Source organism: Novosphingobium sediminis, from assembly GCF_007991615.1.
In the GTDB taxonomy this organism is placed as follows: Bacteria; Pseudomonadota; Alphaproteobacteria; order Sphingomonadales; family Sphingomonadaceae; genus Novosphingobium; species Novosphingobium sediminis.
The window spans coordinates 172,044-217,171 of the sequence record NZ_BJYR01000009.1 but is presented as its reverse complement, the minus strand read 5'-3'; the positions used below and the strand labels follow the sequence as shown (position 1 = coordinate 217,171).

The 45,128-nt window shown below is 66.4% G+C and carries 41 protein-coding genes (1 of these 41 only partly in view); 16 read left to right on the top strand and 25 right to left on the bottom strand.

The window, feature by feature from the left end; translation table 11 throughout:
• Positions 1 to 81 precede the first annotated feature (81 nt).
• Genes NSE01_RS07335 through NSE01_RS07325 form a run of 3 tightly spaced genes read right to left on the bottom strand, consistent with a single transcriptional unit; the run spans position 82 to position 3,094 of the window.
• Positions 82 to 1,155 carry a homocysteine S-methyltransferase family protein gene (locus tag NSE01_RS07335; protein WP_147158928.1) on the bottom strand — a complete coding sequence of 358 codons (1,074 nt, stop codon included), beginning with the start codon at positions 1,153 to 1,155 and terminating at the stop codon, positions 82 to 84.
• Entirely contained in the window at positions 1,152 to 2,093 is a 942-nt protein-coding gene (gene metF, locus NSE01_RS07330) for a methylenetetrahydrofolate reductase [NAD(P)H] (protein WP_147158927.1), read from the bottom strand. Before metF ends, NSE01_RS07335 begins: the two co-directional genes overlap by 4 nt.
• Positions 2,090 to 3,094, bottom strand: coding sequence for an ArsR/SmtB family transcription factor (locus NSE01_RS07325; protein ID WP_371863205.1), 1,005 nt, complete (start codon positions 3,092 to 3,094; stop codon positions 2,090 to 2,092). Before NSE01_RS07325 ends, metF begins: the two co-directional genes overlap by 4 nt.
• Before the next feature lie 192 nt (positions 3,095 to 3,286).
• Between NSE01_RS07325 and NSE01_RS07320 the strand changes: the two genes are divergently transcribed.
• Both NSE01_RS07320 and NSE01_RS21695 read left to right on the top strand, forming a co-directional pair.
• Positions 3,287 to 3,601, top strand: coding sequence for a hypothetical protein (locus NSE01_RS07320; protein WP_147158925.1), 315 nt, complete (start codon positions 3,287 to 3,289; stop codon positions 3,599 to 3,601).
• A gap of 107 nt (positions 3,602 to 3,708) precedes the next feature.
• Complete coding sequence (locus tag NSE01_RS21695) at positions 3,709 to 3,858, top strand: hypothetical protein (protein WP_246135077.1); 150 nt, start codon at positions 3,709 to 3,711, stop codon at positions 3,856 to 3,858.
• Here the strand turns inward: NSE01_RS21695 and arfB are convergent.
• Genes arfB through pabB form a run of 4 tightly spaced genes read right to left on the bottom strand, consistent with a single transcriptional unit; the run spans position 3,855 to position 7,943 of the window.
• Positions 3,855 to 4,283 (bottom strand): alternative ribosome rescue aminoacyl-tRNA hydrolase ArfB, encoded by a 429-nt coding sequence (gene arfB / locus NSE01_RS07310; protein ID WP_147158924.1) that lies wholly within the window; start codon positions 4,281 to 4,283, stop codon positions 3,855 to 3,857. The two genes, NSE01_RS21695 and arfB, sit on opposite strands and share 4 nt — an antisense overlap.
• Positions 4,262 to 4,942: an RluA family pseudouridine synthase gene (locus tag NSE01_RS07305; protein ID WP_147158923.1), complete on the bottom strand. Its 681-nt coding sequence runs from the start codon at positions 4,940 to 4,942 to the stop codon at positions 4,262 to 4,264. Before NSE01_RS07305 ends, arfB begins: the two co-directional genes overlap by 22 nt.
• Positions 4,939 to 6,129 carry a pyridoxal phosphate-dependent aminotransferase gene (locus tag NSE01_RS07300; protein WP_246135076.1) on the bottom strand — a complete coding sequence of 397 codons (1,191 nt, stop codon included), beginning with the start codon at positions 6,127 to 6,129 and terminating at the stop codon, positions 4,939 to 4,941. The genes NSE01_RS07305 and NSE01_RS07300 overlap by 4 nt, the downstream gene beginning before the upstream one ends.
• Positions 6,126 to 7,943: an aminodeoxychorismate synthase component I gene (gene pabB / locus NSE01_RS07295; protein ID WP_147158922.1), complete on the bottom strand. Its 1,818-nt coding sequence runs from the start codon at positions 7,941 to 7,943 to the stop codon at positions 6,126 to 6,128. The genes NSE01_RS07300 and pabB overlap by 4 nt, the downstream gene beginning before the upstream one ends.
• A 123-nt stretch (positions 7,944 to 8,066) precedes the next feature.
• Here pabB and NSE01_RS07290 point away from each other — a divergent pair, with 123 nt between their 5' ends.
• Positions 8,067 to 9,641: a helicase HerA-like domain-containing protein gene (locus tag NSE01_RS07290; protein ID WP_147158921.1), complete on the top strand. Its 1,575-nt coding sequence runs from the start codon at positions 8,067 to 8,069 to the stop codon at positions 9,639 to 9,641.
• 119 nt (positions 9,642 to 9,760) lie between these two features.
• Entirely contained in the window at positions 9,761 to 12,424 is a 2,664-nt protein-coding gene (locus tag NSE01_RS07285) for a M1 family metallopeptidase (RefSeq protein WP_246135075.1), read from the top strand.
• 7 nt (positions 12,425 to 12,431) lie between these two features.
• Here the strand turns inward: NSE01_RS07285 and NSE01_RS07280 are convergent, their stop codons facing one another.
• From NSE01_RS07280 to NSE01_RS07255, 6 genes are all read right to left on the bottom strand, one after another.
• Entirely contained in the window at positions 12,432 to 13,877 is a 1,446-nt protein-coding gene (locus NSE01_RS07280) for an ATP-binding protein (RefSeq protein ID WP_246135074.1), read from the bottom strand.
• Positions 13,870 to 14,604 (bottom strand): response regulator, encoded by a 735-nt coding sequence (locus tag NSE01_RS07275; RefSeq protein WP_147158920.1) that lies wholly within the window; start codon positions 14,602 to 14,604, stop codon positions 13,870 to 13,872. The genes NSE01_RS07280 and NSE01_RS07275 overlap by 8 nt, the downstream gene beginning before the upstream one ends.
• Before the next feature lie 11 nt (positions 14,605 to 14,615).
• The gene (locus tag NSE01_RS07270; RefSeq protein WP_147158919.1) at positions 14,616 to 15,287 is read right to left on the bottom strand and encodes an EF-hand domain-containing protein; all 672 of its coding nucleotides are present in this window, start codon (positions 15,285 to 15,287) and stop codon (positions 14,616 to 14,618) included.
• Positions 15,288 to 15,415: 128 nt separating this feature from the next.
• The gene (locus NSE01_RS07265; protein ID WP_174812007.1) at positions 15,416 to 15,811 is read right to left on the bottom strand and encodes a cupin; all 396 of its coding nucleotides are present in this window, start codon (positions 15,809 to 15,811) and stop codon (positions 15,416 to 15,418) included.
• Positions 15,812 to 15,816: 5 nt separating this feature from the next.
• Positions 15,817 to 16,191: a VOC family protein gene (locus NSE01_RS07260; RefSeq protein WP_147158917.1), complete on the bottom strand. Its 375-nt coding sequence runs from the start codon at positions 16,189 to 16,191 to the stop codon at positions 15,817 to 15,819.
• Positions 16,192 to 16,247: 56 nt separating this feature from the next.
• Entirely contained in the window at positions 16,248 to 18,047 is a 1,800-nt protein-coding gene (locus NSE01_RS07255; protein WP_147158955.1) for an aminopeptidase P family protein, read from the bottom strand.
• A gap of 70 nt (positions 18,048 to 18,117) precedes the next feature.
• Between NSE01_RS07255 and NSE01_RS07250 the strand changes: the two genes are divergently transcribed.
• On the top strand, positions 18,118 to 20,181 hold the full coding sequence (locus NSE01_RS07250) for a S9 family peptidase (protein WP_371863204.1): 2,064 nt from the start codon (positions 18,118 to 18,120) through the stop codon (positions 20,179 to 20,181).
• Positions 20,182 to 20,183: 2 nt separating this feature from the next.
• Complete coding sequence (locus tag NSE01_RS07245; protein ID WP_147158915.1) at positions 20,184 to 20,570, top strand: acyl-CoA thioesterase; 387 nt, start codon at positions 20,184 to 20,186, stop codon at positions 20,568 to 20,570.
• Here NSE01_RS07245 and NSE01_RS07240 read toward each other — a convergent pair.
• Positions 20,567 to 22,276 (bottom strand): GGDEF domain-containing protein, encoded by a 1,710-nt coding sequence (locus NSE01_RS07240; RefSeq protein ID WP_147158914.1) that lies wholly within the window; start codon positions 22,274 to 22,276, stop codon positions 20,567 to 20,569. The two genes, NSE01_RS07245 and NSE01_RS07240, sit on opposite strands and share 4 nt — an antisense overlap.
• Positions 22,277 to 22,341: 65 nt before the next feature.
• The gene (gene ald, locus NSE01_RS07235; RefSeq protein ID WP_147158913.1) at positions 22,342 to 23,457 is read right to left on the bottom strand and encodes an alanine dehydrogenase; all 1,116 of its coding nucleotides are present in this window, start codon (positions 23,455 to 23,457) and stop codon (positions 22,342 to 22,344) included.
• Between the two features lie 135 nt (positions 23,458 to 23,592).
• Here ald and NSE01_RS07230 point away from each other — a divergent pair, with 135 nt between their 5' ends.
• Positions 23,593 to 24,060 carry an Lrp/AsnC family transcriptional regulator gene (locus NSE01_RS07230; protein ID WP_147158912.1) on the top strand — a complete coding sequence of 156 codons (468 nt, stop codon included), beginning with the start codon at positions 23,593 to 23,595 and terminating at the stop codon, positions 24,058 to 24,060.
• Here the strand turns inward: NSE01_RS07230 and NSE01_RS07225 are convergent.
• The 3 genes from NSE01_RS07225 to NSE01_RS07215 all read right to left on the bottom strand — a co-directional run bounded on the left by NSE01_RS07225 (position 24,017) and on the right by NSE01_RS07215 (position 27,643).
• Complete coding sequence (locus NSE01_RS07225) at positions 24,017 to 24,451, bottom strand: hypothetical protein (protein WP_147158911.1); 435 nt, start codon at positions 24,449 to 24,451, stop codon at positions 24,017 to 24,019. The genes NSE01_RS07230 and NSE01_RS07225 overlap by 44 nt on opposite strands.
• A gap of 149 nt (positions 24,452 to 24,600) precedes the next feature.
• A complete protein-coding gene (locus NSE01_RS07220) occupies positions 24,601 to 27,000 on the bottom strand; it encodes an FtsK/SpoIIIE family DNA translocase (protein ID WP_147158910.1) in 2,400 nt (799 codons plus the stop codon).
• 109 nt (positions 27,001 to 27,109) lie between these two features.
• On the bottom strand, positions 27,110 to 27,643 hold the full coding sequence (locus NSE01_RS07215) for a thiamine phosphate synthase (RefSeq protein ID WP_246135073.1): 534 nt from the start codon (positions 27,641 to 27,643) through the stop codon (positions 27,110 to 27,112).
• Between the two features lie 22 nt (positions 27,644 to 27,665).
• On the opposite strand from NSE01_RS07215, the gene NSE01_RS07210 reads away from it, so the two are divergent.
• Both NSE01_RS07210 and NSE01_RS07205 read left to right on the top strand, forming a co-directional pair.
• Positions 27,666 to 28,346, top strand: a complete 681-nt coding sequence (locus NSE01_RS07210) for a YggS family pyridoxal phosphate-dependent enzyme (protein WP_147158909.1) — start codon at positions 27,666 to 27,668, stop codon at positions 28,344 to 28,346.
• Positions 28,347 to 28,411: 65 nt separating this feature from the next.
• Positions 28,412 to 28,702, top strand: a complete 291-nt coding sequence (locus NSE01_RS07205) for a hypothetical protein (RefSeq protein ID WP_147158908.1) — start codon at positions 28,412 to 28,414, stop codon at positions 28,700 to 28,702.
• Positions 28,703 to 28,720: 18 nt separating this feature from the next.
• On the opposite strand, the gene pyk is transcribed toward NSE01_RS07205, so the two are convergent.
• On the bottom strand, positions 28,721 to 30,181 hold the full coding sequence (gene pyk / locus NSE01_RS07200) for a pyruvate kinase (RefSeq protein WP_147158907.1): 1,461 nt from the start codon (positions 30,179 to 30,181) through the stop codon (positions 28,721 to 28,723).
• 63 nt (positions 30,182 to 30,244) lie between these two features.
• Here pyk and NSE01_RS07195 point away from each other — a divergent pair, with 63 nt between their 5' ends.
• A complete protein-coding gene (locus tag NSE01_RS07195; protein ID WP_147158906.1) occupies positions 30,245 to 30,574 on the top strand; it encodes a DUF1244 domain-containing protein in 330 nt (109 codons plus the stop codon).
• Between the two features lie 131 nt (positions 30,575 to 30,705).
• Here NSE01_RS07195 and rpsI read toward each other — a convergent pair whose 3' ends face one another.
• The 3 genes from rpsI to NSE01_RS07180 form a co-directional block, all read right to left on the bottom strand.
• Complete coding sequence (gene rpsI / locus NSE01_RS07190; protein ID WP_147158905.1) at positions 30,706 to 31,242, bottom strand: 30S ribosomal protein S9; 537 nt, start codon at positions 31,240 to 31,242, stop codon at positions 30,706 to 30,708.
• A gap of 3 nt (positions 31,243 to 31,245) precedes the next feature.
• The gene (gene rplM / locus NSE01_RS07185; protein WP_147158904.1) at positions 31,246 to 31,725 is read right to left on the bottom strand and encodes a 50S ribosomal protein L13; all 480 of its coding nucleotides are present in this window, start codon (positions 31,723 to 31,725) and stop codon (positions 31,246 to 31,248) included.
• A 142-nt stretch (positions 31,726 to 31,867) separates the two neighbouring features.
• The gene (locus tag NSE01_RS07180; RefSeq protein WP_246135072.1) at positions 31,868 to 32,938 is read right to left on the bottom strand and encodes a COX15/CtaA family protein; all 1,071 of its coding nucleotides are present in this window, start codon (positions 32,936 to 32,938) and stop codon (positions 31,868 to 31,870) included.
• Positions 32,939 to 33,071: 133 nt separating this feature from the next.
• Here NSE01_RS07180 and NSE01_RS07175 point away from each other — a divergent pair, with 133 nt between their 5' ends.
• The 3 genes from NSE01_RS07175 (at position 33,072) to NSE01_RS07165 (ending at position 35,843) form a co-directional block, all read left to right on the top strand.
• Entirely contained in the window at positions 33,072 to 33,458 is a 387-nt protein-coding gene (locus tag NSE01_RS07175) for a MerC domain-containing protein (RefSeq protein WP_246135071.1), read from the top strand.
• A 40-nt stretch (positions 33,459 to 33,498) separates the two neighbouring features.
• The gene (gene thiS / locus NSE01_RS07170; protein WP_147158903.1) at positions 33,499 to 34,479 is read left to right on the top strand and encodes a sulfur carrier protein ThiS; all 981 of its coding nucleotides are present in this window, start codon (positions 33,499 to 33,501) and stop codon (positions 34,477 to 34,479) included.
• A gap of 89 nt (positions 34,480 to 34,568) precedes the next feature.
• Positions 34,569 to 35,843, top strand: coding sequence for an MFS transporter (locus NSE01_RS07165; protein WP_147158902.1), 1,275 nt, complete (start codon positions 34,569 to 34,571; stop codon positions 35,841 to 35,843).
• Position 35,844: 1 nt separating this feature from the next.
• Here the strand turns inward: NSE01_RS07165 and NSE01_RS07160 are convergent, their stop codons facing one another.
• Positions 35,845 to 38,106: an NADP-dependent malic enzyme gene (locus NSE01_RS07160; RefSeq protein WP_147158901.1), complete on the bottom strand. Its 2,262-nt coding sequence runs from the start codon at positions 38,104 to 38,106 to the stop codon at positions 35,845 to 35,847.
• Between the two features lie 56 nt (positions 38,107 to 38,162).
• Positions 38,163 to 39,800, bottom strand: a complete 1,638-nt coding sequence (locus tag NSE01_RS07155; RefSeq protein ID WP_246135070.1) for a hypothetical protein — start codon at positions 39,798 to 39,800, stop codon at positions 38,163 to 38,165.
• Positions 39,801 to 40,005: 205 nt separating this feature from the next.
• On the opposite strand from NSE01_RS07155, the gene mutS reads away from it, so the two are divergent.
• Complete coding sequence (mutS, locus tag NSE01_RS07150; RefSeq protein ID WP_147158950.1) at positions 40,006 to 42,576, top strand: DNA mismatch repair protein MutS; 2,571 nt, start codon at positions 40,006 to 40,008, stop codon at positions 42,574 to 42,576.
• A complete protein-coding gene (locus NSE01_RS07145) occupies positions 42,573 to 43,544 on the top strand; it encodes a hypothetical protein (protein ID WP_147158900.1) in 972 nt (323 codons plus the stop codon). Before mutS ends, NSE01_RS07145 begins: the two co-directional genes overlap by 4 nt.
• On the opposite strand, the gene NSE01_RS07140 is transcribed toward NSE01_RS07145, so the two are convergent.
• Positions 43,534 to 44,784 carry a NupC/NupG family nucleoside CNT transporter gene (locus NSE01_RS07140; RefSeq protein ID WP_147158899.1) on the bottom strand — a complete coding sequence of 417 codons (1,251 nt, stop codon included), beginning with the start codon at positions 44,782 to 44,784 and terminating at the stop codon, positions 43,534 to 43,536. The two genes, NSE01_RS07145 and NSE01_RS07140, sit on opposite strands and share 11 nt — an antisense overlap.
• An 88-nt stretch (positions 44,785 to 44,872) precedes the next feature.
• On the opposite strand from NSE01_RS07140, the gene NSE01_RS07135 reads away from it, so the two are divergent.
• A protein-coding gene (locus NSE01_RS07135) for a queuosine precursor transporter (RefSeq protein WP_147158898.1) crosses the window boundary here: on the top strand, positions 44,873 to 45,128 show its start. The gene runs 440 nt beyond the window's last position; 256 of the gene's 696 nt are visible here — the first part of the coding sequence; it begins with the start codon at positions 44,873 to 44,875; its stop codon lies off the right edge, out of view.

Genomic DNA, 45,128 nt, shown 5'->3' with positions numbered 1-45,128 from the left:
CGGGGGTGGGTTTGATTCAAAAGGTGCGGTGGCCCGGGTCGGCCCACCCCTAACCCCTCCCGCAAGCGGGAGGGGGACTGGTTACGCCATCACGAAGGGTTCGAGGCCCGCCAGTGCCGTCGCGGTCTCGTGCTGCGGCAGCGTGCGCGGGGCCAGGCCCTGCACCGAGCGGGCGATGGCGGCGATATGCTCCGGCGTGGAGCCGCAGCAGCCGCCAAGCACGTTGACCTGCCCGTGTTCGGCCCATTCGTGAACGAGGCCGGCAGTGGTCTGGGGCAGCTCGTCGTAGGCGCCGAGTTCGTTGGGCAGGCCTGCATTAGGGTAGACCATGATCAGCGTATCGGCGATCTGCGACAGCGCGCGGACATGGGGCCGGAGTTGGGCAGCGCCGAACGAGCAGTTGAGGCCGACGGTGACAGGGCGCGCGTGGCGGACGGCGTACCAGAACGCCTCGACCGTGTGGCCGGAGAGGTTGCGGCCCGAAAGGTCCGTCAGCGTCATCGAGAGCATGATCGGCACTTCGCGGCCAAGCTGCTGTTCCAGCTTGCGCACAGCCATGATCGCGGCCTTGGCGTTCAAGGTGTCGAACACCGTCTCGACGAGGATGAAGTCCGCACCGCCTTCGACAAGGGCTTCGGCCTGTTCGCGGTAGACCTCGACGAGGAAGTCCCAGTCGATCTCGCGGAAGCCCGGATCGTTGACATCGGGCGAGAGCGAGAGGGTCTTGTTGGTCGGGCCGATGGCGCCTGCCACAAAGCGGGGACGGCCGTCGTCCTCGGTAAATTCATCTGCGACGCGGCGAGCCAGCTTTGCGCTTTCGAGGTTTATCTCGCGCACCAGATGCTCGGCGCCGTAGTCTGCCTGGCTGATGCGGTTGGCGGAGAAGGTGTTGGTTTCGGCAATGTCCGCGCCCGCCGCGAAATAGGCGCGGTGGATCGATTCGGGCACATGGGGTGCTGTCAGCGCGAGGATGTCGTTGTTGCCCTTCTGATCGCGCGAAAGGCCGAGACTTCCGGCATAATCGGCTTCGGTCAGCTTCCAGTTCTGGATCTCGGTGCCGAAAGCGCCATCGGTGATGAGGATGCGTTCCTTGGCCTGTGCGAGGAGCGCGGCGCGGGCGGCAGAAGGAGCAAGTGGGGGGGGGGTAATCGTCATGCGGCTTGCTCCAGCGGGGCGCGTTCGGGGCGCAGGCCGAGCAAGTGGCAGATCGCGTAGGACAGCTCGGCCCGGTTGAGGGTGTAGAAGTGGAAATCGCGCACGCCGCCCGCATAGAGGCGGCGGCAGAATTCGGCGCAGACCGTGGCGGCGACGAGCTGACGCGAGGCGGGATGGTGATCGAGCCCTTCGAACAGGCCGTCCATCCATGCCGGGATATGGGCACCGCAGGCGGCGGCGAACTTGCGCGTCTGCGCGACGTTGGAAACGGGGAGGATGCCGGGGAGCACCGGCGCGGTGATCCCGGCCGCGGCGAGCCGATCTCGGAAGCGGAAGAAGGTTTCAGGTTCGAAGAAGAACTGGCTGATCGCGCGAGTTGCCCCGGCATCGAGCTTGCGCTTGAGGTTGTCGATATCGGCCTCGACGCTCGGCGAATCCGGGTGGCTCTCGGGATAGGCGGCAACCGAGATTTCGAACGGGGCGATCTGCTTGAGGCCCGCGACCAGTTCGGCGGCGTTGGCATAGCCTTCGGGATGCGGGCTGAACGGCACGCCCGGTGCGCCCATATCGCCGCGCAGCGCGACGATGTGGCGCACACCTGCTTCCCAGTAGCTTTCCGCCACTTCGCGGATTTCGGCCTTGCTCGCCTCAACGCAGGTAAGGTGCGCGGCGGCGGGGAGGCGCGCTTCCTTGATGATCCGGGCGACGGTGCCGTGGGTGCGGTCCCGCGTCGAGCCGCCCGCGCCGTATGTCACCGAGACGAAGTTTGGCCGCAGCGGGGCGAGCGTGGTGACGACGTCCCACAGCTGCTCCATCAGCGGATCGGTACGCGGCGGGAAGAACTCGAAACTGACGCGGATATCGCCCGGAAGGCCTGCGAAAAGCGGGGTATCCAGCGCAGTGCGGGCTTCGCGGAGTTGATCGAAGGTGGTGGTCATGGATTTGCCAATCTCGGAAATTCAGTGACGGTCGCGCGTTCGTTGCGGCGCACGCCGGTCCAGATCTTGACGATGAGTTCGTGCCCGGGGAGCGCGCGATCACCAGCGGGATCAAAGCCCGCAGAAGTCAGCAGGCCAGCGATTTGGGCATCTGAGAAGCCAAGCCGGGCGTGGGCATGCGCGGTGCGCAGTTCCTCGCGTTCGTGCGGGGCGAAATCGACGATGACGATCCGCCCGCCCGGCGCGGTGACACGCGCGGCTTCGGCGAGTACCGCTTGCGGCGCGAACGCGTAGTGCAGGACCTGATGGAACAGCACGGTATCGAAGCCATCATCGAGCCCGGCATCGGGAAATGGCAGCTGCGCGAAATCGCCCTGCACCAGCGTGACGCGCCCGGCAGGCAGATGTTGCAGCCGGGTGCGGGCAAGGCGCAGCATTTCAGGGCTCTTGTCGAGCCCGGTGAGGTGGACCGCGCGATCGGCGAAAAGTTCGGCGATGCGGCCGGTGCCGGTGCCGACATCGAGCAGGCGGCCGATCTGGCCCGAGAGCATTTCGCCCAGCGCCGCTTCGACCGGGCCATCGGCAATGTGAAGGCTGCGCAGTTCGTCCCATTCGGCCGCGTGGCGCGCGAAGTAATCCGCCGCCGTGGCCTCTCGCGCAGAGCGGATCACACCGAGGTGCTGGCGATCTTCGGCGCATTGCGCGCCGAATGCGGGATCATCGGCTTCGGCATTGACGAGCACGCGGGCGAGCGCCGTGCCGAGTGCATCGGGCGAACCGATTTCACTGACCGCAGTGCGCAGGAACACCCAGCCGCCTTCGCGGCGCCGCTCCGCCAGACCGGCATCGCAGAGGATCTTGATGTGGCGGGAAACGCGCGGCTGGCTCTGCCCGAGGACTTGCGCGAGTTCGCCAACGGCAAGCTCCATGCTGGCAAGGAGCCGCATGATGCGCAGCCGGGTCGGATCGGCAAGGGCACGGAGGGTTTCGAGCACGGACATTGCCATAGCCATATAAAGCCTTCTTTATATCATGCAAGCCATATAAGGATTTCCTTATATGGTATAACAGTCAGATAACCCTTAACGTCGGCGGTTTGAGGTTTGCCTTGTTTGGGACGCCGCACTAGAACGCCGGGACTTGGCGGCCACAGGCCGCCGAAACGGACATACCGACCAGCCTGAGGGACTATCATGACCAAGACCACCCAGATCAAGCGCCTCGCCACCGTGCTGGCCTGTGCGGCTGCCTTCGCGCTGAGCGCTTGCGGCAAGACCGACGACGCTTCATCGGGCGCGACGGCCGACAACGTCGAGATGCCGGCGGACGAACTGCCTTCGGCAGAGCCTTCGGCGGCTGCGCCGGCCCCTGCCGCCGATGCCTCGCAGGCGGCACTGAGCGCTGAGGACGCAGCCAAGAGCGCGGCTGACAGCGCGGTTTCGGCTGCGGAAGATGCCAAGGCCGCGGCTGCCGCCGCTGCCGCAGAACAGCAGCCGAAGTCTCAGTAATGACCAGCGCGGGGAGCATGCGCGCGGCACTGGCCGTGAGTGTATTGCTCCCCGCAGCGTTGTGCCTTGGCGGCTGTCAGCAAGACACTGACCCGGGGCCCGGCGGCGTGACCGTTGGCGAAGCCCGCGCGCTCGATGAAGCGGCGGAGATGCTCCAGAAACGTCCTGCCCCGCCGCTGGTTGACGCGACCGTACCGGCGGATCTGGCAACCATTCCAGCTTCGGGGGCGGCGGATACCGTCGCCAGCAAACCTTAGTCCAGCCGCACCTTGCCGCGCCCGGCCTTGATCGCGCTGCGGTTCTTCTTGCCTGCGAGCCGTTCGGTCTTGCCGACGCGGTTCAGGCGAGATTTGGCGCGGCGGGCGGGAAGCGTCGCCGCCTCGCGCAGCAGATCGGCAAGGCGGCTGCGGCCATCCTCGCGGTTCTGTTCCTGCGTGCGATAAGTGCGCGCGGTGAGGACAATCTCACCCTTTGCGGTCATCTTGCTGCCCGCCAGTTCCTTGAGGCGGTGAAACACTTGCGGCTCGAGCCGTAGCGCAAAGACATCGAGGCGAAGCTGGACCGCCGTCGCCACCTTGTTGACGTTCTGCCCGCCGGGACCGGCCGAGGCGATGAAACTTTCCTCGATCAGCCCCATCGCGCGGGCGATCAGATCGCCTGTCAGTTCTCGGGGGGCGGACATGGCACGTCGATAGCAAAGCCCAGCGCGGCGAAATCGGCGGGGAGCGGCGCGGTGGCGGCAATCGGCGGCTTGCCTTCGCGCGGGACGGTGAGCGCGGCAGCATGGAGCATGGTGCGGCGTGCGCCTTCACCGCTGCCGTAAACGGGATCGCCGAGCAGCGCAGCGCCGAGGCCCGCGAGCGCGTGGACGCGGATCTGATGGGTGCGGCCGGTTTCGGGGCGGAACTCGACCAGAGTGAGGTCGTCCTTGCGTTCGACCACGCGCCAATGGGTGACGGCGGGCTTGCCGGCGCGGGCGGGGATCATCCGCCAGCCCTTTTCGGCGCTGCTGATCTTCGAGAGATTGAGCGCGATCGTGCCGCTGTCTTCCGCAACCGGTCCGGCGACGATCCCGAGGTAGACCTTCTCGACCTGCCGCGCTTCGAACGCGGCGGCGAAGCGCTTGTGGGCCTTGGCATGGCGGGCAAGGAGCAGGCAACCCGACGTATCCTGATCGAGCCGGTGCACCGCCAGCGGCAGGCGCTGGAAGCCCAAGCGCAGCCCATCGAGATAGTTCTCTAGGCTTGTGCCCCCGGCGCGCGGGCGATCGATGGGGAGGCCGGCGGGCTTGTTGATGACGAGCGCCTCGCCGTCTTCGAACAGGATGGGGAGAACGCTCATATAAGGGCCTTTGCGATGCGGGAGAGCGCTTCTGCGAGGCGCGCATCATCCGCCGCAAAACTGATCCGGAATCCATGCTGCCCGCCGAACGCGGAAGCAGCGACGACCGCGACGCCGTGATCGAGGAGGTGAAGCGCGAGGGCTTCATCATCGCCGAAGCGGCCCATCAGCGGGGCGGCATCGATGAGGCAGTAGAAGGCACCATCGGGCACCGGGGTGGACAGGCCCGGTATGGCATTGAGCGCGGCGACGGCAGCATCGCGGCGCACGCGGAAGCGCTCGCGCCAATCAAGAAGGAAGTCCTGCGGGCCGGTGAAGGCGGCGACGGCAGCAGCCTGGCTGATCGAGCAGGGATTGCCCGAGGCGTGCGACTGGAGTTTGGCCATCGCACCGATCAGCCATTGCGGCCCGGCGGAGACGCCGATGCGGAAGCCGGTCATCGCGTGGCTTTTGGAAACGCCGGAGACGGTCAGCACGCGGTCTGCGAGGTCAGGGCAGACGACCGCGAGCGTGGCGTGCGCGCCGGGGGTGTAGCGCAGCGGGGCGTAGATATCGTCGCTGAGGACGAGGACTTGCGGGTGGCGGCGCAGGAATTCGCCGAGCGCGGCAAGATCAGCGGCGGAATAGACCGCGCCGGTGGGATTGCCGGGGCTGTTGAGCAGGAGCCAGCGCGTGCGCGGCGTGATCGCGGCGGCGAGCTGGTCGGCGTTGATGCGGTAGCCGTCCTGCGGCGTGGTGAGCAGCGCGACAGGCTCGGCACCGGCGAAGCGGACGATTTCGGGGTAGCTGACCCACCATGGCGCGGGGATCAGGACTTCATCACCCGGACCGGCGGTGGCCGTGATCGCGAGGAAGATCGCCTGCTTGCCGCCCGCGCTGACGATGACTTGCGAGGGCGGCACTTCGATGCCCAGATCGCGGGCGAAATGAAGCGCGGCGGCTTCGCGCAGCGCAGCGGTGCCGGGGACGGCGGTGTAGCGCGTGTCGCCCGCATCGAGCGCGGCCTTGGCTGCTTCGATCACATGCGGCGGTGTCGGGAAATCAGGCTCGCCGACCGAAAGCGAGATGATGTCACGCCCTTCGGCGCGCAGCGCGATGGCGCGGTCGGTCATCACCGTGGTGCGCGAGGCGGAAATGCGCCCGAGTGCTTCGCTGAAGTGCGCTTCGCTGTAGTGCGGCTCGCTCATGCGCCGAGCAGCCTTGCCGGGATCAGGCCGCGCAGGGCGTTGCCGATGAAGAAGCCGGGTTCGAGATCGTCCATTGTCACATCGCCTTCGACCGCACGGCCGCTGTCGAGCAGGCTGCGGCGCAGCACGCCGGGGAGCAGGCCGAGCGCGGCGGGGGGCGTTATCAGTACATCACCGCGGGGGACGAAGATGTTGGTGAAGCTGCCTTCGGTGAGGCGGCCATCATCGCGCAGGAGCAGCGCTTCGTGCGCACCGGCGGCCTTGGCGGCGCGCAGGGCGTCTTCGTAGAAGTGCCGGTCGGTGGTCTTGTGGCGCAGGCGCCAATCGCCCTCTGCGACGGGGAGCGGGAGGACAGCGCAAATCGCCGGATCGGGCAGGGCTGGCGGCATCGGCGAGGCATCGAGCGCATGGGCGCCGCCCTTCGAGACAAGCAGCCGCACTTTGGAAGGCTCATCGAGGTCGAAGCACAGCACATGGATCGCGTTGCGCAAGGCATGGCGATCGAATTCGAAGCCGAGTTCGGTAGCGCTGGCCTTCATGCGTTCGAGGTGCAGTTCGAGCAGCGCGATGCCATCCGCCGGGTCGAACGCCATCGTCTCGATCAGATCGGCGCTGCTGGCCTCCAGACGCAAGACATCCCCCTTCACCAGGCATTCGCGCCATTCGGCAAGGGCTGTCGAATCCGCAACGACTGCGGAGCCGACTCCCATGGTTGCGCGCCCCCGGCCTGCCCCCGGATAGTCCGGAAGCAGCCGCACGGTGCGGATTGCCACATTGAAGGCAGCGTCGCCAGTGCCTTGCGTCCCACCACCGACATCGGAAACGTCGATCCGCCCGATCGCACCGCAATAGAGCCCGCGAGCATCGCGTTCGATCTCGTCGATCAGTTCCATCGCGCGGATCTTGGGCGCGCCGGTGATCGAGCCGCAGGGGAAGATCGCGCGGACGAGATCCCGGGCATCGGCACCGGGTTGGAGGCGTGCGTGGACCGTCGTCACCATCTGGTGGACGGTGGGATAAGTCTCGACCGCGAAGGGCGCTTCGACGCGGACGCTGCCCGGTTCCGCAACGCGGGAGAGATCGTTGCGCATCAGATCGACGATCATCAGGTTCTCGGCGAGATCCTTGACGCTGGCGGAAAGCTCAGCCTTGAACCGCGCGTCCTCTTCGGGCGTGCGGCCACGCGGGGCTGTGCCTTTCATCGGGCGGACCTGCGCGCGGCCCTCTTCCAGCGTGAAGAACAGTTCCGGCGAAACTGAGAGGTGCCAATGCGCGCCGTCCCAGATCACCGCGCCATAGCCGGAGCGGGCATCGGCCCGCAGCGCGCGGTAGATCGCGAGCGGATCGCCGGCCCACGAGCCGCCGAGTTCGAAGGTGTAGTTGGCCTGATAGATGTCACCGGCGGAAATCGCGGCCTTGAGCTGGTCAAAGCCAGCCGCGTAGCCGCCCGGCGCAACTTGGGGATCGAGCGGACCGAGACGGCCCCTGCCCGCGATCACTTCATCCAGCCACGCTTCGGCTTCAGCCTCGGTCAGTTCGCGCATTTCGGCAAAGCGGGCGAACCACACGAGTAGTCCGGCCGCGCCGGTGCGCGCGGGGAGGCGGGCTGCAAGGCGAGGTTCAAGCGCGAGGCCCGCTTCGTAGGCGATCATGCCCGCCCAGTGGCCCGGTGCACTGCCGATGCGGGCGAGTGCGGCTTCCACTTCTTCCGGCCTGCGCGCGACGACGATCTCCGCCGCGGCCGTGTAGAGCCGCGCGGGGCCGGCGCCTTCTTCGCGGGCGTCGTCGAGCAGGATGAAGGGATCGGCGGTCATGTCGGGACCCGGGCTTTAGCGGCGGTCTGCCCCGGATGCAAAAAGCGCTTTCCTACTGTTTCATTCCGGGGGACAAGATTGGCGGGACGAGGCTGCCAGCAGAGCATGGGTGGAATACTGAACATGGACGACATTTACATCGGCCTGGGAGCAACTGGCGAACGCCAGGTGCTGCGACTGGACCGCGCCAACCGGCACGGACTTGTGGCCGGGGCCACCGGAACCGGCAAGACAGTGACCCTGCAAGGCATGGCAGAGCAATTTTCCGCGCGCGGCGTGCCGGTGTTCCTCGCCGACGTGAAGGGCGACCTTTCCGGCATCGGCATGCCCGGCAGCCCCACCTTCAAGCACGCCGACGCAATCGAGGCGCGTGCCAAGCAACTGGGCATCGATCCGTTCACCTATGCCGATAATCCGGTGGTGTTCTGGGACCTCTACGGCGAGGCCGGGCACCCGATCCGCACGACGATTTCCGAAATGGGCCCGCTGCTGTTGGCGCGGCTGATGGGGCTCAACGAGACGCAGGAAGGCGTGCTCAACATCGCGTTCCGCTATGCCGACGACAACGGGTTGCTGCTGCTCGATCTGGCTGACTTGCAGGCGACGCTGATGGCCTGCGCGCAGAATGCGGGCGAGCTTGCGGCCAAGTACGGCAACGTCTCCAAGGCCAGCGTTGGCACGATCCAGCGCCAGTTGCTGGCCTTTGAAAGCCAGGGCGCAGACCGGTTTTTCGGCGAGCCCGCGTTCGAGATCAACGACTTCATCAAGATAGACGATCAGGGCCGCGGCTTCGTCAACGTGCTCAGCGCCGAGAAGCTGATGCAGAGCCCCAAGCTCTATGCGACGTTCCTGCTTTGGCTGCTGAGCGAACTGTTCGAGGCGCTGCCCGAAGTGGGCGATCCCGAAAAGCCGAAGCTGGTGTTCTTCTTCGACGAGGCACACCTCCTGTTCGACGACGCGCCCGAGGCGCTGTTCGACAAGGTGGAGCAGGTGGTGCGGCTGATCCGCTCGAAGGGCGTGGGGGTCTACTTCGTCTCGCAGAACCCGATCGACATTCCGGAGAAGATTGCGGGGCAGCTCGGCAACCGCGTGCAGCACGCGCTGCGCGCCTTCACCCCGCGCGACCAGAAGGCGATCAAGGCGGCGGCAGAGACTTTCCGCATCAACCCCGACCTCGATGTCGGGAAGGTCATCACCGAGCTGAAGGTGGGCGAGGCGCTTGTTTCCACGCTTGATGCCGATGGTGCGCCGGGGATCGTGCAGCGCACGCTGGTGGCGCCGCCGCGTTCGCGGCTGGGGCCGCTCGACGCGAAGGAACGCGCGGTGATCCAATCGATCAGCCCGTTCGACGGCAAGTACGACGCGGCGGTAAACCGCGAATCTGCCGCCGAAGTGCTGGCGCAAAAAGCGGCCGATGCTGCCGCTGCCGCGCAGCAGGTGGAAGCCGAGGGCGCGGCGGCGCAGCAGGCATCTGCACGGCAGACACCTTCGATGTGGGGCAAGGCGGGCAAGGCTGCGGTGGGCGCAATCGCGGCTTCGGCCGGATCGGTGATCGCGGCGGAGATCATGGGCAAGAAATCGCGCGCATCGCCCATCGAATCCGGCGCGAGCGCGATTGTCGGCACGATCGCCACGCAGATCGGCGGCGCGGCGTTCGGACGATTTGCGCGCGGATTGCTAGGCGGGCTTTTGCGCTAACTTGTCGTTCGACGACGGCGGCAGGCGGTTCGTCGAATCCGGTTGCGGATGCAACAGGATCGGGGCAGGCAAGCGGCATCGAAGACCGGGCCTGACCCGGCCTGAACCGAAAGGCCACGATGCGTACAATCATGCTTGCCGCGACCTTGCTCGCCGGCACCTTCCTTGCGTCACCCGCACTTGCCCAGCAGGTGGCTACCGAAACGCCGATCCCGGCGGAGGCAGGCCAGATGCCTGCCGGCAAGCTCGACGGTTCAGTCGTGCCGCAGACCTACCGGCTCGACCTCACGGTCGATCCGACCAAGGACCGCTTTTCCGGCCATGTCGAGATCGACGTCGATGTGAAAAAGGCGGGCCGCTTCGTGTGGATGCACGGGCGCGACCTCAAGGTCGGCAAGGTCACCGCGATGGTGGGCGGCCAGCCGGTTGCGGGCACGTTCCGGCAGGTCGATCCGACCGGCGTCGCGCTCGTCACGTTCGATGCGCCGCTGCCTGCAGGCAAAACCACGTTCGCGTTCGACTATGACGCCCCCTTCGGCGAAGGCCCGGCGGGCATGTTCCACCTCAAGGTGGGCGACGACTGGTATTCTTGGACGCAGCACGAATCGATCGATGCGCGCGCAAGCTTCCCCTCGTTCGACGAGCCCGGCTTCAAGGTGCCGTGGAACGTTACCCTGCGCACGCCCGAGGGCCTGAAGGCGGTGAGCAACGCACCCGAGGTCAAGACCGAGACCGCGAACGGCATGACCGTCCACACCTTCGGCCAGACACTGCCGCTGCCGAGCTACCTTGTGGCGCTGATGGTGGGTCCGTTCGTGACGGTGGAGGGCGTGGTCCCGCCCACTCCGCAACGGTCAACGCCGCTGCCGATCCGCATCGTTTCGACCAAGACGAACACCGGCAAACTCGATTTCGCACTCGAAGGCACCAAGGGCGTGGTGCAGCATCTCGAAGCCTATTTCGGCCAAAGCTTCCCCTACCCCAAGCTTGATCAGATCACGACGCCGATCCTGCCTGGCGCGATGGAGAACGCCGGCGCGGATCTCTATGCCGACAGCATCCTCGTCATGGATGACAAGGCCTCGACCGCGCAGAAGCGCAACTTCGGCATGATCGTGAGCCACGAACTGGCGCACCAGTGGTTCGGCGATCTCGTCACCCCGGCTTGGTGGGACGATATCTGGCTCAACGAAAGCTTTGCCAACTGGATGGGCTTCCGCATCGGCAACGAATGGCGGCCCGATCTCAACATTGGCGCGGGTGCTCTGGCGGAAGGCTTCGGCGCAATGGGCATCGATGCGCTGATCGCTGGGCGCCCGATTCACCAGAAGATCGAGAAGAACGCGCAGATCGACGCAGCCTTCGATACGATCACCTATGGCAAGGGCGGCCACGTCGTCGCGATGATCGCCGCGTTCATGGGCGACACCAAGTTCCGTGATGGCGTGCGCGGCTACATGGCGGCGCACAAGTATGGCAACGCGACAAGCGCCGAGTTCTTCAAGGCAATGGCCGAAGCGGCGGGCGATCCGCGCATCCTGCCCGCGATGCAGAGCTTCACCGATCAGCAGGGCGTGCCGCTGGTGACGCTGGAGCGTGCCGGTCCGCAGAGCTGGAAGGTCACGCAAAGCCGCTTCGTGCGCTATGGCATGAAGGGCCCGGACACGACCTGGGGCATCCCGCTGTGCATGCGCCAGAGCGATGTGCGCCAGTGCACGCTGATGACCGACAAGACCACTACAGTGACGCTGAAGAGCATGGGGCCGATCATGCCCAACGCGGGCGGCACCGGCTATTACCGCTTCGAGCTGCCGGCCAAGGAATGGGACGCGCTGATCGCGGCAGTGCCGAGCATGAGCGGCAGCGAAGCGCTGGCGGTAATGGATAGCATGAACGCCAGCTTCTATGCAGGGCGGCTGACATCGGACCAGCTCATTGCCGGTTCGCGCGCGCTCGCGGCCAATCCGGACAGCTATGCCAGCGGCGGTGCCACCGGTTTGCTGCAGGCCATGGCCGATCGCGGCGTGATCGCGGAAAGCGCCAAGCCCAAGTTCCGTGCCTTCGTCGATGGGCTCTATGCCCCTCAGTTGAAGTCGCTAGGCCTTGATCTGAAGGCAGGCGCGCATGCCGGGGATGATCCGGAGAAGCAGCAGCGCCGCGTGCAGCTGGTCGAACTGCTGGCCGGCACGGCGCGCGACGAGGCGCTTGGGGCGAAGCTGAGCACGGCGGTTGATGCCTATCTCGGCGGGGATGCGGGCGCGCTCGATCCTGCGCTGTTCGGCGCGGCGTTCGATGCATGGCTGGGCACGCACAAGCTGGACGGCGCCAAGGCGCTGATGGACAAGGCGCTCGCTTCGGAAGACCCGCTGTTCCGCCCGGCGGCACTGGGCGCGATCGGGACCACCGGCGATGCGGCGACGGCGAAGTGGCTGCTAGACGAGTTTCAGGACAAGCGCCTGCGCCAGTCCGAGAAGCTCAATTTCGTGCGGTATGTGGTCACCACGCCCGAAACGCGCGACTGGGGCTACAGTTGGATGAAGGCGCACCTCGATGAGTTGCTGAACGGCGGCGCGGGGATCTTCTTCGGCGCACGGCTGCCGCAGATACTCTCGAACTTCTGCTCGGTCGCTGCGGCAGACGAGTTCGACGGGCTGCGGGCGAAGTTCGCCGGCAAGTCGGGCGCGCTGGAACTGGAGCGGACGATCGAGCGCGTGCGTGCCTGCGGCAAGATCAAGGACGCACGCGGAGCCGATCTGACCGCCGCGATTGCGAAGCTGAAGTAGGCGTCGTTCAGGATAACGGCAGGCGCAGCGTGGCGGTGAGGCCTTTGGTCTCGCCGCCCGCTTCGTCTGTTGCGCGGCGGTTGGCGAGGATCAGCGAACCGCCGTGCTGATCGGCAATCGCGCGGGCAAGCGTAAGGCCGAGGCCCGCGCCGCCTGTCCCTGAATTGCGCGAGGCTTCGAGCCGGGTGAACGGCTCGAGCATACGGGTGATTTCGTGCTCGGGGATGCCGGGGCCATCGTCCTCTACCGTGAGAACGGCCTCGCCGCCCTCGCGCCGCAGCGTGACGCGGGCCCTGTTGCCATAGCGCAGCGCATTGGAGACGAGGTTGCGCAGCGCGCGGCGCAGCCAGGTGGCGCGCAGCGGCATGACGATGCGCGTTGCATCGCCCAGCGTGACGTCCTCACCCATATCCTCATATTCGCCGACAACATCGGCGACGAGCGCGGATAGCTCGGTCTGCTCAAGCGGGTCTGAAGGCCGCCCGACCCGGGCAAGGCTCAGGATATCGTCGAGCGAACGGTTGATGTCCTCGATCGTCGCGGCCATGCGGCCGCGCTCGGTGTCGTCCTCCACCGCTTCGATCCGCACGCGCAGCGCGGCGAGCGGTGTCTTGAGATCGTGGCCGATGGCGCCGAGCATCACGTCCTTCTCGTCAAGCAAGGCGCCGACCCGGCGCTCCATCGCGTTATGGGCGACGATCAGTCGGCGGATGTCATCGGGCCCCTCGGGAGCAAGCTGGCCGCCCGCCGTGCGCGAGCGGGCGAAGCCTTCGACTTGCGTGGTGAGCGCCTTCAACGGCCGCGCAATGCGGCGCAGGATCAGCGCGACTGCGCCGACCAGGACGAGATAGATGAACACCGTCTGCAGCACGAGCGTGGTGAGCATCGCGCGTTCGGTGCGCGGGGCAAGCAGGCGCGCAGTGAGCCAGGTGCCGTCAGGCCGGCCAATCGCGGCAATGATCAGGCGCGGACGCGGGGCACCGGGCGGTCGGACGCGCGGTCCGCGCCGGGCGAGCCATTCGGTGATGACGGGATCGCGCGCAGGATCACGCTCGGCCACGAAAAGTTGCCGCGCATCGACGCCTTGCGCTTCGAGCACCTGGCGCAGGGCGCCCTCGATCTCGGGACGCCGGCGGTCACCGGCAATCTGCGGCGCGCGAAGTTCTTCCTGCACGCGCAGCGGACGCGGCATGCGGAAGCCGATTTCCGGACCCTCGTCGCCGGGCGGAGGGGGCGGACCGAACTGCGCACGGGGATTGCGGCCAAGCAGGCTGAAGGCCGCGTAATTGACGAGCCCGGCGAAGTGCCGCTCATGCTGCATGCGCCACATCAGCGCAGCCGAGAGGCCCTGCGCAACCATCAGCGCGAGCGCGATGGCGAATAGCATCTGGCCTTGCAGGCTGCGCGGCCATAGCCGCAGGCGCGCTGCCCTTGGCTCGGATACGTCAGCCATCGGCAGCCACCTTGCGCACTTCGGCGGCGAGCATGTAACCGCCGCCCCACACCGTCTGGATCAGTTCGGGATTGCGGCTGTCGCGCTCGATCTTGCGGCGCAGGCGGCTGATCTGGTTGTCTACCGCGCGGTCGAACAAGTGCGCTTCGCGGCCTTGCACCATATCGAGGAGGCGGTCGCGGTCGAGCACCTGGCGCGGGTGATCGAGGAAAGCGACGAGCAGGCGGAACTCGGCCGAGGAAATCGCGACGACCGCGCCTTCGCGGTCGATCAGGCGGCGGCGCAGCGGATCGAGGCGCCAGCCGTCGAAAGTGTAGTGCAACTCGTCGGTCGCCTCAGTCCTCATTCCGGGCGCACGGGACGCGCGGCGCAGGACGGAACGGATCCGCGCAACAAGTTCGCGCGGATCGAACGGTTTGACGACGTAGTCGTCGGCGCCGATTTCGAGCCCGACGATGCGATCGGTCGCCTCGCCGCGTGCAGTGAGGAAAATGACGGGGAGTTGGCGCGCCTCGATCAGGTGGCGGCACAGCGAGAGGCCATCCTCGCCCGGCATCATCACATCGAGGAGGACGATGTCGTAGGTTTCGGCGGCGAGCCGCGCGCGGGCTTCGGCAGCGCTGGCGGCCTGCGCAGCGGCGAACCCCTGCCGGACGAGATAGTCCGCCAGGGGTTCGCGCAGAGCCGCCTCATCATCGACCACCAGAACACGGGTCGCGTCAGGCATGGCCGTCATGCTCAGGCACCGGGGGGCGGCGGCGGAGGCGGCATATCGCCCATGTCATGTCCGCCCATGCGGTGCATGCCGCGCCCACCGCGCCAGCCGCCGTGTTCCCCGCGCATCGCCATCCATGCGGCGCGGCGTTCCTGCGGGGTCAGCTTGCCATCATGGTTGGTATCGGCGGAATCGAAGCGGGCCTTGGCAGCGGCATCGAATTCGGCGCGGGTGATCGTGCCGTCGTGGTTGGTATCGGCCTTCTCTGCCATTTCGTGGAGCATACGCGCGCCGGGGCCCATCATCATGCCCATGCCGCCGCCCGGAGGCGGGGGCGGCGTATCACCGGGCGCGCCATCGCGGCCCTTTCCGCCCTTCCAGCCGGGACCATCCATCATCTTCTTGTGATGCTCCATGAACTCGGTCTTGCTGATCGAGCCATCGTGGTTGGTATCGATCATGTCGAACATCTCGGCCATCTTGGCCTCGCGATCGGCATGGTTGAGCACACCATCCTTGTTGACGTCCAGCTTCGTCCACAGCGCATCCGCCTTGGCCTTGGCATCGGCCCAAGTAATGGTGGCGCCGCCCATGGGATCGCGGCCAGGCTCGGCAAGCGCGGGGTAGACGGCATAGAGCGCTGTGGTGGCGGTCAAGAGAACGGCCGCAGAGGCGGCGAAGGTGGTCTTTTTCATCGAGCACGGTCCTTGTCCTGAAGGGACGCAGGGAAGGTTCTGCCTTCCCGCTGTGTCCCATCTACAGCCGGGTTGTCGCAGGGTTATCCCACCGATGCGGTTCTTTGTCGCACTTTGTCGCGGGCGTTTCAGCGCGGGCGATGTTCCGTCCCGAGGCCCGAGGTGATGAACAGCGCAGAGGCCTGAGCCGAAATCAGGTCCATCGTGTGCCATGCACCCGGCGGGTTCACGGCATATTCTCCGGCGACGAGGCGGAGCTCGGCCCTCGTTCCGTCGGCGAGTTCCTGATGCATCACTGCCTCGCCAGAAAGCAGGAGGACGACTTCATCGCCTGCCGGGTGCATTTCCCAGCTGTCCCAGCTTTCGGTGAAGCTGTGCTGGCTGACGAGGCGGCCTTCCGCCCCATCTTCCCCGTGGCGGGCGATGTAGCCGCCGTACCATTCCATGCCCGTGAAGGCCGGCTGGGGCACCGCCTTCGCGCCGAGCCCGATGTGGATGGGGTTCGTATCGAGGCGGTGCGCCATGATGATCAGCTCCCCATGACAAAAGCATTGAGCTTGTTGCCATCGGGATCGCGGAAATAGGCCGCGTAGAACCCGCCCTCGCCGCGCGGCCCCGGAGGGCCTTCGCAGGTGCCGCCATTGGCGAGCGCGGCGGCATGGAGCCGGTCGACCTGCGCCGTGTCCCTGGCTTCCAAGGCGACCATCACGCCGTTGCCGACAGTGGCAGGCTCTCCGTTATAGGGCTTCATCAGGCCGATGCCAGCCGCGCCGCCCGCCTCACCCCACGCGATCGCGCCGTCCCATTCGTACATGCGGCCGGTGCCCATTTCGGCGGCCAGCGCATCATAGAACTTCGCGCCGCGCGCGAGATCGTTGGTTCCCAAAGTCACGTAGCCGATCATGTCCTTCTCCTCTTCCGCGAGTCGCGATGGACGGAACATAACACGAACAAATACACTTACAACGGGGCGCAGGCAGCCTCCAGCCAGGGGAGGTCCGCACCCGACAACTGCGGGGCGAGCAGATCGCGCACCTTGGCGTGATAGCTGTTCCACCAATCGCGCTCGTGCTGCAGCAGCAGCGCGGGTTCGACCAAGGTGCGATCGATGGGTGCGAAAGTCAGCGTCTCGAAGCCCATGAACATGCCCTCGGCGCCTTCGATCTGGCGCTCCTCGACCAGCACGAGGTTCTCGATGCGGATGCCGTATTCGCCGGCCTTGTAATAGCCGGGCTCGTTCGAGAGGATCATGCCGGGAAGCAGCGCCTGCCCGGTGCCGGCCTGCCCGCCCGCCGCCTTGGCGATGCGCTGCGGGCCTTCGTGGACGGCGAGGAAGCTGCCGACGCCGTGGCCGGTGCCGTGGGCATAATCGAGCCCGGCGGACCACAGGAACTGGCGCGCGAAGCTATCGAGTTGGCTGCCGTTTGTGCCTTCCGGGAACACGGCAAGGTCTAGCGCGATGTGGCCCTTGAGCACGCGGGTGAAGCGGTCCTTCACTTCCGCCGGGGGTGCATCGGGGCCGATCCAGACGGTGCGAGTGATGTCGGTCGTGCCATCGAGGTACTGGCCGCCGGAATCGACGAGATACACGCTGTTGGGCTCGATCGCCCGGTTGGTGTGTTCGTCCACCTTGTAGTGCGGGCTGGCGCCGTTGGGCCCGGCGGCGGAGATCGTGTCGAACGAGAGATCGCGCAGCAGGCCGGTCTTCTCGCGCTCGGCACGGAGCGCGGCGGCGGCGGAGAGTTCGGTTTCGGTGCCCTTGGGCGCGGTGACGGACAACCAGTGGAGGAAACGCGTGATCGCCGCCCCATCGCGCGCCTGCGCGGCGCGGTGGCCGGCCTGCTCGACCGGGTTCTTGCGGGCCTTGGGCAGCACGGTGGGATCGGTGACCGAGACGGCCTCGGCGCCCGCTGCCTTCAGTTCGGCATAGATCGCGGCAACGGCGCGCTCGGGATCGACCGCGACCTTCTTGCCTGCCAGCGCGGCGAGCGCGGGGGTGAAGGCAGCGCGGTCCTGCACGCGCACGGCGTTGCCGAGGTGCTGGGCGAGTTCGGGCGTGACTTTCTCCGGCGCGATGAACAGATCTGCCGTGCCGTCGGCATGGGCGAGGACGAAGGACAGCGCGACGGGCGTGCAGTCCACATCCGAGCCGCGCATGTTGAGCAGCCAAGCGACCGAATCGAGCGCGGAAATGACCGCGGCGTCGAGCCCGCGTGCGGTGAGCCATGCGGCGACTTCGGCGCGCTTTTCATGGGCGGAGGCGCCGGCGTATTCGTCGGCATGAACGAGCGCGGGGGCGGCGGAGGGCGCGGGGCGGTCCTGCCAGATCGCGTCGATGGGGTTCTGCTTCACCGCGACGAGCGTGGCACCCCTGCCCTTGAGCGCGGCAGCAGCGGCATCGGCCCAACCCTTGCCGTGGAGCCATGCATCATAGCCGATTCGGCTGCCTTCGGGCGCATGTTCGCCTAGCCACGCAGCGACCGAGGTCTGCGGGACGGACTGGTAGGAATAGAGCCGGCCATCGACCTGTTCGCGCACCTGCAGCGTATAGCGCCCATCGACGAAGATCGCGGCTTCATCCTTCAGCACGACGGCGGTACCGGCCGATCCGCCGAAGCCGGTCAGCCAGCCGAGCCGCTGCGCATAGGCGCCGACATATTCGCTCATGTGCTCATCAGAGATGGGGATGACGAAACCATCGAGCTGCTGGCGCGCGAGTTCCTTGCGCAGCGCATCGAGGCGGGCTTCATGGGTGTTCATCAGCATGGGTCTTGTCCTGAAACGTGTCGCCCGCCTTGCGGGACCATGCCGCGCACCATAGATGCGAGGGATGACGGAAACCACCCCTGCAGCGCCCCCGGTCGCCGCCAAGAAGCCCCACACGTTCACCCACCACGGCGTGACGATCGAGGATCCCTACAACTGGCTGCGCGATCTGGGTTATCCCGAGGTCAAGGATGCCGAGGTGCTGGCGCATCTGGATGCCGAGAACGCGTGGTTCGAGGCGCGGATGGCGCCGCTTCAGCCCACGGTAGAAACGCTGCTCACCGAGATGCGCGGGCGGATCAAGGAAGCCGACAAGTCGGTGCCGCAGAAGGACGGCGACTGGCTCTACTGGATCGAATACGAGGAAGGCGCAGAGTACAAGAAGTGGTGGCGCAGGCCCGTTTCCGGAGGGCCGGACGAGCTGATCCTCAACGAAGTGGCGCTGGCCGAGGGCAAGGAATACTTCCGTCTTGGCGCGCTTTCGGTCTCGAGCGACGGGCGGCTGCTGGCGTGGGCGGTCGATGACAACGGATCGGAGCGCTTCACGGCGCGAATCAAGGTGATCGCGACGGGCGAGGAATTGCCCGACGTGATCCCGGGGACGCTTTCCGCGCTCGTCTGGGCGGCGGACGACAGGGCGCTGGTCTACAGCCTCGCCAATGCGCAGTGGCGGACGGACAATGCGCGGCTGCACTGGCTGGGAACGCCGGTGGAAAGCGATGTCGAGCTCTACCACGAGGATGACGAGGGCTTCCGCGTTTCCGCCGGGCTTTCGGCAAACGACGAGTGGCTGGTCATCTCGACCGGCGACCATGAGACGAGCGAAGTGCGGCTGGTGCCTGCGGCCGATCCTCTGGCCGAGCCGCTGCTGGTGCGGGCACGGGCTGTCGGGGTTGAGTACGATGTCGATGTGCGGGGGGACACGCTGTTCATCCACACCAACGACACGCATGAGAACTTCCGCCTCGCCACCGCGCCGCTGGCCAATCCCGGCGAGTGGACCACGCTGATCGAGGGGACGGACGACTTCTACCTGACCGGATTCGACCTGTTCCGCGACTTCTACGTCGTCGAGGGCCGGGTGCGCGGGCTCGACCGAATCGAGGTGCGGTATTACGACGATCCGGCGCGGATCGTGCCCATCGCGTTTCCGGAGGCGAGCTACGAAGCCTCGCTCGGCGACAATCCAGAATGGGCGATGGACAAGCTGCGGGTCAGCTACGAATCGATGACCAGCCCTGCATCGGTCTACGATTACCACGTCGCCGACGGGCGGCTGGAACTGCTGAAAACGCAGGAAATCCCGAGCGGATACGACGCCTCGCTTTATGAGACGGCGCGGCTGGAGATTGCCGCGCGCGATGGCACGGCGGTGCCGGTCTCGGTGGTGTGGCGCAAGGGGCGCGAAGCGGGCGGCCCGCTCTATCTCTATGGCTACGGCGCTTATGGCATCGCCATCGGGCCGGGCTTTTCGACCACGCGGCTGAGCCTGATCGATCGCGGCTTCGCCTATGCCATCGCGCATATCCGGGGCGGCGATGATCTGGGGCGTCGCTGGTACAAGGCGGGCAAGCTGGAACAGCGGACCAACACGTTCAACGACTTCGTCGATGTGGCGAAGGGGTTGATTGCAGAAGGCTTCACCGAGGCAGGCAAGATCGCGATTGCGGGCGGCTCGGCAGGCGGTGAGCTGATGGGCGCGGTGATCAATTCCGATCCCGAGCTGTGGGGCGCGGTGGCGGCGCATGTCCCGTTTGTCGATGTGCTGAGCACCATGCTGGACGAGGAACTGCCGCTGACGCCGGGCGAATGGCCCGAATGGGGCAATCCCATCGAGGACAAGGCAGCGTTCGAGCTGATCCGCTCTTACTCGCCCTACGATCAGGTGCGTGCTCAGGCCTATCCGCCGATGCTGGTGACGGCAGGCCTCAACGATCCGCGCGTGACGTACTGGGAGCCTGCGAAGTGGGTTGCCAAGCTGCGCGAGCTGAAAACCGACAGCAACGAACTGCTGCTCAAGACCAACATGGGCGCGGGGCATGGCGGCAAGTCGGGCCGGTTCGAGGGCTTGCGCGAGACGGCCGAGGAGTTTGCCTTCATCCTTGCGCAGCTGCAGGTTTCAGCCTGACCATGCATAGCAAGACCTTCACCGCCGGGCCGGAGCACATCGACGTGCTGGGCCACGTCAACAACGCGGTGTGGGTGCAGTGGATGGAAGCGGTTGCCACCTCGCACTGGGAAGCGCTCGCCCCGGCGGCGTGGCAGGACGCCTATGTCTGGGTCGTGACGCGGCACGAGATCGACTATCGCGGCAATATCGCGCTCGGCGAAAGCGTAACGGCGGAGACCTTCGTGCCCGATGCTCCGCGCGGCGCGCGGTTCGACCGGCGGGTCGATTTCCGGAACAGCGCGGGCAAAGTCATCGTCAGCGCGCGGACGCAGTGGGTGCTGATCGACAAGGCCACCATGCGCATCCAGCGCGTGCCGGCGGAGATGGCGGCGCTGTTTACCGGCTAGGCCGTGCGGACCTGCTGATCGGGCGTGAAGCCCGTCAGCCGTTCGCGCATGGTGCGATTGCGGCCAAGGCGCTTGGCTTCATAAAGCAGGCGGTCGCAATGGCTGTAGAGCACCGCGAATTCGACATCGAGGTTGCCGGACAAGTCGTGCTCCACCACCCCCATGCTGGCCGTGACGACATGGCCGAGGCCAGGCACCGCGGTCGCAATCCGGGTGCTGAGCGCACGGCGGCAGCGCTCGGCGCGCTCTGCGGCACCGGATCCGCGCAACAGGAGCAGGAATTCCTCGCCGCCCATGCGGATGGCGCAGGCATCGTCGTCCTCGCCCAACACGCTCGCGACGACCTTGAGCACCGAATCGCCGACGGCATGGCCGTGCCGATCATTGATCCGCTTGAAGTGATCGAGATCGATCACCGCCATGGTGCGGTAGCCAAGTTGGAACAGATCGTTGAAGCGCCGCTCGATCGAATGGCGGTTCCACAGACCGGTTAGCGCATCGCGCCCGGCCACGCCCTCGAGCTCGATCGCGCGGGCATGGGCAAAATCACGTTCACGCCGCAGTTCGAGGAAGCGGATCACGATGCCGAGCGAATTGGCGAGCACTTCGGCCGCGAGCGCGAGCTGGAAGATGACGACGGATTCGGTCGGCCGAGCATGGGGCAGAATGTAGCTGCCAATGCGGTAGACCCCGACCAGCAGCGTCGGGCTCCAGCCGACCATGAGGAACGAGACGAGCTTGCTGCCGCGCCGCCAGGCATCGGTGATGCCGATGAAGATGAGCACGATCGCAAGCGAGATGCCGGAATAGACGCCGAGCGCGCTGTGGGGGCGCAGCGCTTCGATCTGCAGCGCGGTGAATAGGCCCCCGCACATGACCACGGGGGCGCTGGCGATCAGCAAGCGGCGCAGCCATGGCGACAGCGCGTCGGGTTCGAGAAAGGTGACGAGGAACATCAGCCCAGCCCCGGCGACAGCGCCGAAACACAGGCTGTTGATGGAAATCTCGGTCGCCGCGTCCAGATCGGTCGCGATGTGGATGAAGCCGGTCCCGATCACCGATTCGACGAGCATCAGCCCGACCATCACTACGTGCCACAACACGAAAGGTCGGCGCAGCACGATGTAGAAGCCGAAGTTGAGGAGGAGCGGCACCACCAGCATGCCGCAGATCGCCGCCATCGCGACGACCACGCCCATGTCCCAGCCCGTCCCCTCGGGTGCGCTGTCGAGCCGGGCTTCGCTGGCGATGGTCTTGTTCCATGGCCCATCGATCCGCATGGTGACGAGGCGCGGACGCGCCGGCGTCTGCGGCAGGGGCAGGACCATCATCGGCCCATCGATGAGGTGCTGGACCGAGGTCGACAGGTAGCGCCCGGTGCGCACGGCGCCGCCTTCGTCGACCACCCAGATGGTGATCGCGCGAAACGGCGAGGCATGGGTGACAAGGCTCTGCGCGCGGGGTTTGACGGGATCGGTCAACCGGTAGCGGAGGAACAGGCTTTCAGGGCCGATATCATATTCAGAATCGGTGCAGACCCACCGGTCCGGCGCGCGGCGCAGGTCCGCGTAGGTTTCCGTAGCGTCAGCCGATGCATGGCAGGTCTGGCTGGCGACAATCGGCGCGGCGGCGGCGGGCATGCCGAACAGGCCGGATAGCGTCGCCACCAGCCCGAACAGCACAATTCTGCGCCAGATCCAGTCCATAGGGCCCGTTCTAGCCAAATGAACTTATAGGGTAGTTAACTCCGCGCCTGTTTCAGGAAGCGAGATCAGGCAAGAAGTTCGCTCACGGGCCGGTAGGGATACCCAAGTTCGCGCGCCACGGCTTCGTAGGTCACTGCGCCGGCGTGCACATTGAGCCCGGCGGCAAGATAGGGGTTCGCAGCAAGCGCGGCCTTCCAGCCTAGGTCGGCGATTCTGAGCGTATGCGGCAGCGTCACGTTGTTGAGCGCATAGGTGCTGGTGCGTGCGACGCCGCCGGGCATGTTGGCCACGCAGTAGTGTACGATGCCGTCGACCACGAAGGTCGGATCGGCATGGGTCGTCGCGCGGCTGGTTTCGAAGCAGCCGCCCTGGTCGATGGCGACATCGACGAGCACCGCGCCGGGCTTCATCGTGGCGAGCATGTCGCGCGTGACAAGCTTGGGCGCGGCAGCACCGGGGATCAGCACCGCACCGATGACGAGGTCAGCTTCGGCGACGCAATCGGCCAGATTGGCGCGGTTTGAAAAGCGCGTCTTGGCGCGGCTTTCGAAGTGCGTGCCGAGCCGTTCGAGCACTTCGGGATCGCGGTCGAGAATGGTGACGTCGGCGCCAAGACCCGCAGCCATCTGCGCCGCATTGAAACCAACGACGCCGCCGCCGATGACCGCAACCTTGGCCGGGAGCACACCCGGCACGCCGCCGAGCAGCACGCCGCGCCCGCCGTGGGCCTTTTCAAGCGCGGTGGCGCCAGCCTGGATCGACATGCGGCCAGCGACCTGGCTCATCGGCTTCAAGAGCGGGAGCTGATTGCCGGGGCCGGTCACGGTCTCATAAGCAATGGCAGTGACGCCGGACTTCACGAGGTCGGCGGTCTGCTCCGGATCGGGCGCGAGGTGGAGATAGGTGAACAGGATCTGGCCTTCGCGCAGCATCGCGCGCTCGACGGCCTGCGGTTCCTTGACCTTCACGACCATTTCGCAGGCGGCGAAGATCGTCGCGGCATCGGGCTTGATCGTGGCGCCAGCGGCTTCGTAGTCGCGGTCTGCCGCACCGATACCGAGCCCGGCGCCGGTTTCGACCCAGACATCATGACCATGCGCGGCAAGCTCGCGCACGCTCTCGGGGGTCAGCCCGACGCGGTATTCGTGGTTCTTGATTTCCCGGACGGTACCGACACGCATGACAGGATCCTTTTCGCTCTCCGTTGATGGGAGGATACACGCAGGCACGCGCACTGTTTCACCTGATTGGCCGTATCGCACGGCCTGTTTTGGTGATATTTCCTGCTGTACTGTTTATAGACGGGAAATTCTTGCATGGATCGCATCGATGTCGCGTTGATTGATGCACTGCAGCACGACTCGGCGCGGCCGATTGCGGTGCTGGCCGAAGCCGTGGCGCTCTCGCCATCAGCCTGTCACCGCCGCATTCGCGCGCTGGAGGAAGCGGGGGTTATCAGCGGTTATGCAGCGCGGATCGACCCGCGCCGGATCGGGCTCGCGGTGGAAGTCTTCGTCGAGATCACGCTGACCAGCCAGAGCCGCGAAGCGATGGACCGCTTCGAGCGGGCGGTGGGCGATTTCGACGATATCCTCGAATGCCACCTGATGTCGGGCGGTGCGGATTACCTGCTGCGCGTGGCGGCGGCAGACCTCGACCAGTATGACCACATCCACCGCGATTGCCTTGCGCGGCTGCCCGGCGTTTCGTCGATGCGATCGAGCTTTTCGCTTCGCCGGATCAAGCGGTTCGCGGGCTACCCGGTGCCGCGCGGGCGGCCATAGTCGGAGCCTTGCGCGGGCGCTGCGACTTCTTGTCCGCGCTGTCGAGCAAGGTGAGGTCGCTGCCCGGCTCATCCATGCGATAGCGCTCGCGCAAGGTCTGCTTGAAGGCTTCGACGGCGTGCTCATCCGGCAGGTGATCGACAGTGAAGCGCCGCACGACGAACTCGTCGGCACTGTCCAGAACGGTCAGGAAGCGCCCGGAAACCGTTTCGGCCAGATGCGACACATCGAGCCCGTCTGCGATTGACCAGCGGTGCCGGCCCCATGTCACGATGCGGCGCCCGCAGTGGCGGCAGATGCTGTAGATCCCGCCGTCATCCTCGTGCGCGCGCCATGTCGTAGGCTGATGCGCCCGCGTGAACCAGCACTGAGACAGGGCTACATAGGGCACGCCATGACCTTTCCTGCGCAGTGGACGCTATCCCGGGTGGGGGCCGGGAAACCAGTGGCAACACGCATAGGCAAGGCGCACCGCCGGTCATCCAGACAGAACGGCGGCGGACGAAGATTGTTAAGCGAGGTAGGGCCTAAGCCCCCGCATCACAGCGGATTACCATCCTTGTCGCGGTAAATATCCCGTCGGCCGACGTGGTTGGCGGGGCCGACGAAGCCATCCGCTTCCATGCGCTCGATCCACTTGGACGCGGTGTTGTAGCCCACGCCCATCTGGCGTTGGACCCAGCTGGCCGAGGCCTTCTGGCTTTCGAACACGAGCTGGCAGACCTGCCGATACTTGCGCTCTTCCGGATTGTCGGAGGCGGTTGCATCCAGATCGTCGAAGCCGAAACCGCCATCCTCGGGCTCTTCAGTGACCGAATCGACGTAGTCCGGGCTGCCCTGCCCGCGCCAGTGATCGGCAACGCGCTCGACTTCCTCGTCGCTCACGAAGGGGCCGTGGACGCGGGCGATGGCGCCAGTGCTGGGCTTGTAGAGCATGTCGCCCTTGCCGAGCAGCTGTTCGGCGCCCTGCTCGCCAAGGATCGTGCGGCTGTCGATACGGCTGGTAACGGCAAAGGAGATACGGGTGGGCAGGTTGGCCTTGATGACGCCGGTGATGACATCGACCGAGGGGCGCTGCGTCGCCATGATGAGGTGGATGCCTGCCGCGCGGCTCTTCTGCGAGAGGCGCTGGATGAGGACTTCGATTTCCTTGCCGACGGTGACCATGAGGTCGGCCAGTTCGTCGACGATGACGACGATCTGCGGCAACACCTGATAATCGAGCTGCTGCTCCTCGAACAGTTCCTCGCCGGTATCGGGATCGAAGCCGACCTGAATGCGGCGGCCGAGCGGCTTGCCCTTGCTGGCGGCAGCGCGGACCTTCTCGTTGAAGCCCGAGATGTTACGCACGCCGACAGAGGACATCATGCGGTAGCGGCGCTCCATTTCCTCGACTGCCCACTTCAAGGCGCGGACCGCCTTGGCGGGCTCCGTCACCACCGGCGAGAGGAGGTGCGGAATATCGTCGTAGGACTTGAGCTCAAGCACCTTGGGATCGACGAGGATCAGGCGGCACTGCTGCGGCGTCAGCCGGTAGAGCAGCGAGAGCAGGATGCAGTTCAATCCGACCGACTTACCCGAGCCGGTGGTGCCCGCGACCAGCAGGTGCGGCATCGTAGCGAGGTCTGCCACGATTGGCTCGCCCGCGATGTCCTTGCCGAGGATGATCGGCAACATGGCCTTGGAATCGGCGAACTTGCTGCAGGAGACGAGCTCGCGGAACGAGACCATGTCGCGCACCGCGTTGGGCAGTTCGATGCCCATGACGGTGCGGCCCGGGATCGAGGAGACACGCGCGGAAATCGCGCTCATGTTGCGGGCGATATCGTCGGCAAGGCCGATCACGCGGCTGGCCTTGATACCGGGCGCGGGCTCCAGCTCGTACATCGTCACGACCGGGCCAGTGCGGACCGCAGTGATCTCGCCCTTCACATTGAAATCGTCGAGCACGTTCTCAAGCAGGCGCGCGTTGCGTTCGAGCGCGAGCTTGTCGATCTTCGGACCCGAGGCGGCGGGGATCGGCTCGAGAATATCCAGCCCCGGCAGCTCGAACTGATCGAACAGATCGCCCTGCCGCGCCTTGCCGGGAGCCTGAGCGATCGTGGGCGGGCGCGAGGGGTCGGTGATCTCGGTCGGCCGGCGGGGCCGGCTCGGAGCATCGGCGGCGGCGACTGCGGCATCCTCGCCGGCTTCGGGACGGGGCTTGGGCTGGCGCTTGGGGAGCAGCGCGGCAACACCGGCCGCCGCTTCGGCCACCGGACGCTCGCCGCGGCGCAGGAAGGCCGGCATGCGCGGCATGCGGTGCCAATCGAACGCAAAGACCTTCGTGGTAACGAAGAGCCCCGCAACGATGGTCACGAAAGCAGCGCCGCGCACGATCCACAGTTCTGCGGCAGGCACCAGATGCGCCAGACCGCGCACGAGCGCAGCGCCAAGCAAACCGCCGAGCCCGCCTGCGCCCGCCGGAAGCGTGCCGCCCGGGCCGGTCAGCATGAGCGCGAAGGCGGTGCCCACCAGCGCCATGGCGAATGCGAGCATGACTGCCAGACGCCACCACGCGGGGAGCGGCTGGAGCGCCTCGTCCTCTTCGTCGATATCGATCAGATCGCCGGCGGCATCCCACAGGCGCCGCGCGAAAACATACAGCAGCGGAAGCAGCAGCACGCCCGGCATGCCGAAGAACAGCAGAACGCGTTCAGCCGCCCACGCACCGGGCAAGCCCATCCAGTTTTCGACCGGGCTGCCCGAAGCGGTGCTGCCCGAAGGATCGGTCTGGGTATAAGTCGCAAGCGCGAGGGCGAGGGCGATCATCGCGGCAAATAGCAGCGCCGCGCCGATCAGCTCCGCGCTGCGGCGGAAGCTGCGTTTCAGGATCGCGCGCCAGTCTGCGCTCTTTGCGGCACGCCCCCCTCCGGGCGAAACGAGTGCGCGAGATGCCATGAAACCTGTCCCTTCTTGCGCCCTTCATGCGCCCGATGGGGGCGTTGCGTCAAGAATCCATAGGGCACGAAACCCAAGGAATCCGGCGAGTCGCGGGTTTCTGCGGGTTCTAGGCGAGGCCGTCGATGGCCGCCCAGCCCCAGACCGGCAGCCGCGCGGCGCGGCGCTTCGTCATGCCGCCAAGCGCAATGACCGGGACCGGCGAGCGGCGGGCCAGCAGGAGGAACCGGACAGGCCCCAGTATCCGCGCGCCGGGGTGCGACCGGGTGGGAAAGACTGGTGAGAGCAGGATCGCCGAGGCACGCGCACGCACCGCCGCCCCGATCTCGGCCAGTGAATGGGCGGTGGCGAAACGCAGGCCTTGTGCCCGGCCAAGGCTGCGAGGCGCGCCATAGTGGCCATCGGCCGGCCAACCCGGCGCATCGCCTGCCGTGATGATCTGCACCCCGCGCTTCCTGCAAAGGCGGCGCAGCACCTCGAACCGCGCGCGTCTGGCAGCGGGCGGCAGGTGATAGTGCCGGAACACCAGCGCGCTCCCGCGCGGCAGGCGGGAAAGCGTCGATTCGAGGCGGTGATCGTTGCGCGCGTCGGTCAGGAGAAGGGTCCGAGGGACGGGACGACACGCTGGATGACACTGGCGCATATCGAGCCTATAGCACCGCCCCATGACCGATCCAGAGGCCGCTTTGGCCACCCTGACTCCGCTCGGCGCCGTGCGCGAGCGCATCGCCCGCTCTGCTGCCATCGCCCGCCGCAAGGCAGCGGACGTGACACTGGTCGCGGTTTCCAAGACGCAGCCGGCGGAAGCGATCCTGCCGCTGATCCAAGAAGGCCAGCGCGTGTTTGGCGAGAACCGCGTGCAGGAAGCGGATGCCAAGTGGCCGGCGCTGCAGGAGGCATGGCCGGATATCCGGTTGCATCTCGTCGGCCAGCTCCAGTCGAACAAGGCGGAGGACGCGGTGCGGCGCTTCGATTGCATCCATTCGCTCGATCGGCCCTCGCTGCTGACGGCCCTTGCCCGCGCGATGGACAAGGCGGGGCGGCGTGTGCCGCTGTTCGTGCAGGTCAACATCGGCGACGAGGCCCAGAAGGGCGGCTGCGCGGTGGCAGACCTGCACGCGCTGCTCGGCGAAGCGCGAACGGCGGAGCTGCCGGTGATTGGCCTGATGTGTGTACCGCCTGCGGAGATCGAGGCAGCGCCGTTTTTTGCTCTCCTCGCCAAGCTGGCCGACGACAATGGCCTCGCCGCGCGGTCCATGGGTATGAGCGACGACTTCGAGACCGCGGTCATGCTGGGCGCGACGCATGTGCGCGTCGGCTCTGCGCTATTCGGCGCGCGGAGCTGAACGTAGGCCCGCTACAGGCAATTGTTCAGCACGGCTTAAGCCCGTGCGGCCTTTGAAGCGGCACCATGAGCCGCACCCATCACATCCTCAACGCCGCCAGCAACCTGCTTGGCATCTCGCTCCTGCTGATTGCCGGTCTCAGGATTTCAGACAGCGGCGGCAAGACGATGGCGGACGAGATTGCATGGCTTTCCGCCGCCAGCTTTTCGATCAGTTGCTTCTTTTCCTATCTCGCGCTGCGCAACGATGCGCGGGCCGAGGGATTCGAAGCGGTGGCGGACAAGAGCTTCATGATCGGCCTCGGCACGCTCATCGTCGCGGTTGGCGTGCTCGCGATGACGACCAGCCTGCGCTGAATCCTCAAGCCTTCCGTATCAGCCCTGATGCTTGGCGAGTTCGTCGCCGGACAGCGTCACCATGTGCAGCAGGTTGGTCGAACCCGGCGTACCGAACGGCACGCCCGCCAGCGTGATGAGGCGCGAGCCAGCGGTGCCGAACGCGTGGCGCAGCGCCATGCGCTTGCCCTTGGCGATCATCTCCTCGAAGCTGCCGATATCCTTGGTGATCACGGCATGCGCGCCCCACAGCAGGCCGAGCTTGCGCGCGGTCTGCGTGGAGGGCGTGAGGACGAGCATCGGCACACCGGGCCGTTCGCGCGCGACGCGGCGGGCGGTTGAGCCCGAGCCGGTGAAGATGATGATCCCGGCGATCGGAATTGCCTTGGCGATGCTGGCGCAGGCCTCGGCCAGCGCGTCGGCCGTAGTGGGATCGGGGCGCGTCTCGATGAAGTGGACGCGCGCGGCATAGCCGGGGTCTTTCTCGACCTCGCTGGCGATGCGGTCCATGATCGTCACCGCTTCCTCGGGCCAGGCGCCGGCGGCGGTTTCGGCGGACAGCATCACGGCATCGGCGCCGTCGTAAACAGCATTGGCGACGTCAGAAACTTCGGCGCGGGTCGGCGTCGGGCTCTCGATCATCGATTCGAGCATCTGTGTCGCGACCACGACTGGCTTGCCCTCGCGCCGCGCCTTTTCGACGATGCGCTTCTGCAGCGGGGGGACCTGCTCGGGATTGAGTTCGACACCGAGATCGCCGCGCGCGACCATCAGGCCGTCAGCAATTTCGAGAATCTCGTCGAGCCGCGAAATAGCCGCCGGCTTCTCGATCTTGGCCATGAGCGAGCCGTGACCACCCATCAGGCGGCGGGCTTCGGCGACGTCTTCGGGGCGCTGAACGAACGACAGTGCGATCCAGTCGGCATTCTGGCTGACGGCGAAGGCGAGGTCGCGGCGATCCTTGTCGGTCATCGCCGGCACCGGGATCACCGCGTCGGGCACGTTTACGCCCTTGCGATCGGAAATCACCCCGCCGACTTCGGCCGAGCAGAGGATTTCGTTGTCGTCAGCGCGGATCACGCGCAGGCGCAGCTTGCCGTCGTCGATCAGCAGACGCTGACCGGGCCGCAGGATGCCGAACAGTTCTGGATGCGGCAACTGGACGCGGTTTTCGTCACCCGGTTCGGGATTGCGATCGAGCGTGAAGTGGCCCGAATGGCGGATGACCGCACGGCCTTCCTTGAACTTGCCGACGCGCAGCTTGGGCCCCTGCAGATCGCACAGGATCGTGATCGGCCGGTTGACCTTGCGCTCCAGCGCGCGAATCGCGGCGATAGTTTCGGCATGGACCGCATGTTCGCCGTGGCTCATGTTGACGCGGAAGGCGTCAGCCCCGGCGCGGAACAGCTTCTCGAGCATTTCCGGCGAACGGCTGGCAGGTCCGACGGTGGCAAGGATCTTTACCTTGCGGCCACGGGGATCCAGTTTTGCCACGTCCATCACCTCGAATTGAATGCGCCCGCCCTATGGCCTACCTACCTTGAAAACCCAAGGACGAACCCAATGGATACGAATGCAGAAATTTCATCGCCCGATGCCCTCGACACCGTTCCCGACGACGTAGCCGCCGCCGCGTTCCGCCGCCTTGTCAGGCATTTGCGCCACCGGCACGACGCGCAGAACATCGAACTCATGGGCCTGGCCGGCTTTTGCCGCAACTGTCTGGCCGACTGGATCAACGATGCCGGGGCCGGGCTCGACAAGGCCGCGGCCCGCGAAGTGATCCACGGCCTGCCCGCCGATGAGTGGAAGGCGCGCTATCAGACCGAAGCGACGCCCGAGCAACTTGCCCGCATGGCCGAGAGCATGAAGCGCAACGCCCCCGGCCACTGATTGTCCGGCACTGATCGCCCTGCCATTGAACTGCGCGCATAGAAAAAGGGCGCCGGGATAGCCCGGCGCCCTTTTCTGTTTCCGGTTTCCCGAAACCCTTAGGGCTTCGAGAACTGCCAGCCGAAGCGCGTTTAGCGCTTCGAGAACTGGAAGCTCTTGCGGGCCTTGGCCTTGCCGTACTTCTTGCGTTCGACGACGCGCGGGTCGCGGGTGAGGAACCCGGCGGCCTTGACGGCGCTGCGCAGCGCGGGCTCGAACTTCGAGAGCGCCTGCGAGATGCCGTGCTTGACCGCACCGGCCTGGCCCGAGAGACCGCCGCCCTTGACGGTGGCGATCACGTCGTACTGACCCGACCGATCAGCCACTTCGAACGGCTGGTTGATGACGAGACGCAGCGTCGGACGTGCGAAGTACACTTCCTGATCGCGGCCGTTGACGGTGATCTTGCCCGAGCCGGGCTTGATCCACACGCGGGCAACGGCGTCCTTGCGGCGGCCGGTGGCGTAGGAACGGCCCTGCGCATCGACTTCACGCTCGCGCAGCGGCGCGGCGGGAGCCGAGGGAGCGCGGGGCGCTTCGGGAGCCGAGGCGGCAGGAGCAGCGGCGGCGGCAGCCGAGGTCAGATCCTTGAGATCCGCGAGGCTGGAGACGGTATCGGTGTCGGACATGGCTTACGCACCCACCTTGTTCTTGCGGTTCATCGACGCGACGTCGAGCGGCTCGGGCTGCGTCCCCGCGTGGGGATGCTCGGCACCGGCATAGAGATGCAGCGCGCGCATCTGCGCACGGCCGAGCGGGCCGCGCGGGATCATGCGCTCAACGGCCTTCTCCAGCACGCGCTCAGGGAAGCGACCACCGAGGACCTTGTCCGCGGTGACTTCCTTGATGCCGCCGGCATAGCCGGTGTGCTTGTAGTAGATCTTGTCCTTGAGCTTGTTGCCCGTCAGCTTCACCTTGTCGGCGTTGATGACGACGACATGATCGCCGCAATCGACGTGCGGGGTGTAGCTCGGCTTGTGCTTGCCGCGCAGGTGATTCGCGATAACCACCGCGAGACGGCCGACAACGAGGCCATCGGCATCAATGAGATGCCACTTCTTTTCCACCTCGGCCGGCTTGATCGACCGGGTGACTTTCGTGAGCGCCTTCATGGCTGAAACCCATCCTGGAATTGTGGTACGCCAAGAGGACGCCGAAGCGAGCCCCATGGCGAGGAAGCGCGCCTTTGTTGCAAACAGGGCAAAGAGTCAAGCAAACTGCGGGTTTTGGGAGAGGTAAAATAATACCTCTTAGCTAAACCTGCTTGCCGAGCCGGTGCGCGCCCCACGCCGTGCAGGCCACCAACAAGGCGCCGGTGAGTTGGTGGAGGACCGCGATCCAGATCGTCACGCCGCTCATTACCGTGGCGATGCCGAGCACGATCTGCGTGCCGAAGGCGCTGTGGATCGCGACAGAGACCGGGCGCGCGCCAGCCCTGCGCAACTTGCGCCCCATCACGACGAGCACCGCGACGACGGCCCAGGCCCACCAGCGGTGGATGAAGTGGACGAGGTAGGGATCGGAGAAGAAGGCGTGCGCCGCGCCGAGCGACCACTCGATACCAGCCGGGAAGAACGCGCCCTGCATCAGCGGCCAGACGTCCCAATTGAACCAGCCGCCCCCTGCGACGGTGCCGGCGCGCATGCCAGCGAGCAGTGCGCCGTAGAACAGCTGCACCAGCAGCATGGCAAGCGCGAGCGCGGCGAAGCCGGTGAGCCTTGCGCGGGGTTCGCCGCGCGACAGCGCCCGCAGGTCGAGCATCGTCCACACGACACCCGCGAGCGTCGTCAGCGCCACGAGCAAGTGCGCGGCGAGGCGGAAATGGCTGACCTTGATATCGTGGGCGATGCCGGACTTCACCATCCACCAGCCAACCGCGCCCTGCAGCGCGCCCAGCGCCAGCAGCGCGAGGAGGCGCGGTTTGTAGCCCGCCGGGATCCGACCGCGCAGCCAGAACCACGCAAGCGGCAGCGCGAAAGCCATACCGATCGCGCGCGCGAGCAAGCGGTGCACCCACTCCCAGAAGAAGATGAACTTGTAGGTGGCCAGCGTCATGCCAGCAGGGCCATTGACGAGCACATACTGCGGCGTCTGCTGGTACTTGGCGAACTCTGCCTGCCAGTCTGCCTCGGTCAGTGGCGGGAGCGCGCCGGAAACGGGCTTCCATTCGGTGATCGAAACACCCGATTCAGTGAGGCGGGTGATCCCTCCGACAACCACGATGGCAACGATCATCAGGGCGACGACCATGAGCCAGCGTGCAAGCGCCAGCGGCGCAGGGTTGGCGGTGCGGTTACGGGCCGGGGCCATGGCTACAGCGTCCATGGCCGCGCCTCTGCTCGCCAAGGCGCTGAAACGCAAGCGCCAATGGGGGCATGCGCAGCTACGAGAATAAGGGAATCACCGGAGTGCCGGATGAGCATTGCGTTATGTGATACTATTACATATAGACCCTGCCATGAAAGAACGCCCCGACTCCTCCGCCAAGATGCTGCGCGGCCGGTTTGACCGGCTGGGCGTGCTCATCAGCGGACTGTGCATGGTGCACTGCGTGGCGGGGCTGTTCCTGATCGGCGTGCTGGGTCTGGGCGGCGGCGTGCTTCTCAATCCGGCGATCCACCGCTTCGGGCTGGTTGCGGCTTTTCTCGTCGGGATGTTCACCATCGGCGCAGGCGCGCTGCGCCATGGTCATCGCCTGCCGCTCGCGCTCGGCACCACCGGCCTTGCGCTGATGGCCGCAGCGATTGTCAGCGACCACGGCGCGGGCGAAGCGCTGCTCACGATCTGCGGCGTGGTGCTTGTGGCCTCTGCCCATATTGTCAACCTGCGTCGGAACGGTTGCTGACGGCTTGCGCCGCACGTAGCGGGCGCTAAAGCCCCCGGCTATGTCGACCGAACTCTCCCTGACCATCAACGGCGAACCGCGCCGCTCCGCGCCCGGTTCGATTGCCGATCTCGTGCGCAGCCTAGAGCTTGATCCCGCCAAGGTAGCGGTCGAGCGCAATGGCGAGATCGTGCCGCGCTCGACGCTCGCTGCCGTGAACATCGCGGACGGCGACGTGCTGGAAATCGTGCATTTCGTTGGCGGCGGGCAGGATGACGACACCTGGACGGTTGCGGGCCGCACCTTCCGCTCGCGCCTGATCGTCGGCACCGGCAAGTACAAGGACTTCGCGCAGAACGCGGCGGCCGTGGAAGCTTCGGGCGCAGAGATCGTCACCGTGGCGGTGCGCCGGGTCAATGTCAGCGATCCCAAGGCGCCGATGCTGACGGACTATATCGACCCGAAGAAGATCACCTACCTCCCCAACACCGCCGGCTGTTTCACCGCCGAAGACGCGATCCGCACGCTGCGGCTGGCGCGCGAGGCGGGCGGCTGGGATCTGGTCAAGCTCGAAGTGCTGGGCGAGGCGCGCACGCTCTATCCCAACATGATCGAAACCATCCGCGCGACCGAAGTGCTGGCCAAGGAAGGCTTCCTGCCGATGGTCTACTGCGTCGATGATCCGATCGCGGCCAAGCAACTGGAAGATGCGGGCGCCGTTGCGGTCATGCCGCTGGGCGCGCCGATCGGCTCCGGACTTGGCATCCAGAACCGCGTGACAATCCGCCTGATCGTGGAAGGCGCGAAAGTGCCGGTGCTGGTCGATGCAGGCGTGGGTACGGCGAGCGATGCCGCGGTCGCGCTGGAACTCGGCTGCGACGGTGTGCTGATGAACACCGCGATTGCCGAAGCCAAGGATCCGATCCGCATGGCCCGCGCCATGAAGGCGGCGGTCGAAGCCGGGCGCGATGCCTACCTTGCCGGGCGCATGGGCACCCGCAAGTACGCCGATCCGTCGAGCCCGCTGGCGGGGCTGATCTGACATTTCATTTGCGCTGAGGCGCACCATCGGATCAACCTGCGCCCCGGGGACTGACGGAGCACCGCGTGGGGGATACGGGCGAGATAGACGTGGCGCGTCGCGCCATGAACAAGGCGATGCTGCGCATCTTGCCGTTCCTGCTGCTCGCCTACATCATGGCCTATATCGACCGCGTGAATGTCAGCTTCGCGGCGCTGCAGATGAACGTCGATCTGGGCTTCAGCGCCACAGTCTACGGCTTTGGCGGCGGGCTGTTCTATATTGGCTACGCGCTGTTCGAGATCCCATCGGGCGCGATGGCATCCCGCTTCGGCCCGCGCCAATGGCTGGCCCGGATCATGATTACCTGGGGCTTGCTGGCGGTGGGGATGATTTTCATTCGCAGCGCGCAGCAGTTCTACCTCATGCGGTTCCTGCTGGGCGCTGCCGAAGCCGGGTTCTTCCCGGGCATCGTCTACTACCTCTCGCACTGGTTCCCGAAGGCCTACCGGGGACGCGCGGTGAGCCGCATCTATATCGCCCCGGCGCTGGCGGGGGTGGTGATGGGAGCAACCGCTGCGCCGCTGCTGGGGCTCGACGGCCTTGGCGGATGGCGCGGGTGGCAATGGGTGTTCCTTGCCCAAGGACTGCCCGCGGTCCTCATGGGCCTCGCCATCCTGCGCTTCCTGCCCGACCGGCCAGACGAAGTGGACTGGCTGGAGCCGGACGAAAAGGCCTGGATCGCCGATGTGCTGGCGCGCGATGCGGCGCTGATTGGCCATGCCGACCGGCATGACCTGCTCGCAGTCCTCGCCAATCCGACAGTCTGGCTGCTCGGTTGCACGGGATTCCTGCTCAATGGAGCGATGAACGGCTTTGTTCTTTCGGCCCCGGCCATTCTGGCGGCGAACGGCGGGCTTGATACGAAGACAATCGGCTGGCTGGTGAGCCTTGGCGGCTTCAACGGAGCGATCGTGATCCTGCTTGCCGGCTGGTATTCGGACCGGACGGGAGACCGGCTGCGCTATGCAGCGGCCTTTGGCGCCATAGCCGGGCTCGGGCTGCTGCTGATCGGCCTCGCCCCCTCACCCGGCGCGGTCGTGGCCGGATACCTCATGCAGACGGCGGTGAGCTTTGCAGCCGGCGGGCTGGTCATCGCCTCGTGGCCGGACGCGCTGCCGGTGCGCCAGCTTGCAATGGGCAGCGGCGCGATCAACACGCTGTGGCAATTGGGCTCGTTCGGCTCGCCCTATGCGTTCGGCGCGGTGCGCGATACAACGGGGAGCTACCACGCGGGCCTGCTCGGCTCGGCAGGTCTCGCGCTGGTCTACGCCGGATATGTGCTCTTCGTCAGAGCCCGCATCCGGCGCATGCAAAACCGCTAGATCAGCCCGCGATCCCCGCCGCCGCCAGCACCGCCAGCGTCAGGATATCCGGCGCAATCGAGGTCATCGCCGCGATCTGGACGGGCTTTTCCATGCCGATCAGCATCGGACCGATCACCGCATTGCCGGCAAGTTCGCGCAGCAGCTTGGCGGAGATGTTGGCCGATTGCAGGCCGGGCATGATGAGGACGTTGGCCGGGCCGGAGAGGCGGCTGAACGGATAGCTTGCCATGACCTTCGGATTGAGCGCGGCATCGGGCGCCATCTCGCCTTCGTATTCGAAGTTGGGCTTCTGCTCATCGAGGATGGCGACAGCGCCGCGGATTTCATCAAGCCAGCGGCCGCTGGGGTTGCCGAAGGTGGAGTAGGACAGGAACGCCACGCGCGGTTCATGCCCCATGCGGCGGGCAACAGCCGCGGTTTCGGTGGCAATATGCGCAAGCTCGGTCGCATTCGGACGCTCGTTCACGGTCGTATCGGCGAGGAACACGGTGTAGTTCTTCGCGATCATCATGTGGATGCCGAACGGCAGGTGGCCGGGCTTGGGATCAAGCACCTGGCGCACTTCCTTGATCGTCTGCGCGAACGTGCGGGTCATGCCCGAGATCATCGCATCGCCGTGGCCAAGCGCGACGAGCAGCGAGGCGAACACGTTGCGGTCCTGATTGACCATGCGCCGCACGTCACGCTCCATGAAGCCGCGCCGCTGCAGCCGCTCATAGAGGTACGAGACCATTTCAGGCACGAGCGGCGAAACCGCCGAATTGTGGATCTCGAAGCTGTCCGGATCGCCCACGCCGAGTTCGGTAAGCAGGTTGTGCACCGCCTGCGTACGGCCGACGAGCACCGGCGTGCCATAGCCGAAATCGCGGTACTGGATCGCCGCTCGCAGCACGACTTCGTTCTCCGCCTCGGCAAAGACGACGCGCTTGGGGTTCTCCTTGACCTGCTCATAGACGCTGGTGAGCGCACCGGTGGTAGGATTGAGACGCGCCTTGAGCTCGGTGCGGTAGGCGTCGAAGTCCTCGATCGGCTTTTGCGCCACACCCGAATCCATCGCCGCCTTGGCGACGGCGGAGGAGACGACTTCCATCAAACGCGGATCGAACGGCGCGGGGATGATGTAGTCGAGCCCGAAGGTGTGGTTCTGCCCATAGGCGGCGGCCACTTCCTCGGGCACCGGTTCGCGCGCCAGTTCGGCGATGGCGCGCGCGGCGGCGATCTTCATTTCCTCGTTGATGGCAGTCGCCCGCACATCAAGCGCGCCGCGGAAGATGAAGGGGAAGCCAAGCACGTTGTTGACCTGGTTCGGATAGTCCGAACGGCCAGTGGCGACGATGCAATCCGGGCGCGCCGCCTTGGCTTCGGGCGGGGTGATTTCCGGATCGGGGTTGGCCATCGCGAAGATGATCGGCTGCGGCGCCATCTTCTTGACCATCTCCTGCGTCACGGCGCCCTGCACGGAAAGACCGAGGAAGATGTCTGCGCCCTCCATCGCTTCTTCCAGCGTGCGCTTGGACGTATCGATGGCGTGGGCGGACTTGAACTGGTCGACACCGGCGCGGCCGATGTAGATCACGCCCTTGCTGTCGCACATCGTCACGTTGGTGTGGCGCACGCCCATCGCCTTGATCAGCGCGGTGCAGGCAATCGCGGCAGCGCCCGCGCCGTTCACGACGACCTTCACGTCCGCCAGATTGCGGCCAGTGAGGAAGCAGGCATTGAGCAGGCCGGCGGCGGAAATGATCGCCGTGCCGTGCTGGTCATCATGCATCACCGGGATCTTGAGGCGCTCCTTCAGCGCCTGTTCGATGATGAAGCACTCGGGCGCCTTGATGTCTTCAAGGTTGATCCCGCCGAAGCTCGGTTCCATCAGCGCGACCGCATCGATGATGGCCTGCGGGTCTTCTGTCGCCAGTTCGATGTCGATCGAATCGACATCGGCGAAGCGCTTGAACAGCACCGCCTTGCCTTCCATCACCGGCTTCGAGGCGAGCGCGCCGAGATTGCCGAGGCCGAGGATGGCCGTGCCGTTGGAGATCACCGCGACGAGGTTGCCCTTCGCGGTATAATCATAGGCGGTGGCGGGGTCTTCCGCGATGGCGCGGACCGGCACGGCAACGCCGGGCGAATAGGCGAGGCTGAGATCGCGCTGCGTCGCCATCGGCTTCGAGGCGATGATCTCGATCTTACCGGGGCGAATCGTGTTGTGGTAGAACAGCGCTTCACGTTCGGTGAAGCGGACATTGCTCTCGTCGGTCATCAAATCCCCCCTCGGCGCGCGAGCATTCCGGTGCCAGGCAGACGAATGCTGCCCGTTTACAAATCCTTAGAGCGCCAGTTCGGAAAACCCAAGGGCCGGACCGCGAAAAGGAGGCTACGGCCTTCCTGCCAGACAAGCTGCAGCCGTGAATCCGGATGGCGCGGCATGTCCGTATCGATCAGCCAGACATAGTCCACGCGGTCGATCGGTGCGTACTTGAGCGCGGTATCCACGCTGCGCAGGCGGCCGCCGCGGCAGGCGCGAGACCAAACGAATTCCGACGGATCAGCGGTGAAATTGCGGCCCGGACGGAAACGCGGGATTACCATGTGAAGGCCCGGAACCGCCCAGTTGTCGTTGACCCAGGCCTGCCGATAAAGGCTGGCGAGGCTGGCCAGATGGTCGCGCCGGGTGTTGCGCCACGATTCTTCGACGCAGGAATGCTCGACGAAAGCGAGCACGCGGCTGCCCGGCTCGACGTGGTGAAGCGCGGAAAGCTGCTTGCGATAGTCGTCGGCATATTCAGCAAAGCTGGCGGCAGTGACGACAAGCCGCGTCCCGAGCAACAGTGCCCCGACCAGCGCGATCTTGCGCGCGCGCTCAGCCGGCACACCGCTCCAGTCCTGCAGGCCAAGCGCAAGCATGCAGGCGACCGGGAGCAGGCGCACATCGACAAAGGCGCTGCCATTGATGTCGCTGGGGATCGCGATAAACAGCAGGAACACGAGCAGGCCCGGCAGGCCCAGCTGCCACTTCCACCGCGCACCGAGCGCCCAGCCGAACAGGATCAGCGCAAAGCAGGCAATGGTGGTTGCGCCATCGAGCAGCAGGGACTGATCGCGCAGCGTGAGCACGAAGTACCAGGCCTTCTGATCCCAGCGCCAGCGATTCATGCTGCGCGCCGGATCGGGCGAGAGGTACTTCCACAGGATGATCGTGACCACCGTTGCGACGAGCGGCCAGCACAGGATGAACAACCGCTTGGCGATCGCGCGCCAGTCCTGCTCATCGCGCAGGCGGCGCCATTCGGACGGGCGCCACCAGCCGGCAGGCAGGCGGTCAATCTCGCGGCCCAGCGCATTGGCGCCGATCAGCAACCCGAGGAGCAACCCGCCGATGGCGTGGCACAGCATCGCAAGCGGCTGCGCGACGATCAGCAGCGCGGCACGCTGTTTCGGCTTGTCCTCAAGCCAGACGGCGATGGCGAAGGCCATCAGCGAAAGGCCGGTGGCGAGGATATAGTTGAGGAAGCCGGTGAGCAGCGGAAAGCTGAACACGAACATCAGCGCCCAGGGCGCACCGTGCCCACCCTTGGGATTGAGCACGCGGATCGTGGCGAGGCAGCCGCCGGCAAACAGGCCCGTTGCCAGCACCGTGCTCCACCAGCCAGCCGCGAGGATGCCGAACTGCGCGCCGATCAGCTTCGCCAGCACATCGCCGCCGATGTTGAGCGTGAAGACCCACTTCCACGAGAAGTACTTGAGCAGCGGATTGCCCGGGCGTGCCGCTTCGATCGCGGCAGCGCCCATGTGGCCCGGCACGTCGATCAGCGGCGGCACTTCGACAAGCGCGAAGGGCAGGCAGACCAGCAGGACGATGATCGCGATGCCGGGCGCGCTGAGCCACGGCAGGGCCACCGCACGCTCCCAAAGCCCCCGCAGGCTCATCGCAATGGTCTTCTCGCGGACTTGCATCAACCCCAGTTCACTTTCGCAGCGGCGTCAGCCGGGATGGCCGATTGGCCATCCACCAGACCCCCGGGAGCACCCGCCCCCCAAGAACCTCAGAAGCATCCGCCCAGCCCATGCCCGGAAATGTCGATATCCGGTGTCGATCGTTTGAGAAACCCGCGCCGCTGGTCTAGCCACGGCGGCTGTGAGTTCCCATGCCCCAACTCCGATGATGGCGCAATATCTAGCGCTAAAGGCGCAGGCCGATGGCTGCCTGCTGTTCTACCGCATGGGCGACTTCTTCGAGCTGTTCTTCGAGGACGCAAAAATCGCAGCCAGCGTGCTCGATATTGCGCTGACAAGCCGGGGCGAACATGGCGGTGCACCCATCCCGATGTGCGGGGTGCCGGTCCATTCGGCGGAAGGCTACCTCGCCCGCCTGATCCGCGCCGGGTGCCGCGTGGCGATTGCCGAACAGACCGAGACGCCGGAAGAAGCGCGCAAACGTGCGGGTTCCAAGGCGCTAGTGGCACGCGACATCGTGCGCTTCGTGACTGCGGGAACGCTCACCGAGGACGCCTTGCTCGAACCGCGCCGCGCCAATGTGCTGGCGGCAGTCTGTGCGGTGCGCGGCATGGCGGGGATTGCCGCCTGCGACATCTCGACCGGGCGGATGGAGCTGGAGGAATGCGCGCCCGAGACGCTGCCCGCCGCGCTCGCCCGGCTTGGCGCGACCGAGCTCGTCATGGCGGAGGAAAGCGGCTTCGATCTGCCCGAGGCAGCATCTCGCCCGACCCGCGCCTTCGATTCGGAGCGCGGTGCGGCGAGGCTGATGGCCTTGCACGGAGTGGCGACGCTCGACGGCTTCGGCACATTCAGCCGCGCCATGCTGGCGGCGGCGGCGGGGCTGATCGACTATCTCGAGCATGTCGGGCGCGGCAATCTGCCGTTGCTCCTCCCCCCGGTGGTGCGCGAGGCGCGCGCGTTCATGGCGATGGACGAAGCGACCCGGGCAAGCCTCGAAATCCTCTCCGCATCGGGAGGAGGCCGCAAGGGTAGCCTGATCGAGGCCATCGACCGCTGCGTGACGAGCGCGGGCGCGCGCCTCCTTGCAGAAGACCTCGCCGCACCGCTTACTGACCTTGCAGCGATCCGCGCGCGGCTCGAACTCGTCAGCTGGCTGCATGACGATCCGCTGCTGCGCGGTGACTTGCGAGCCGTGCTGCGCGCCGCTCCGGATGTGGGCCGCGCGCTCGGGCGTGTAGTGGCGGGGCGAGGCTCTCCCCGCGATCTTGGCCAGTTGCGCGATGGCCTTGCCGAAGCACAGCGATTGCAAGCCCTGCTCGCCGCCCGAGCGGACCGTCCGGCGCTCGCGGACGCGCTGGTTCCCGCGCTTGGCGGCCACGGCGCGCTGATCGATCTGTTTTCGCGCGCGCTGGTTCCCGCCCCGCCGACCGAGCGCGCCAGCGGCGGCTTCATCGCAGCGGGCTATGATGCGGCGCTCGATGCCCTGCGCGATGCGGCGGGCAACTCGCGCCGGGCGATCGCGGCCCTCGAAGCCCGTTACCGCGAGGAGACCGGCACACCCTCGCTCAAGATTCGGCACAACGGCGTGCTCGGTTACTTCATCGAAGTCCCCGCGCGCCATGCGGATCGGCTGATGCAGCCAGACAGCGGCTTCACCCACCGCCAGACGATGGCGGGCGCGGTGCGCTTCAATGCGCTCGCGCTGCACGAGGAAGCCAGTCGGATCGCCGAGGCCGGTGGCCATGCGCTTGCGGCGGAGGAGGCGCATTTCGAGGATCTGACCGCGCGGGCCATCGCGGCGCGCGAGGCGATTGCGACCACAGCAGCGGCGCTCGCGCGGATCGACGTGGCAGCGGGACAGGCCGAGCGCGCGGCGGAAGGCGGCTGGTGCCTGCCGCACCTTTCCGACGACACCGCGCTATCCATTCGCGGCGGGCGGCATCCGGTGGTCGAGGCCGCACTGGCGGCGCGCGGCGAGCGGTTTGTCGCCAACGACTGCCAGCTCTCCCCGCGCGACCGGCTGTGGCTGATCGGCGGCCCCAACATGGGCGGCAAGTCCACCTTCCTGCGCCAGAACGCGCTGATCGTGATCCTTGCGCAGGCGGGTGGGTTCGTGCCTGCGGAGGCCGCGGAGATCGGCATCGTCGATCGCCTGTTCAGCCGCGTCGGCGCGGCGGACAACCTCGCGCGCGGACGCTCGACTTTCATGGTCGAGATGGTCGAAACCGCTGCGATCCTCGCGCAGGCGGGCGAACGCAGCTTCGTGATTCTCGACGAGGTGGGGCGCGGCACCTCGACCTACGACGGCCTCGCGCTCGCTTGGGCGGTGGCCGAGGCCGTGCACGAAGTGAACCGCTCGCGCTGCCTCTTTGCGACGCACTATCACGAACTCGCGCGGCTCGCCGAGACCTGCGACGCGCTCTCGCTCCACCATGTCCGGGCGCGCGAGTGGAAGGGCGATCTTGTGCTGCTGCACGAGCTGACCGAAGGCCCGGCGGACAAGAGCTACGGCCTTGCCGTCGCGCGGCTTGCCGGAGTTCCGGCGCCGGTGGTCAAGCGCGCGAAATCGGTGCTCGACCGGCTGGAGAAAGGCCGCGCCGCGACCGGCGGGCTGGCGGCGGGGCTGGATGACTTGCCGCTGTTTGCAGCCGCCATCGAAGCGGCGGAAGAGAAGGTCGATGCCCTTCGCGAGAAGCTTTCCGCCATCGACATCGATTCGCTCAGCCCGCGCGCGGCACTCGATCTGCTATATGATCTGAAGCGCGAGCTATGAGGCGGTGGCGCACACTCCTGCTGGTGCTGCTGGCATGCCTCGCCGCGCCGCTTGCCGCGAAGCCGCCAGCCAAGCCCGTCCAGCTCGATCAGGAGCTCTACCGCACCGTGGTCGAGCGAGTGCGCGGCGGTGAGAATTTCTATCCGGCGACGATGGCCGCACAACGCGAGCGGACCTATCCGGTACAACCCGCGCTGGCCGTCCGCCCGCCAACGATGACGTATTGGCTTGCGCTGTTCCCGGGCACCGCTACCCGCACCGCCGCACTGATCTTGCTGCTGTTCGGCGCGCTTATCGCCCTCCGGCAAAGCCTGTCGGACCGGCCACCGGCAGAAGCGCTCAGCGTGGTTGCGCTGGCAGTGGCGGGGCTGTTTGGCGCGTTCTTTCCCGACAACGTCTATCTCCACGAGCAGTGGAGCGTGCTGCTGATCATGCTGTCGCTGGCGGCCTACCGGCGGCCATGGCTGATGATCGGCCTTGCCTTCCTCGCCGTGCTGGTGCGCGAAACCTCGCTGGCGTGGCTTGCTGCGATCGCGGTTTACGCGGTGTGGCAGCGCGACTGGAAACGCGCCTCAATGGCCGTTGGGGCCATCGCACTCGCAGCCGGACTCTGGCTGATCCATGCGCAGTTCGTGGCGGCTGAGGTTCGGCCCGGCGACCTCACCTCCCCCGGCTGGGTCCGCTTCGGCGGGTTGCCGCTGGTGATCGACGCGCTGCGCCGGAATCTCGTGCTGACCGGCCTGCCCGGCCCGCTGGTATTGGCGCTTGTCGCAGCCTCCCTTGCCGCAATGCTGCGCTGGGGCCGCGAGATGGAGCGCATTGCAGCCATCGGCAGTGCCGGCTTCCTTGCTGCGCTCACGGTATTTGGCCGGCCGGACAACGGCTACTGGGGTTTCATGGCCGCGCCGTTCGTGCTGCTGGGCTTGCCGCTGCTGGTGCGGCAAGGGCGCGTCCTCTTCAGACGCTGAGGAACATTCCCGCGAGGGCAGCGCTCATCAGGTTGCTGAGAGCCCCGGCTGCCAGCGCCTTCAGGCCGAGCTTGGCGATCACCGGGCGCTGGTTTGGCGCGAGGCTGCCGGAAACGGCCATCTGGATCGCGATCGAGCTGAAGTTGGCAAAGCCGCACAAGGCGAACGTCACGATGGCGACGGTGTGGGCGGACAGGTCCTTCGCGGCGCCGAGATCGATGAAGGCGACGAATTCGTTGAGCACGATCTTGGTGCCGAACAGACCGCCCGCCTGCGCCGCCTCCGCCCAGTTCGGTGCGCCGAGAAGGAGGAAGACCGGGGCGAAAATCGCGCCGAGGATCTGCTGGAACGACAGCCCCGGATAGCCGATATACGCGCCGAGGGTGCCGAGGAGGCCGTTGGCCATCGCCACCAGCGCCACGAATGCCAGCACCATCGCACCTACCGCCACGGCAAGCCGCACACCGGTCTGCGCGCCCTGGCTGGCGGCCATGATGAGGTTGGCGGGGCGTTCCTCATCGGGCGCTGCGACGGCAATATGCGGGTTCGGCAGATCGGCATCGACGGGCGCGTCCGGTTGCGGCGGTGTGTCGGGCATGATCAGCTTGGCCATCAGCACCCCGCCCGGCGCCGACATGAACGCGGCGGCGACGAGGTAGTCCACCCGGATACCCATCGCGGCATAGGCGGCAAGGATCGTCCCCGCGACACCGGCCATGCCCACGCTCATCACCGTGAAGATCTGCGCCGGGGCGAGCGAGGCGAGATAGGGCCGGATCACCAGCGGCGATTCGCTCTGGCCGACGAAGATATTGCTGGCCGCGCACAGTGCTTCGACCCGGCTAATCCCGGTGATCTTCTCGAGGCCACCGCCGATCCAGCGGATCACCAGCTGCATGATGCCGAGGTAGTAGAGGATCGAAATCAGCGCAGCGAAGAACACGATCGTCGGCAGCGCGGCGATGGCGAAACTGCGCCCGCCGATGGCCGGATCGGCGAGCGGGCCAAACAGGAACGCGACGCCCGCCTTGGCATAGCCGAGCAGCCCTTCCACCCCTGCCGAAGCCCCCAGCAAGGCGGCATTGCCCGGCGGAAAGTAGAGCACCAGTGCGGCGAAACCGGCCTGCAGCGCGAAAGCGGGGCCAACTACCCGCAGCCTGATGGCCCTGCGATTGGAGGACAACAGGACCGCCACGGCGAGAATCAGCGCCATGCCGGCGAGGCTCATCAAAACGCGCATCGCTGGCCCGCAGCTCCTACCCAAAACCTTGTCCGGCATGGCTTAAACGGGATTTGGCGCAGGGTCAAAATCCCGCTAACCGTTGCAGATGCAAGACCAGCCCCGCGCCGCCGTCCCTTCGCCATCGGGCATCCCGACCTCGCTGTTCGCCTTCTCGCTGCTATATGGCGGGCTTGTCGTGCTGGCGGGTGTGCTGGGCACCAAGATCGCCGCGCTCGGGCACTGGCCGGTGCTCGGTGATCTCGCCGTCGAGAGCGGGATCTTCGCCTTCCTGCTGCTTGTGGTGATGGCAAGCGCTGTGGCCGAACTGTTCGGGCAGGATGTCGCCAACCGGCTCGTGCGCT

What these genes read in the sequence shown, in the direction of transcription:
- NSE01_RS07335 (WP_147158928.1), bottom strand. Translation starts at nt 1,155, where the DNA reads ATGACGATTACCCCCCCCCCACTTGCTCCTTCTGCCGCCCGCGCCGCG.
- metF (WP_147158927.1), bottom strand. Translation starts at nt 2,093, where the DNA reads ATGACCACCACCTTCGATCAACTCCGCGAAGCCCGCACTGCGCTGGAT.
- NSE01_RS07325 (WP_371863205.1), bottom strand. Translation starts at nt 3,094, where the DNA reads ATGTCCGTGCTCGAAACCCTCCGTGCCCTTGCCGATCCGACCCGGCTG.
- NSE01_RS07320 (WP_147158925.1), top strand. Translation starts at nt 3,287, where the DNA reads ATGACCAAGACCACCCAGATCAAGCGCCTCGCCACCGTGCTGGCCTGT.
- arfB (WP_147158924.1), bottom strand. Translation starts at nt 4,283, where the DNA reads ATGTCCGCCCCCCGAGAACTGACAGGCGATCTGATCGCCCGCGCGATG.
- NSE01_RS07305 (WP_147158923.1), bottom strand. Translation starts at nt 4,942, where the DNA reads ATGAGCGTTCTCCCCATCCTGTTCGAAGACGGCGAGGCGCTCGTCATC.
- NSE01_RS07300 (WP_246135076.1), bottom strand. Translation starts at nt 6,129, where the DNA reads ATGAGCGAGCCGCACTACAGCGAAGCGCACTTCAGCGAAGCACTCGGG.
- pabB (WP_147158922.1), bottom strand. Translation starts at nt 7,943, where the DNA reads ATGACCGCCGATCCCTTCATCCTGCTCGACGACGCCCGCGAAGAAGGC.
- NSE01_RS07290 (WP_147158921.1), top strand. Translation starts at nt 8,067, where the DNA reads ATGGACGACATTTACATCGGCCTGGGAGCAACTGGCGAACGCCAGGTG.
- NSE01_RS07285 (WP_246135075.1), top strand. Translation starts at nt 9,761, where the DNA reads ATGCGTACAATCATGCTTGCCGCGACCTTGCTCGCCGGCACCTTCCTT.
- NSE01_RS07280 (WP_246135074.1), bottom strand. Translation starts at nt 13,877, where the DNA reads ATGGCTGACGTATCCGAGCCAAGGGCAGCGCGCCTGCGGCTATGGCCG.
- NSE01_RS07275 (WP_147158920.1), bottom strand. Translation starts at nt 14,604, where the DNA reads ATGCCTGACGCGACCCGTGTTCTGGTGGTCGATGATGAGGCGGCTCTG.
- NSE01_RS07270 (WP_147158919.1), bottom strand. Translation starts at nt 15,287, where the DNA reads ATGAAAAAGACCACCTTCGCCGCCTCTGCGGCCGTTCTCTTGACCGCC.
- NSE01_RS07265 (WP_174812007.1), bottom strand. Translation starts at nt 15,811, where the DNA reads ATGGCGCACCGCCTCGATACGAACCCCATCCACATCGGGCTCGGCGCG.
- NSE01_RS07260 (WP_147158917.1), bottom strand. Translation starts at nt 16,191, where the DNA reads ATGATCGGCTACGTGACTTTGGGAACCAACGATCTCGCGCGCGGCGCG.
- NSE01_RS07255 (WP_147158955.1), bottom strand. Translation starts at nt 18,047, where the DNA reads ATGAACACCCATGAAGCCCGCCTCGATGCGCTGCGCAAGGAACTCGCG.
- NSE01_RS07250 (WP_371863204.1), top strand. Translation starts at nt 18,118, where the DNA reads ATGACGGAAACCACCCCTGCAGCGCCCCCGGTCGCCGCCAAGAAGCCC.
- NSE01_RS07245 (WP_147158915.1), top strand. Translation starts at nt 20,184, where the DNA reads ATGCATAGCAAGACCTTCACCGCCGGGCCGGAGCACATCGACGTGCTG.
- NSE01_RS07240 (WP_147158914.1), bottom strand. Translation starts at nt 22,276, where the DNA reads ATGGACTGGATCTGGCGCAGAATTGTGCTGTTCGGGCTGGTGGCGACG.
- ald (WP_147158913.1), bottom strand. Translation starts at nt 23,457, where the DNA reads ATGCGTGTCGGTACCGTCCGGGAAATCAAGAACCACGAATACCGCGTC.
- NSE01_RS07230 (WP_147158912.1), top strand. Translation starts at nt 23,593, where the DNA reads ATGGATCGCATCGATGTCGCGTTGATTGATGCACTGCAGCACGACTCG.
- NSE01_RS07220 (WP_147158910.1), bottom strand. Translation starts at nt 27,000, where the DNA reads ATGGCATCTCGCGCACTCGTTTCGCCCGGAGGGGGGCGTGCCGCAAAG.
- NSE01_RS07215 (WP_246135073.1), bottom strand. Translation starts at nt 27,643, where the DNA reads ATGCGCCAGTGTCATCCAGCGTGTCGTCCCGTCCCTCGGACCCTTCTC.
- NSE01_RS07210 (WP_147158909.1), top strand. Translation starts at nt 27,666, where the DNA reads ATGACCGATCCAGAGGCCGCTTTGGCCACCCTGACTCCGCTCGGCGCC.
- NSE01_RS07205 (WP_147158908.1), top strand. Translation starts at nt 28,412, where the DNA reads ATGAGCCGCACCCATCACATCCTCAACGCCGCCAGCAACCTGCTTGGC.
- pyk (WP_147158907.1), bottom strand. Translation starts at nt 30,181, where the DNA reads ATGGACGTGGCAAAACTGGATCCCCGTGGCCGCAAGGTAAAGATCCTT.
- NSE01_RS07195 (WP_147158906.1), top strand. Translation starts at nt 30,245, where the DNA reads ATGGATACGAATGCAGAAATTTCATCGCCCGATGCCCTCGACACCGTT.
- rpsI (WP_147158905.1), bottom strand. Translation starts at nt 31,242, where the DNA reads ATGTCCGACACCGATACCGTCTCCAGCCTCGCGGATCTCAAGGATCTG.
- rplM (WP_147158904.1), bottom strand. Translation starts at nt 31,725, where the DNA reads ATGAAGGCGCTCACGAAAGTCACCCGGTCGATCAAGCCGGCCGAGGTG.
- NSE01_RS07180 (WP_246135072.1), bottom strand. Translation starts at nt 32,938, where the DNA reads ATGGACGCTGTAGCCATGGCCCCGGCCCGTAACCGCACCGCCAACCCT.
- NSE01_RS07175 (WP_246135071.1), top strand. Translation starts at nt 33,072, where the DNA reads ATGAAAGAACGCCCCGACTCCTCCGCCAAGATGCTGCGCGGCCGGTTT.
- thiS (WP_147158903.1), top strand. Translation starts at nt 33,499, where the DNA reads ATGTCGACCGAACTCTCCCTGACCATCAACGGCGAACCGCGCCGCTCC.
- NSE01_RS07160 (WP_147158901.1), bottom strand. Translation starts at nt 38,106, where the DNA reads ATGACCGACGAGAGCAATGTCCGCTTCACCGAACGTGAAGCGCTGTTC.
- NSE01_RS07155 (WP_246135070.1), bottom strand. Translation starts at nt 39,800, where the DNA reads ATGCAAGTCCGCGAGAAGACCATTGCGATGAGCCTGCGGGGGCTTTGG.
- mutS (WP_147158950.1), top strand. Translation starts at nt 40,006, where the DNA reads ATGATGGCGCAATATCTAGCGCTAAAGGCGCAGGCCGATGGCTGCCTG.
- NSE01_RS07145 (WP_147158900.1), top strand. Translation starts at nt 42,573, where the DNA reads ATGAGGCGGTGGCGCACACTCCTGCTGGTGCTGCTGGCATGCCTCGCC.
- NSE01_RS07140 (WP_147158899.1), bottom strand. Translation starts at nt 44,784, where the DNA reads ATGCGCGTTTTGATGAGCCTCGCCGGCATGGCGCTGATTCTCGCCGTG.